This window comes from Pseudoalteromonas sp. NZS11_1, assembly GCF_015864275.1.
In the GTDB taxonomy this organism is placed as follows: Bacteria; Pseudomonadota; Gammaproteobacteria; order Enterobacterales; family Alteromonadaceae; genus Pseudoalteromonas; species Pseudoalteromonas arctica.
The window spans coordinates 57,672-115,342 of the sequence record NZ_JADYXK010000003.1 but is presented as its reverse complement, the minus strand read 5'-3'; the positions used below and the strand labels follow the sequence as shown (position 1 = coordinate 115,342).

Sequence of the window (57,671 nt, the reverse complement as noted above, 5' to 3'; positions counted from 1 at the left end):
TACCAGCAAATCAACGCCACTTGTCGTTTAACTCTAAATCTGTACAAGCGCGGATTGCTATTGTTGCTGCGGGACCAATGGCTAACTTTCTGTTTGCCATTTTTGCTCTTGCGGTGATGTATATGGTAGGAGTGCAATCGGTTAAGCCAGTTGTTGGCAGCATAACCGAAGGCAGTCGCGCAGAGCAGGCGGGCATTATGCCTTCTCAACATATTATAAAAATTGGTGATGATGACATAACGACATGGCAAGATGTCACGTTTGCGCTTATGTCTAACTTAGGCGAAGAAAGCGTTGAAGTTATTGTTCGTGATAAAAACCTTCAACCACGCGTTAAAACGCTTAATTTAGAGGGTTGGAAGCTTGACCAGCGAGACGTACCACCATTAAGTTCGTTAGGTATTGTGCCATTTAGACCTCAAGCAACTTTAACAATTGCCGCCGTAACTAAAGACTCAGCCGCAGAACACGCTAATTTACAAGTTAACGACACAATTCTGGCTGTAAACGGTGAAACAATAAGCAATTGGCAGCAATTAGTTAATCTTATTACGCAATCAGCTAACAAATCTTTACAATTTAGTGTAAAAAGACAAGATACTATACAAGCCATTACAGTTACCCCTAAAGGGCGCATTGATAATAACGGTATTGAGCAAGGCTTTTTAGGTGTTGCTCCTGTTGTACAGCAATGGCCTGATGGCTATGTAGAGACAAGACATTACGGCCCGCTCGATAGTATTGTGCGAGGCACAAAAGAAACGTGGCGCTTAATTACACTCAGTTTTGACATGATTGGTAATTTAATTACAGGCCAGGTTTCGGTTAAAAATTTAAGTGGCCCTGTGGGCATTGCAGTAGGCGCTGGAACTAGCGTAAGCTATGGGTTAGTGGCCTTTTTAAGCTTTTTAGCCTTAATAAGCGTTAACTTGGGTGTATTTAATTTATTACCCTTACCAGTGCTTGATGGCGGACACTTAATGTATTACATAATTGAACTTTTTCGTAAAAAGCCGGTCTCTGAAAAGACACAAGAGTTTGGTTTTAAAGTGGGTGCCTTGTTACTCATTTTTCTAACATGTTTCGCTTTGTTCAATGATGTATCGCGTTTGTAGTTACAGCGTGGCAAATTACTAATTAGAACACGATTGTAAAGCACCACTAGTAAGGTGTTATGCGGTAATACAGTTGTAAAGGATAAAGATAATAAAATGGCTATAAAAAAACATTTGGCAATAACAAGTTTATTGGGTGCAAGTTTTGCAGCCCTAGGCCAAAACTCCTTTATTGTTGAAGACCTGAAAGTTGAAGGTTTGCAGCGCGTAGCACTTGGTGCAGCGCTAACACATATTCCTATTAACGTAGGCGATAATGTTGATGACTATACGATTTCAAAAACAATAAAGTCACTTTATCGTTCTGGGCACTTTGATAACATAAAAGCACTTCGTGATGGCAACAACGTTATTTTTAAAGTAACGGAACGTCCTACCATCAGCTTTATTGAGTTTGAAGGCAATAAAGACATTAAAGATGAGCAGCTTAATGAGTCTCTTGATCAGCAAGATATTCGCCAAGGTGAACCACTTGATAAAACCGTTATCGATAGTATCGAAAAAGGCTTAGTTGAGTTTTTCCACAGCATTGGTAAATACAACGCTAAAGTAGATATCAGTATTACTAAGCTGCCACGTAACCGCGTTAAACTTAAGTTAGAGTTTGATGAAGGTGATGCTGCTTCTATCCGCCAAATTAACTTAGTGGGTAATGAACTTTTTTCTAATGAAGAGCTTCTTAAACTTGCTGAATCGCAGCAAGATTTACCTTGGTGGCAGTTTATGGGTAGCGACCGTTACCAAAAGCAAACCATTGAAGGCGATTTAGAAAAAATTCGTAGTTATTATTTAGACCGTGGTTACCTACGTTTTAATATCGACTCAACGCAAGTTTCAGTGAGCCCTGAACGTGAATCAGTTTACGTTACAGCTAACTTAACTGAAGGCGTAAAATATAAAGTTAAAGGTTTTGACTTTATTGGTGACTTGCTTGGCCGTGAAGACTTAATTAAAAGTGTTATCCCACTTAGAGCGGGTGAGCTTTATAACGGTTCTGTAGTTACTTCATCTGAAGAGTTTATTAAAAGCTACTTAGCACGTTTTGGTTACGCTAATGCTGAAGTGCGTACAATTCCAGAAATTGACGACGAAAAGCAAGAAGTACAATTAACACTATCGGTTAATCCAGGTAAGCGTGTATACGTTCGTCGTATTATTGTTGGTGGTAACCAAAATACGGCAGATGAAGTACTTCGTCGTGAAATGACACAACTTGAAGGCGCATGGTTATCTAATCAAAACCTTGAGCGTTCAAAACTGCAAATTCAACGTCTACCTTACATGGAAACTGTTGATTTTAACGTAGTGCCTGTACCCGGTGTGGATGACCAAGTAGATGTAGACTTTACTGTAAAAGAGCAATCTGCAGGTAGCTTTAATGCTGGTCTTGCTTATGGTTCTTACTTAGGTCTGCAGTTTAATATTGGTGTAACAGAGTCTAACTTTTTAGGCACAGGTAACCAAATTGGTTTAAACCTTAATACGTCTACAGGTTCTGAAAGCTTAAGCTTATCGTACACAGACCCATACTTTACGCCAGATGGTGTATCGCAAGGCAGTAGCATCTTTTACAGAAACTACGATGCAAGTAAATTCAGTCTTGTTGAATATAAATCGAAAAGTTATGGTTTAGGCACAAATATTGGTTTTCCAATTGATGCTGTAAATCGTGTTAACTTTGGCGCCCGTTGGATTAAAGAAGAGCTTTCGGATATTGCAGAGTACGAGCAAACGCGTGTACTTCGTGAAACATTCTTAGATCCAGATAACCCAGATGCAGGCTTTGACTTTACTAAGTATGAGCTGAGTGTTGGCTGGTCGCGTATCACCGTTAACCGTGGTTTATTCCCAACAGCGGGTTCGCGTCAAACTCTAAACTTAACAGCAACAACGCCTAACTCAGATCTTCAGTACTTTAAACTGAATTACGATTCGCGTTTTTACTGGCCTATATCAAATGACCACCGTTGGGTATTCTCGACGCGTGCAGCACTTGGTTATGGTAACGGTTATGGTTCTACAAACGGGTATGAGCAAACACTTCCATTCCAAGAGTACTTCCGTATAACTGAAATGGAACTACGTGGCTTTGACCGTAATACAATATTACCACGTGCTGTGTCGCGTATACCTTCGTCTATTCCGGGTACGCCAGGTGCAGACGGCACTACAACGGGTAATATTGGTGGTGCATCAGAATTTGATATTCTAGTGCCACAAGGTCGTATTGGTGGTAATGCTAAAGCAGTGGCAGGTATGGAGCTAATTGTTCCTACACCATTCTTAGATGAAGAAAATACCAGCTCTGTACGTACTAGCTTCTTTGTTGATGCTGCAAACGTATGGGATACTGAGTTTAACGTAGACCGCTATCAAAACTTAGGCGTTGATGAACGTGCTAAATTAGATGACTATTCAGACCCAATGCGTTTTAGGGTTTCAACCGGTCTTTCATTACAATGGATCTCTCCAATGGGTCCAATGCTGATCAGTTTTGCGTATCCATTGCAAAAAGAAGAAGATGACGATACGAAAACCATCAGCTTTAACATTAGTAACACTTTCTAAAGGAGTTTTTTGTGAAAAAATTATTTAAATCAACAGCTGTAGCAGTTTTAGCAACGTTAATGATGGGTACTTCTGTGAATGCATTTGCACACAAAGTAGGTATTGTTGATATGCAGGAAATCTACAAGCAAATTCCTCAAATGGCTAAAATTGAACAGTCTTTACAAACTGAGTTTGCTGAACGTCGTCAAGAGCTTGAAAAGTTACAAGGCGATATTCGTTTTGAAGCTGAAAAATTTAAACGTGAAAGTACAACTATGAGCCAAGCTCAAAAAGATACTCTGCGTGAAAAAATTCAAGGCATGCAAAAAAATCTTGCTGAACAAGGTCGCCCTTTAGAGCAAGAGATTAAAGCGCGTCAAAACCAAGAGCTTGCTAAAGTTCAAGGTGTAATCATCAAAACAATTGAAGAGATTGCTAAAGACGGCGACTTCGACGAAGTTAAAGTAAAAGACACTACTATTTACTTTAACCCTAAAGAAGTGACTGATCTTTCATCTAAAGTTGTAGCCGCTGTTAGTAAGAAATAATCACTCTATGCAAAATTATACGCTTTCGCAAATTGCGGAACTTCTAGGCGCCGAACTTCAGGGTGATGGCGCTTTAGAAATAAAAAAAATAGCGACACTTGCAAATGCCCATTCTGGGCATATTGCATTTTTAGCGAACTCAAAATATCGATCGCAACTTGAAACTACCCAAGCGAGTGCTGTAATAGTAAGCCAAGCCGATGCAGAGTACTTTTGTGGCAGCAAAATTATTGTTGCTAATCCGTATGTAAGTTACGCAAAATTAGCGCAATTTATGGATACAACACCACGCTCAGCCTCGACGGGTATTCATCCAAGTGCAACTGTTCATTCAACAGCGATTGTTAGTGATAGCGCCGCTATTGGTGCTAACGCAGTCATTGAAGCTCATGCAGTAATAGGTGACAACGCGCAAATTGGTCCGAACAGTTTTATCGGGGAACGTGTTAAAATAGGTTCTGGCACTAAGCTTTGGCCTAGTGTGACTATTTATCACGATGTTGAAATTGGTTCAGATTGTTTGTTTCAAGCAAATAGTGTTGTAGGTAGTGATGGGTTTGGCTATGCAAATGAGCGCGGGCAGTGGGTTAAAATACCTCAGCTTGGTTCAGTGATCATAGGCAACAAAGTTGAAATTGGTGCAAGTACGACAATTGATCGTGGTGCACTGGACAATACCATCATTCATAGCAATGTTATTATAGATAATCAGTGTCAAATAGCGCACAACGTTGAAGTTAATTCAGGCACCGCAATAGCGGGCTGCACTGTACTTGCAGGAAGCGTTACCATTGGCAAGAACTGTCAAATTGGTGGCATGGTTGCAATTAATGGTCACATGTCTGTATGTGATGGTGTTATAATTACAGGCATGAGTATGGTGACAAAATCAATCACCGAACCAGGTATTTACTCATCTGGTATGCCCCATACAACAAACAAAGAATGGCGTAAATCAATAGCTCACTTGCGTAACCTTTCAGACATGAAATCTCGTCTTAAAGCGCTTGAAGCATTGGCTAAGTCATAACGTTGAACACTAATAAGGATGCTATTTTGGCAAACGAATTAAATAGCCTTGATATTCAAGAAATTTTAAGTTTATTACCGCACCGTTACCCGATGCTATTAATTGATCGTGTTATTGATTTTACACCTGGCAAGTCTTTACATGCTATTAAAAATGTTTCTATAAATGAACCAATTTTTACTGGGCACTTTCCAAATCAGCCAATTTTTCCTGGTGTGCTAATATTAGAATCAATGGCGCAAGCAACGGGTTTATTAGGTTTTAAAACAGTAGAAAACCGTAGCGAAAACGAATTATATTTGTTTGCTGCTGTTGATAATGCACGTTTTAAACAACCTGTAATTCCTGGTGATACAATGCATCTTCATGTTGAGTTTTTAAAAGAACGTCGCAACATTTGGAAGTTTGCTGCAGAAGCTAGAGTCGACGGCAAAATAGTGTGTAGTGCCGAAATTATGTGTGCGAGAAGAGAGTTTTAATAGTGATCCATTCTACAGCAATAATCGAACCTGGCGCTAAACTAGGCAACAATGTCTCAGTTGGTCCGTATAGTTATATTGGCAATGATGTTGTTATCGGTGATAACTGTATTATTGAGTCTCACGTTGTTGTTAAAGGGCCGTCAACTATTGGCTCTGGCAATCATATTTTTCAGTTTGCGTCTGTGGGCGAAGCCTGCCAAGACAAAAAATACAACAACGAGCCAACCACATTAATCATGGGTGATAACAACGTTATCCGTGAATGTGCCACTATTCACCGTGGTACGATTCAAGACCAAGGTGTTACTAAGATTGGTAGTAATAATTTGTTTATGGCTTATACACACGTTGCACATGACGCGGTAATTGGCGATAACGTAATTTTTGCTAACAACGCAAGTGTGGCCGGCCATGTACATGTAGGCGATTGGGTTATCCTTGGTGGTAATTCGGGAGTTCATCAGTTTTGTAAAATTGGTGCACATGCCTTTATTGGTATGTATTCAGGTGTTAACAAAGATGTACCACCATTTGTTACTACCATTGGTATGCCTGCAGGTCCTGCAGCTATCAATAAAGAAGGCATGAAGCGTCGTGGTTTCGAAAGTGATGAAATTATGGCTGTACGCCGTGCATACAAAGCATTTTATCGTAAAAGCTTAGGTGCTGAAGAAGCTATTGAGTCGCTTAATGAAGATGCCGCAAAGTATCCTGCTGTGAAATTGATGGTCGACTTTGTTAAAAACTCAGAGCGCGGCATCGTAAGATAATTCGCGGGTTTGCTTTAAGCATTAAAAAAACCACCCTAGATGATAAATCGAAGGTGGTTTTTTATTGCCCTGCTTTAAGCTAATTCAGTTAATACTCAGGGTAATTGAGTTAGTATGCGGGTAATTTATATAATAAAAGCCGTCCTATGCGTTTACCTAAGTTAGTAGTCACTCTTTTTATTACTTCAGTTTTAGCCGCTTGTAGTAGCCAGCCTATTGTTAAATCATCTGCTGGAGAAATCACTCAAGTTGGGAAAGCATCTTTTTATGCTGATAAATACCACGGAAGAACAACCGCCAACGGAGAGCGCTTTAGCCAACAAGCCGCCACGGCAGCTCATTTAGAATTCGATTTTGGTACTACGGTGGTTGTTACTAATCTAGCCAATAACAAATCAGTCACGGTAAGAATTAACGATAGAGGCCCGTATGTGCGAGGTCGTATTATTGATTTATCAAAAAGTATGTTTAAAAAGATAGCCGACCCTAAGGTCGGCGTTATTGATGTATCAGTAAAGGTTTTAAAACCGGGTAGTTAGCGCAACATAACCAGGATAAGCCCCACTGAGCTCTTTATGAGAGCCTTGTGCGACTATTTTACCGTTTTCTAACCATACAACATTATCCATTTGAGCAAGTAGAGCGGGATCGTGCGTAATTGTGAGCACGCTCGCGTTATTCATAACATGCATTATTGCTTGCATTACCCCTTGCTTAGACTGATTATCAAGACCTTCTGTTGGTTCATCAAGAACTAAAATAGCTGGGCTTTTAAGTAATGCTTGTGCAATGGCTATACGTCTAGACTGACCTTGCGACACATTACGCCCGCCAGTGCCTAATCGTGTTTTTAAACCTTCTTTTAGTTCATTAAACCATGGGCTTAATTGCGCTAATGAGAGCGCTTCAATCATTTGCTCTTTAGTTACATTTGGCGCGGCATAACGTAAATTTTCACTCAGTGTGCCATCAAAAATATGGTGTTGCTGGGCTAATATATTTATCACACTTGCGCGTATATCATTATTTAACGAATGTAAGTCAACAACGCTATTTTGATTACTTAGCGTTATGCTGCCTTGTTGCAAAGGCCATAAACCAGTAAGTAGATTTACAAGCGTTGTTTTACCGCTGCCGCTTCTACCTACAATCGCTACTTTTTGCTGGGGCATTAGCTCAAAACTGATATTAGTAAGCGCTGTTTGCTCACCATATTGGTAGCTAATATTGTTAAGTGCTAACGTGTGGTTTTGTGAGTTAAAGTTTTCATCAACGTCTACATGTGTATCTTTAGCTTGTGAGTTAGCGGCTTTATCTTCAAGTGTAAACAACCGCTCTGCTGCTTTTAATACACTAGGAAGCTCTATAAACGCATTGGGTAGTAGCAATACGCTTTCAAAGCTTGCCAGTACAAATAAACTTAACATAGCAAGTTCTACATTTACCATACTGTTGGTGTAAACCAGTGGGACTATGGTTACTATGCTAGCAAGCATGGCTAATTGAACAACCAACAAGCTTAACCCATCTGAGTTTGCTAGTGCTTTGTGGCGAATAAATAATTGCTGATTGTACTGCTCGCTTAATTCGTCGCACTTATTAAGCTGCTGCGAACGGGCTTGATAAATACTAAGCTCTCTAAGTCCTGTGAGTGTATCTGAAAGCTCAGAGCGAAGTTGTGCACTAAGTTGTGTTTCTTTATGGCTGTTTTTAGTGAGCTTTGCGCTGAGTAGGGCAGGTATAACCACACCAATAAGTATAATGCCAGTAAAGCAAATAAGGGCGACGTTGCCATTATAGGCCGACATAAACAGCATGATGATTGGCACACTTAAAATAGCGACTAGCATAGGAAGTAAAACGTTTAAATAAAACTTGTCGAGTGCGTCTACATCGTTTTGTAATCGGTTAACTAGATCAGCGCTGCGGCTCATTGCTAAATCAACATTGTTAAGCTTACTTAACGTTGCAAATACATTGGTACGTATTTCACTTAGTAATAAAAACGTGGCGTTATGAGTAACTAGGCGTTCGCCATAGCGCGATGCTGTTCGCACAATTGCTAAAAACCGAATCGTTCCTGCTGGAGTAAAGTAGTTCATTTGCACGCCCGCAAGACCTGCAGCCGCCATTGACGCTAAAAACCAACCAGATATAGCCAACAGGCCCACATTAGCTAATACCGTAATCGTTGCTAAAAATGTACCCAATAGCATAGCTTTATAATGAGGAGCACAAAGCTTTAATAAGCGAATAAAATTATGCATGCGCAACCCCTTGTTTGGCCGTTTTTAATAAATCAGCAAATGCACCATTTTGCGCTGCAAGTGTTTCAAAGTGACCTTGCTCAGCTATTTTCCCATCGTGCATAACAATGATATTGCTGGCATGTTTAACGGTATTTAGTCGATGAGCAATGACTAATACTAAGTTATTTTTAGCGTATTCATTAATAGCATCTTGAATAAGCTGCTCTGTTTGGCTATCAAGGTGTGCTGTAGGCTCATCAAGCACTAAAACTGGTGCTTGTTTTATGAATGCACGTGCGAGTGCTATGCGTTGCTTTTGTCCGCCAGAAAGCCCTTCCCCTTGCTCACCTATCAGTGTGTTAAAACCATCGGGTAGGGTATTTATAAATTCAAGCACACCAGCTTGCTTTGCTGCATGTTCAAGCTCTTGCTGTGTGGCAGTTGGTTTGGCCAATTTAATGTTGGCAGCAATGGTGTCGTAAAACAGCGTCGCTTTTTGTGGTATCCATGCAATGTTATTTTGCAGGTAAGTAATATCGGTTGTGCTTAAACTCTGATCATTAATAGATAGGTGGTTTATCACCTCAGGGTGAAACCCTAATAAGCAATCAAACAACGTACTTTTACCTGAGCCACTACTGCCCACAACGGCAATTAAGCCTTTATTTGGCAGTGTTAAATTTATATTTTTAATCCCTTCGTTACTATCTGGGTATATAAAATTAAGGTCGGTAATACTTATGGAGTTAATTGTATTTAAAGTTAAATTGTTTTCAGGCGTGCTGGTAGTTACGGGCTCACTTTCGTCACTTGGCAGTGGTGCATTTAAAATCGCAACCATATCGGCAGCGGCACTAATGCCTTGTAAACGTGCATGGTAATGGCTACCTAGCTGGCGCAGTGGTAAATAAAATTCAGGCGCTAAAAGCAGCACCACAAAGCCAGTAGCAAAATCAAGAGTGCCAAAAAACAGTCTAAAACCAATAATTACTGCGACTAATGCCACGCTAATGGTGGCTAAAAACTCAAGTGCAAATGATGATAAAAAAGCAATTTTTAAAACATCGAGTGTAGCGTGTCTAAAATCATCTGAAATTTTAGCTATTTGTTTAAGCTCGGTACGTGTTGCATTAAATAGCTTGAGTTGAGTTAAACCTTGTACGCGGTCAAAAAAGTAATTGCCCAGTACAGCAAGTTGCTTCCAGCGTTTTTGGTTTAAAGCTTCGGCTTTTGAGCCTACTAAAATCATGAAAAAAGGAATGAGCGGGGCAGTTAATAAAAATATCAGCCCAGCTTTATAATCTGTCGGAAAAATAACAACCAATATTGCCAGCGGAATAAGCGCGCTGTAAGCAGCACCGGGTAGGTATTTAGCATAATAGTCGTGGAGTGCTTCTACGCCATTATGGAGGGTATTTAATGTAGCGCCTTGGCCGTGTTGTTCTATATAGCTTGGGCCAAGTAAGCTGAGCTTATTTAGAAGTGTTTGGCGCATAGCCGATTTTATTTTAAGTGCAGCATATGCACTCAAGCGTTCGCTTAATGCTAAAAACACCGCGCGCAATAAAATAATGCCTGCTAAGGGCCATAATAAATGAGTAACTTGGGCTAAATTATTACCTTCAAACATAACGTTGTGAATAGTTTGCGCAAGTAAATAAGCACCTGCAATCATCAGTAATGCGTTAAAAGTACCCAGTGCAATGCTTAACTTTAACCACACTGCAGCGGGTTTACTTTGACGCTTTAAAAAAGCGCGCAGTGATTGCTGCTGCGCGCGATCTGGTCGGGGGTTAGTCGTCATCTTTTGTGTTGTTAGCATCGTTTAATAAATCGTGCATGGCTTGTTCATCATCAGCAATGCTGTTTTTATTTTGATGAAATTCGTACCACATTACATTTATTACACCTAAGGTACAGGCCAAAAGTACACCTAAAATCCAAGCGAAATACCACATAGTTTAGTCTCCTTAGTAGCTACCGTGAGTGTTGTTTTCAATTTCTTCAACCGTTACTCTGCGCCACATTTTTACATAACACCAGGTGGTGTAAGTTAAAATAAGTGGGACAAAAATACACACTGCAACAAACATTACATTGAGCGTTTTATGGCTCGATACCGCATCCCAAATTGTTAAGCTAATATTTGGATTGTTGCTTGATGGCATAATAAATGGGAACAGTGAAACACCGGCCGTCATAATCACGCCAATTAACATTAAGCTTGTTGAAATAAGTCCAAGTGCTGGTTTATTCAATTTAGAAAACAATAGCGCACTTAGTGCCATTGCAAACGCTAAAATAGGAAAGGTCATAGTCCATGGGCGTTCACTGTAATTGCTAAGCCACGCGCCTTGGGCTGTTGTTACTACTTTAGCTAATGGATCTGCATGGCTTTGTGTATCAGGCATAGATACAATTTGGTAACCCGTTAAATTAGCAACCCAAAAACCAGCGCCTGCAAACAGTATAATAAACACAATCAGTGAATAACGACCATATTGCCCTGAGCGATCTGCTACTGCATCAGCTGTACGAAGCTGTAACCACATACCAGCATGAGCAATTAGCATAGTGATACTCACTAAACCAGCAAGCAAACCAAACGGGTTAAGTAAACCAAAAAATGAACCTTGGTAGCTAACACGCATTAAGTTATCAATATTAAATGGTACGCCTAAAAATAAGTTACCAAAAGCAACACCAAAAACTAATGCTGGAATTGCGCTGCCTGCAAGCAAGCCCCAATCCCAGTTATTGCGCCAGCGTTTTGAGTCTACTTTACTGCGGTAATCAAACCCAAGTGGTCTAAAAAACAAAGCAAAGAGTACTAGCATCATGGCAAAGTAAAAGCCCGAAAATGCAGCTGCATAAACCATAGGCCACGCTGCAAATAACGCGCCACCTGCGGTAATAAACCATACTTGGTTACCATCCCAGTGTGGACCGATGGTATTAATTACCGTACGGCGCTCTGAATCTGTTTTACCAACTAGGCGAAGCAACATAGCAACGCCCATATCCATGCCATCGGTAATAGCAAAGCCAATAAGCAGCACGCCAATGATCAACCACCAAAGCATTTTTAATGTTTCATAATCAAAAATCATGATTGCTCTCCTTCAGTTTGATCAGTTTTATTTGGCAATTCAAAATGATATTTACCAGTATGTAGCGAGCTTGGTCCTTGCTTAACAAAGCGGATCATCAACCAACCTTCAACAATGGCTAAACCAGTATAGAAAACAATAAATCCAGTTAAGCTAATTAAAATATCGTTTACTGTTAGTGACGACGTGGCTAAAAAGGTCGGCAGTATTTCAGATATAGCCCAAGGTTGACGTCCATACTCAGCAACTATCCAGCCAAATTCAATAGCTATCCAAGGTAGTGGAATGCTCAATACGGCAGCCCATAACAACCAGCGTTTTTGCTCAATAACGCGATGTGCGTTGTAGTAAAATGCCAATATAAATACACCCAACATGGCTACACCACAGGCAACCATAATCCTAAATGACCAAAACATAGGGCCTACTTTAGGGAAAGAGTCTTTAACGGCTTTTTGAATGTGCTCTTCGGTAGCATCTACAACATCAGGTGTGTAGCGCTTAAGTAGCAAGCCATAACCTAAATCATCTTTTAGGGTATTAAACTTAGCAACATTTTCTGGCGTATCTTCACCGTTTCTGAGTTTTGTAAGGTATTCATAAGCAATCATACCGTTGCGAATACGTACTTCGTGTTGTTTTTCTAGGTCGTTAATACCCGTTACTTGCTCATCAAGTGAACGCGTAGCAATTAACCCAAGTGCGTAAGGTATTTTAACCGCAGCATGTGTTACTTGCTCTTCTGAATCAGGAAAACCAAATGCGGTAAACGCAGCCGGAGCCTCTTCTGTGTGCCACTCAGCTTCAATCGTGGCAAGTTTTACTTTTTGAACTTCGCCTACTTCGTAACCTGATTCGTCACCGAGTAAAATTACACATAGAATTGATGCTAAACCAAAGCCCGATGCGACCGAAAAAGAACGTTTAGCAAACGCTAAATCACGGCCTTTTAATATGTACCAACTACTTATGCCCAGTACAAACATAGATGCAGCTACATAACCTGCCGATACGGTATGAATAAACTTAACTTGTGCTACAGGGTTAAACACAAGCTCTGCAAAGCTGGTCATTTCCATGCGCATGGTTTGATAGTTAAATTCAGCACCTACTGGGTTTTGCATCCAACCGTTGGCAATCAAAATCCACAGCGCCGACATGTTAGTACCAATTGCCATTAAAAAGGTTGCACCTAAATGTTGGCGTTTAGAGAGTCTGTCCCAGCCTAAAAAGAACATACCTACAAAGGTCGATTCTAAAAAGAATGCCATTAAACCTTCAATTGCCAGGGGAGCCCCAAAAACATCACCTACGTAATGGGAATAATAAGACCAGTTAGTACCAAACTCAAATTCCATGGTAAGGCCTGTCGCCACACCAATTGCAAAGTTAATACCAAACAATTTTCCCCAAAACTTAGTCATATCACGATAAATTTCGCGACCGGTCATAACATAAACCGATTCCATAATAACTAAAATCCAGGTCATACCTATCGTTAACGGTACGAATAAGAAATGAAAGAGAGCGGTAACAGCAAACTGTAATCGCGATAGATCCACAAAGGTTTCATCTATCATTATTGGCTCCTTGAGAGTGACGGATTAACAGGGCAACATTTAATTGGCAAAGTTAAGGTTTAATGAACTTTCAGTAATTACTGAAAGTTTGTAATAGTATTTACTTTTGTGCAATTTTTGTCAACATACATATTAGTAAAACTTAATATATATTTCCTATGCTACATCAGTATTAAAAACAAACAACATAAAGCCTTAACTTACGTGATAAAAAACCAGTTATTTAAAGCGTTTAACCAAACAGTAAAACACGGTAAACTAATAAGCATGAACGCCTGGTTTACTTGTGAAATAAAATCAAATGAATAAAGATAAAAAACAACTACGAATTGGTATTGTGGCAGGTGAACTGTCGGGCGATATTTTAGGTGAAGGTCTAATTAAAGCCCTTAAAAAACATTTTCCGGACGCTATTTTTGAAGGAATAGCAGGACCTAAAATGCAAGCGCAGGGCTGTAAAACACTTTACGACATGGATGAGCTTTCGGTAATGGGGCTTGTTGAGGTGCTAGGGCGTTTGCCGCGTTTGCTTAAAATACGTAAACAACTCGTGCAGCATTTTGTAGATAACCCACCTGATGTATTTATTGGTATAGATGCACCCGATTTTAACTTACGCGTTGAAAAGCCACTTAAAGATGCGGGCATTAAAACAGTACAGTATGTAAGTCCATCTGTTTGGGCGTGGCGCGAAAAGCGAATTCATACAATAAGTGCAGCCACTAACTTAGTGCTTGCGTTACTGCCATTTGAAAAAGAATTTTACGATAAACACCAAGTGCCATGTACATTTGTGGGTCATACCTTGGCTGACGACATAGCACTTGAGCACGACGATACTAAAGCACGTGCAGAACTCGGCTTAAGCCTTGATGACAAAGTACTGGCGTTACTTCCTGGTAGCCGAGGCTCAGAAGTTGGTTTACTAAGTGAAACTTACATTAAAACAGCCGCAGAGCTGCAAGCTAAAAACCCCAATCTTAAAGTTGTGGTGCCATTGGTTAACGAAAAACGCAAAGCGCAGTTTACTGATATATTAAACGCTACCGCGCCAAACCTTAATGTTAACCTGCTTGATGGACAATCAAAATTAGCGATGCAAGCTGCTGATGCTATTTTATTAGCGTCGGGCACTGCAACACTTGAAGGTATGCTTTATAAAAAGCCAATGGTAGTGGGCTATAAAATAAAGCCTTTGAGCTATTGGATATTTAAAACTTTATTTACGTTTAATATTAAGTATTTTTCGTTGCCTAACTTATTAGCAGACGAAGAGCTAGTGCCTGAGTTTTTACAAAGTGAGTGTAATGTGGCTAATTTAACAAATGCGCTTACTCCTGTGCTTAATACAGATAACATTGAGCTAAAAGCACGCTTTTTAGCTATTCACGAAAAAATTAGATTAAATGCCAGCGAACAAGCAGCGAATGCTGTGGCGGAGTTAATAAATGCAAATTGATAGACCTAATGTATCCTTAATTGCCGGTGTAGATGAAGTAGGGCGCGGCCCGCTTGTTGGTGATGTAGTTACTGCCGCCGTCATTTTAGATCCCACTAAACCGATTGCTGGCTTAGCGGACTCTAAAAAATTAACGGATAAAAAACGTCAAGCGCTTGCGATTGAAATAAAAGAAAAAGCATTGTGTTACGCCTATGGTCGCTGCAATCCGACAGAGATTGATGAATTAAATATTCTGCACGCAACGATGCTTGCCATGACCCGCGCAGTAGAGGCATTAAGTACGCAACCTGAATTTGTATTTATAGATGGTAATCGTTTGCCAAAACTCACTATGCCAGCGCAAGCTATTGTTAAAGGCGATAGCTTAGTGGCAGAAATTTCAGCGGCGTCTATTTTAGCTAAAGTAGCACGTGATGACGAAATGATTGAGCTTGATAAACGCCACCCTGAGTATGGCTTTGCAGGGCACAAAGGGTATCCAACAAAAGCACATTTTGCAGCGCTTGAGCAGTACGGCGCGATTGATGAGCATCGTAAAAGCTTTAAACCTGTGCAGCGTGTATTGGCGCAAGCCAATGGTGAGGGTTAAGCATGGCTGCTCCTGATTTTGTTCATTTAAGAGTTCATTCAGATTTTTCGATGGTTGACGGCCTTGCTAAAACAAAGCCAATAGTTGCTAAAGCGCAAGAGCTGCAAATGCCCGCTATTGCGATTACCGATCAAATGAACTTTTGTGGCTTAGTGCGCTTTTATGGCGCCACGCATAACGCCGGTATTAAGCCTATTGTGGGGGCGGATTTTTGGGTTCGTAGTCCTGAATTTCCTGACGAGCCAAGCCGCTTAACCATATTAGCCAAAGACAACGACGGCTATAAAAATATTACCTTATTAATATCTAAAGCGTATCAACGTGGGCATGTGTTTCATCGCCCAGTGATTGACCGAGAATGGCTGGTGGAGCATAAAACGGGCTTAATTATTCTCTCGGGCGCTAAAGATGGTGACTTAGGTAAAGCGTTACTAAAAAATAATCCAAGTGTTATTGAGTCGGTAGTTAGCTTTTATAAGCAGCATTTTAGCGATAACTACTACCTTGAGCTTGTTCGCACTAACCGACCGCTTGAAGAAGACTACTTACACATGGCGGTAGAGCTTGCTACCAAAGAGCAGTTACCTGTTGTAGCAACCAACGAAGTAGTGTTTTTAAAGCCTGAAAACTTTGAAGCGCACGAAATTCGCGTTGCTATTTTTGACGGCTACACGCTTGACGATAAACGCAGACCTAAACGGTTCTCTGAAGAACAATACCTAAAAACATCAGAGCAAATGGCTGAGCTGTTTAGCGACATTCCAGAAGCCCTACAAAACACAGTAGAAATAGCTAAACGTTGTAATGTAACGGTTCAGCTAGGGACTTACTTTTTACCTGATTACCCAACTGGCTCACTTAAGATTGATGAGTTTTTAGTTAAAGTTTCAGAAGATGGTCTTGAAGAGCGACTGCAGTTTTTATTCCCCGACGAAGAAGAGCGAAAAGTAAAACGCGTTGAATACGATGAGCGACTTGATATAGAGCTTGGCGTAATTAACCAAATGGGATTCCCAGGTTACTTCTTAATCGTAATGGAGTTTATTCAGTGGAGTAAAGATAACAATATTCCTGTTGGACCTGGTCGTGGTTCAGGTGCGGGTTCGTTAGTTGCGTACGCACTTAAAATTACCGATTTGGACCCACTTGAATTCGACTTGCTTTTTGAGCGGTTTTTGAATCCAGAACGTGTATCAATGCCCGATTTCGACGTCGATTTTTGTATGGATAGACGAGACGAAGTAATTGATCACGTATCGGCTTTGTATGGGCGAAATGCGGTATCGCAAATTATTACCTTTGGCACCATGGCTGCAAAAGCGGTAATACGCGATGTAGGGCGAGTGCTTGGGCACCCTTACGGGTTTGTTGATCGTATTTCTAAAATGATCCCCGGCGATCCTGGGATGACACTTGCTAAAGCGTTTGATATAGAACCGCGCTTGCAAGAAGCCTACGATGGCGATAACGAAGTAAAAGATTTAATCGATATGTGTCGCATCCTAGAAGGGTGTACACGTAACGCCGGTAAACATGCGGGTGGCGTAGTAATATCACCAACCACTATTACCGACTTTGCTGCACTTTATTGCGATGACGAAGGTAAGTTTCCGGTCACACAGTTTGATAAAAACGACGTAGAAACTGCAGGCTTAGTTAAGTTCGATTTCTTGGGTTTACGTACACTGACTATATTGCAGTGGGCGGTCGAAATGACCAATGTGCGCATGGAGCGCCAAGGTAAAGACCTCGTTGATATAAATACCATCCCACTGGATGATAAAAAAAGTATTGAGTTGCTACTTCGCGCTGAAACGACTGCTGTATTCCAGCTAGAGTCGCGCGGTATGAAAGACTTAGTACGCCGACTTAAGCCCGACTGCTTTGAAGATATGATTGCACTCGTGGCCTTGTTCCGACCAGGTCCGCTGCAATCAGGCATGGTAGATAACTTTATCGACCGAAAACTGGGCCGCGAAGAAATCTCATACCCAGATGCGCAGTATCAGCACGAAAGCTTAAAACCAATACTTGATCCAACGTACGGCATTATCTTGTATCAAGAACAAGTAATGCAAATTGCGCAAGTACTAGCAGGTTACACGCTAGGTGGCGCCGACATGCTGCGTCGTGCAATGGGTAAGAAAAAACCCGAAGAAATGGCAAAGCAGCGTTCAACGTTTGAAGACGGCGCAAGAAATAACGGCATTGACGGCGAACTCGCAATAAAAATCTTCGACTTGGTAGAAAAGTTCGCAGGTTACGGTTTTAATAAATCTCACTCGGCGGCGTATGCACTTGTTTCGTATCAAACGCTGTGGATGAAAACGCATCATCCTGCAGAGTTTATGGCTGCGGTAATGTCGGCTGATATGGATAACACCGACAAAATCGTTATTTTGGTGGATGAATGTGAAAACATGAAGCTCACCTTATTGCCGCCAGATGTGAATGCAGGTGAGTTTAAGTTTACAGTAAACTTGCAAGGCGAGATTGTTTACGGCATTGGCGCGATAAAAGGCGTAGGTGAAGCACCGGTTGATGCAATATTAGAAGCGCGTGCAAAAGGGGGCCCATTTAAAGATTTATTTGATTTTTGTGCCCGAGTTGATTTAAAACGCTTAAATAAACGCGTGACCGAAAAATTAATTTATTCAGGTGCACTCGATAATTTAGGGCCAGAAAAAACCCAAGCTGGCCGTGCTACATTACTAGCGAGTTTAAAAAGTGCAATGCGGGCAGCCGACCAACACAACAAAGCTGAGCTATTAGGGCAAAGTGATTTGTTTGGTTTATTAGCCACTGAGCCTGATGAGGTTGAACAAGCCTTTATTAAAGCCACAGGCCTAACTGATAACGAATGGTTAGATGGTGAAAAAGAAACCCTAGGCCTTTATTTAACTGGGCATCCGATAAATCAGTACCGCCGTGAGCTTAGGCATTATACCAGCGGGAAAATAGTTGATTTACAGCCAACGAACCGTGATGTATTTGCAACAGCCGCAGGTTTGGTGATTGCTTCTAGGGTATTAATTAACAAAAAAGGAAATCGTTGGGCCTTAGTAACTTTAGATGACAAGAGTGCACGGATTGATGTACGCTTGTATTCAGACGAGTTTGAAAAGTACCAAGATATGCTCCAAGTTAACAATATCTTGGTAATATCTGGACAGGTCAGCTTTGATAACTTCTCCGGTGGTATTACAATGACCGCCAGAGAAATAAACACCATTGCTCAAGCGCGTGAAAAGCGTATTAAAGCGATTAAAATGACGCTGAACATGGTGCAAGTCGAGGCAGGTTTCTTCGATAAATTACAAAAAGTACTCGAACCCTATAAAATGGGAACGTGTCCGATCAAGGTTTATTACCAACGTCCAGATGCGTTGGCGCAATTAACTCTTGGGATCGAATGGTGTGTTACGCCAAGTGACGACTTAATTCATAAGTTATCACTAATGGCTGCGCAAGATGTAGAACTAGAATTTAACTGATTAGGTAGTTTAGAGCATGAGCCTCAATTATCTTGATTTTGAGCTTCCAATTGCAGAATTAGAAGCAAAAATTGAAGAATTACAAAATATAAGCCGCGCTGGCGAATTAGACCTTGAGTTAGAAGAGGAAGTCAGCAAATTAAAAGAAAAAAGTGCCAAACAAAAACAGGAGATTTTTTCTAATTTAGGCGCTTGGCAAGTATCACAGTTAGCACGTCATCCGTTGCGTCCTTACACTCGAGATTATATCGAGCGCATTTTCACGGAATTTGACGAGTTTGCTGGCGATCGTACTTTTGCTAACGATCCGGCTATTTTAGGAGGCGTTGCGCGTTTAGATGGCGAACCAGTCATGGTTATTGGCCAACAAAAAGGCCGTGACACTGCTGAAAAAATTAAACGCAACTTTGGTATGCCAAAGCCAGAAGGTTACCGTAAAGCATTACGCTTAATGGAAATGGCTGAGCGTTTTAAAATGCCAATCATGACCTTTATCGACACGCCGGGTGCATACCCAGGTGTTGGCGCTGAAGAACGTGGTCAATCTGAAGCAATCGCGCGTAACTTAAAAGTAATGGCGACACTTAAAGTGCCGACAATATGTACGGTTATTGGTGAAGGCGGTTCAGGTGGTGCATTAGCGATTGGTGTTGGCGACAGAGTTAACATGTTGCAATACAGCACTTACTCTGTAATTTCGCCTGAAGGTTGTGCGTCTATTCTTTGGAAAAGCGCCGACAAAGCCCCACTTGCAGCAGAAGCAATGGGTGTAACCGCAGAGCGAGTTAAAGAACTAGATTTAATCAGTAACTTAATTGATGAACCTCTAGGCGGCGCGCACCGCAATTACGATGCTATGGCACGTAACTTAAAAGTTCGCCTTAAACGTGACTTAGCAGACCTACAAGCACTTACACTTGAAGAGATGCTTGATCAACGTTACAAACGTTTAATGTCGTTTGGTTATTGCTAAACACATTAAATGTTAAAAAAAGCCGCTTATGCGGCTTTTTTGCTTTAAAATGTTCAGAGTTTTTATATAAAAGTGCGCCCATATGCATACATCAGCAATTTATCAGCAATTAAAAAAATCATTAAATAGCTATATTGAGCAAGGTAACACCGCTTTTACAGTGGCGCTTTCTGGTGGCGTTGATTCTGTGGTGTTGTTGCATTTAATGCGCACTTTAAAAGTAGATAACCCTGCAATTAATGTATCGGCTATTTATGTCCACCATGGCTTGAGCCAGTATGCTGATGACTGGCAACACTTTTGCAAAAACGTATGCATTGAGCTTAATGTGCCTTTTGAAGCTGCGAAAGTTGTTATTGAGCCGCAGTCGCGCACAAGTCTTGAAGCCCAAGCACGCGACGCCCGTTATAAAGCACTTGATGAACTAAGCCCACAAGGCAGCATTATTTTACTGGGCCAACACTTAAACGACCAAGTAGAAACGTTTTTATTGCGCTTAAAGCGTGGCTCAGGTTTAAAAGGGCTAGGTTCTATGTATAAAGAGCGCTTGCTGCAAAGTGGGCGTATATGTTTTAGACCATTGTTAAATGTAGCTCGCAACGATATAGAAGCGTTTGCAACGCAGTTTAGTATTAGCCACATAACCGATGACTCTAATACAGATGAAAGTTTTGATCGTAACTTTTTACGCTCAAAAATAGTACCTGTGTTAGCTGAGCGCTTTAATGGGTTTGAACAATGCACTGCACGAAGTATTGAGCTACTACAGCAGCAACAAACATTACTTGATGAATATACTCAGCTTGATTTAAATAAGTGTATTAACGAGCATCAAGCACTTTGCATTGGCCAGATAAGCGAATACAGCGCAGCGCGCATTGCAAATATAGTACGTGCGTGGCTTGCACTATTTACACAAGTGATGCCATCGCAAAAGCAGCTCGAGCAAATTATTAATCAAGCAATGTGCGCAAAAAACGATGCACAAATGCGTATTGATTTGCTCGATGGGCAAATACGTCGTCATCAAGGTTATTTGTATTTTGTAACACCAAGTGAAGTATTAACAGATATTGAGCTGAATCATTCAGAGCTAAAACTTGCAGACGGGCGCTTATTAATTAAAAGCATTGGTTTTGGAGTAAGACCTCCACACGCTAATGAGCAAGTAATAGTGCGCTTTGATTGCAATAGCGCACGCATTAAACCACTTAAAAAGCCTGGTAGTAATACAGTTAAGCATTGGTTTAAAGATGCAAAAATAGCGCCCTGGCTTCGCGCCAGTGTGCCGCTTATTTTTTATAATGATGAATTAGTTCAAGTGGTTGGTTATTTTATAAGTGCTAAGCATATTGATGAAAATGGTATTTTTTGGGAGTGTAAATAAATGAGTAAACAGCCGCATGTTGGTTTGTCGTTAGTTACTAAAGCGCCAATGGGTATGCTAATAACGGCCGTTATAGCTATTATTGCTAATATTTTACTTGAGCTAAATATTGTAACGTTAGGTTATGCAGTTGCGGGTGGAATTGTATCTGCAGTGCTTTTATTAGCTTATTGGTTAGGTAAAGGTGGATTGTTTTTTATTTTAGGCGTGAGCCTGCCACTGCTTTTAGTATTATTTACACCGCTTGCTACTATTACCGCATTACTTAATTTAATTAGCGGATTCTTTTTTGGTTTTTGTGCCGCGTTGTTTATTTATAAATTGGTAAGTGCAAAGCCTAGCGGGGGAAGCTAGGCTTTTTATTTAATGCAGTTAAGTAAAGACTAATATGCTTTTGCGCAGTTTCTACCAGATGCTTTTGCTTTATATAAGCCTTTATCGGCGCGAGCAAATATTTCAGTTTCGCTGTCTTGGCTGTTAGCTAAAGTAAAACCAATACTGGTTGTTACTTTATACTTAGACATTAGAGGCGATTTTCTTACTAAGCACATTATCCGCTCAGCAATCACTTTATTCGTTGTAAACTCAGGGTCTTCAATAAGTAAAGCAAACTCATCACCACCAAATCTAAATACCGAATCAGTGCCGCGTATGCTGCTACACAGTACTTTTGAAAACTCTTTAAGTGTATCGTCACCAATTTTATGGCCAAAGTTGTCGTTAACTTGTTTAAAATTATCTAAATCAAGCAGCATTAAACTAAATGGACGCTGGTAACGACGGCAGTTTTCAAGTTTTTGCAGTAAAAAGTCATTAAACTGACTACGGTTATTTAAGCCTGTTAACGCATCTTTTGTGGCAAGCTTTAGTACTCGGCTATACATCATCGCATTACGAAGTGGATAAACCAGCGCAGTATGCAAAGTATGTAGCTTTTTCTCAATGGCTTGACCAAGTGGGAATTTACTAAAATAAATTAGTTGCCCTAAGTGTTCTTTACCAATCGCCAAATCAAAAATATAGGGTGTACTATTTGTATCACTCTGTGATGTTTGTGTAGTTCCCAGTGTTGACTGAAACTGTAAACCAGAGAAATTTAACAATTGTTTTGTAAATTTTGCGTATATAGCTAAAACATCCTCAATCACTAAGCTAGTTTGTAGCTCTGTGACGAGTTTATGTGTTTCTGTTATTTCATTTGTTGGCGAATGTTCAGCCGAAAACGGCAAAAAATCACCGCGACCAGACACACGCTGCGTCAAAATATGGACGTTTTCCATTAAATTCTCCCCCGAGGGTGTTACTTTGCAATTACTAAGCGATTTTTGTGCCATATTTTAAAACTGGCTGAAAAACAGAAGGTTGCTATATTTAAAGTAAGTCCCTTGGTTTAATTGACGCGTGAGGCCGAATTTGCAGAGTATTAACGTTCAAATTTTTGGCTTGCTAGTGGCAGCAGTTCTTTTTGTGTGGTTTTTTAAACGCATTGGCTTGCCGCCTATTTTGGCGTACCTAGCAACGGGGGTTTTAGCCGGTAGTCATGGTATTGGTTGGTTAGCGCAATCTCATGAAATAGAGTTTGTAGCAGAGCTTGGGATTGTGTTTTTGTTATTTAGTTTGGGGTTAGAATTTTCTATCTCGCGGCTAATGGCAATGCGAAGCCTAGTATTTGGGCTGGGCTCGTTACAAGTAGGTATAACCAGCTTACTCTTCATTATTATTTTATATTGTTTAGACTTTTCCCTACTCACCAGTTTTACCATTGGTACAATTATGGCGCTTTCTTCTACGGCTGTAGTGGTTAAGCTATTAAAAGAAACGGGTGAGCTTAATCAGCGCCGTGGGCAATTGGCCGTTGGTGTACTGCTTTTTCAAGATATTGCTGTTGTTCCTCTATTAATAATACTTCCTTTATTTGCCTCAAGCGACTCTCAAAGTATTGGCTGGGCTTTAGCGTTTGCCCTAAGTAAGGGCGCATTTGTATGCGTGCTTCTTTGGGCAATTGGTAAATGGGTATTGCCCATTGTGTTTAAAGAAATAGCGCAAGTACGAACCGATGAGTTGTTTGTGCTTACCACTATATTAGTCGCCTTATTTGCGGGCTTTTTAACGTATATGTTTGGCTTGTCTATGGCATTGGGCGCTTTTTTAGCGGGAATGATGTTAGGTGAGAGCCATTACAGGCATCAGTTAGAGGCCGATATACGTCCATTTCGCGATATTTTAATGGGGCTGTTTTTTGTAACTGTGGGTATGCAGTTGGATATTTTATTTGTACTGGCGCATATAGTAATAATTATTGGCGCATTGCTTGGGTTACTCGTATTAAAAATTACAGTAGTAGCACTTAGTGCGCGGCTAATGCATGAGCGAAACCAAGACTCGCTCGCCTGTGGCATTATGCTGTGGCAAATGGGGGAGTTTGGTTTTGTACTTATCGCACTTGCTGGCCAGCATCAGTTATTAAACTCAGAGCAAGCTTCATTTTTAATTGCCCTTGGTGTGTTATCAATGGCATTTACACCATTTTTGATTGATAAAACGCCATTTATTTTAAAGCGTTTGGGTATACTCGATCGCCCTAGTTTAGCGCTGGAGAGTGAGCCACAAAGTAGTACACTTTATAGTGACCATGTTGTTATTTGTGGTTTTTCGCGTGTTGGGCAAACTATAGCGCGTTTTTTAAAGCCCGAAGCAATAGACTACGTTGCCATTGAAAGTAACCCAATTTTAGTACAAGAAGGCAAAGCGGCAGGTGAGCCTGTTATATTTGGCTATGTTAAACAAAAAGATATTTTAAAGTGCGCAGGAGTAGAGCGAGCTCGCTTGGTTATTATTACTTTTACAGAGCTTGATCACGCACAAGTTGTTATTGATGCCATAAAACAAATAGCGCCCAACGTTAAAATACTTATTCGTACTCGTGACGATAGCCAGTTAGATTATTTAAAAGGGCTAGGCGTAACCGAAGTAGTGCCAGAGTCATTAGAGGCGAGCTTAATGCTCGTGTCGCATGTGTTGTCTATGTCGGGCGTACCGATGACGCGTATTGTGCGTAGAGTAAGTAAAGAACGTCGTAATCGTTATCCATTAATGCAAAGCTTTTACGCAGGGTATTTTAAAGATAGCGAAGATGCCTCAAGTGAACGATTAGAATACTTACATGTTGTAGCGCTACCTCAGCAAGCTTATGCCGTGGATAAAACAATTGAAGATCTTAATTTAGAAAAGCGGCGAGTGCTCGTAAAAGCACTGCGCAGAGAAGGAGCCGAAATAGATACGCCATCAGCGCAAACAACATTATTGGCTAATGACGTTTTAGTATTACAAGGTAAACCAAGGCGTGTTGAGCGGGTAGAGCACTATCTGCTCGACGGAATCGAATAGTGACTTAGATTAATCTAACTCTAAAAATTCACGCATCTTAGGCAACTGCGCCATACCGTCTTCATAGCCAATTTGCATTAAATGCTGGGTGTAGCGTTTTTCAAACAATAGGTAACTGGTTAAGCTCGATTGCGAATGCTTTTTTACACCTATGGTACGTAGCAATACTTTAATGGCCCATGGCATATCGTCGTAATACTGCGCTGCAATGGCGTTAAAGTTTTGCGAAGGGTTAATGACAAAGGTATCTATTTGTTTAAGTTCTTGATGTTTGTCGCGAGCGGGTAATAGCCCTAATGTTCGGTTAACACGAGCCAAACGCTCCAAATCCGATTGCATAGTGTCGGTAAATACACTGTCGAGTAAATGCCCTGCAACAGCAGATAGACCCGGATAATGTGGCGAGTAACCCGGTGGGTGTAATTCTTTGGGTTGGTCGACCCCAATAATAAATATTTTTTCAGCGCCTAAATGAATCGACGGACTCAGCGGAGAAAGTTGATGTATAGAGCCATCCCCAAAGTAATGGTTATAAATATTTACACTTGGAAACACCATAGGGATGGCACTCGATGCCATTAAGTGCTCAACATTGATACGAGTTGCACGGCCTTCGCGTTTAGCACGCTGCCAAGATGTTTGCGTATTAGATTGAAAAAATGCAACAGAGTCGCCCGTTGTATAACTTGAGGCCGTAATTGAAAGAGCATCTAAATAATTACGATGTAAATTGCGCTCAATGCGGTGTAAATCTAAAATTTCGTTTAATAAACCACGCAGAGGGCGGTTGTTTAGCAAGCTCGCTGGTGGATGGTTAATATGCTCTGACTGAAAGCTCGTTAAAATATTACGCGCAATATGACCAAACACGCTTAAAAAATCACTTTTATAGACCATAGAGGTTGAAAAGTTTTTCCAAACTGATTCAAGCTTTCGTACAGCCAAATGCGCACAGGAGGCGTAACATGCTAACGCAGCTGAGTTAATAGCCCCAGCAGAGGTGCCATTTATTACTCTAAATGGCAATGGAGCAGTACGAGGCATACTATGAGCTAGCGCTTTAAGAACACCCACTTGATAAGCAGCACGTGCGCCACCACCTGTGAGTAATAAGGCAATTTTAGGTTTTTGTGGATCAACTTGCTTGATTTTCATATTGGTGGTTAAACTGTTCTACGTCTTTACTTTATTTATTAACTGTAAGTCTTTAAGCTAGAAGAATCAAAGGATAACTGCCCTAATACTTATTACATTGTTTAATCACCCAATTTAGTACGTAACTTACTTTGCTATAATTGCCGTATTATAAAATGTCATAGTATTTGTGTAAGAATGAATTTAATCCACTTAGCGTACTCTAAGTGATATCGCATTTTAATTTTTATGGAGTTCGTATGTCAGATAAACCAGAAGCATCAGATGTTCAAAAACGTCCACCTAATAACAATATTCTTTTCGCCGTTATTATTTTAATAGTCGTAGCATGTGCGGCCGCCTTCGTATTGCTAACACCCAGTGACGAGCAAGCAACACGCACTGAGGTAGAGCCCACAGTTAAAGAACAACCTATGATGGAGCTTAAACCCGAGAACGACCCCGTGGTAGATGCGCCGTCTGTAAATCCAGAAAAGCCAGCAGAGCTTGAAGTACCAGCACAAAGTCCAAGTGAGCCTGTGCCAGAAGTAGAGCCACTACCAACACTTAACGAAAGTGATGCAGTTGTTGTTGCTAAAATGGACGAGTACCTAAGCGACTCAGTAATGAGCTTAATGGTGACCGACGATGTTATTCGTCGTGGTGTGGTATATGTAGATAACTTAGCAAAAGGAAAAATAGCTAAAAAACACATGCCTGTTGTACAGCCAGAAGAAAAATTTAGCGTGAATGAAGGTGATATCTTAACTATTAACCCTAACAGCTACGAGCGTTATACACCGTATGTGAAAATATTTACCAGTATGAGTGCAGCGCAAGCCGTTCGCATGTACGAAGAGTACAAGCCACTTATTAATAATGCATACAGTGAAATTGGTTACGGCGATGACGAGTTTAATCAAACGCTAACCGATGCAATCGATTTATTACTTGATACGCCAGAGCCTGAAGGTGACTTGCCGTTACTTCGTGATTCAGTAACGTACCAGTATGCGTTTTCGGAGTGGGAGCAATTACCAGATGCACAAAAACAGCTTTTACGTATGGGTCCAGAAAACATGAAAAAAGTAAAAGCAGCATTACGTAATATAAAAGCGCAGTTAGAGAACAATTAATACGCACTAAAATAGCTAAATACGCCGCGATTGTATATGAAGTATGCAATCGCACTTTCTTTTTAGATTATCCCTTGAATAACAGAGCAAAAGTAGAGATAATCCCTCCCGCGCCAACCAAGGCCCTCAATGGTAGTCTTATTGGTCCTCTCGCAACACTAGCAGGCGAACCTGGTCAGGCCCGGAAGGGAGCAGCCACAGTTTGTGACGTGTGTGCCGAGATGTGGCTGGTAAGACTGCCACCCAAATTCCTCATTTGGGTGTTTGAACTAATAAACTTAATTCCTCAAAAATAATTCCTCTAATTAAATAATACTATTTATTTATAGATTACTTTATAAATTACTTTATAGATTGTTATGTCATTTTTGTTAAAAATATTACTAATAACTACATGATAGTATTAATTAAAAGTAAATTAACCTCCCTTTTAAACATGTTGCTCATCCTCGATTCGTAAATACGACTTAAGTCTAGATTGTGTAGTACGAAGTTAGGATTAGAATAATGTGAAATTTAGAAAGGGGCTCAAAATGAACTTGGAACGTATTCGCAATAGTAACCTGCACGACAAGGTGATGCCGGCAGAACAAGCAAGCCAATTTATTAAAGATGGAATGACTGTAGGGATGAGTGGTTTTACTCGTGCCGGAGAAGCTAAAGCAGTACCCAGAGCATTAATTGAGCAAGTCAAAAAAAATCCAATAAAAATAAATTTAATGACTGGCGCATCTTTAGGTAATGATTTAGATAAACTACTTACCGAAGCGGGCATTTTAGCGCGTCGTATGCCTTTTCAAGTAGACAGTACTTTACGTAAAGCGATTAATAACGGTGAAGTAATGTTTATTGATCAGCATTTATCTGAAACGGTTGAGCATCTACGAAATCATCAATTAACCATGCCTGATGTAGCTGTTATTGAAGCAGTCGCTATTACCGAAGAAGGGCATATTGTGCCAACTACATCGGTAGGTAACTCAGCCAGTTTTGCTATTTTTGCCAAAGAAGTCATCGTTGAAATTAATATGCTGCATAACCCGAACCTTGAAGGTTTGCATGACATATACATTCCATCGTATCGTCCTACTCGCCAACCAATGCCGTTAGTTAAAGTAGACGACCGCATTGGTAGTACTGCAATTGCTATTGATCCTGCAAAAATTGTTGGTATTGTTTTTACTAACCAAAGTGATTCGTTTTCTACCGTTACCGACCCTGATGAAGACACCGCCGCTATTGCGCGCCATTTAGTTAACTTTTTTAAAGATGAGGTGGCTCAAAATAAATTGCCAGCTAATTTAGGTCCGCTGCAAGCAGGCATTGGTAACATTGCTAATGCAGTGATGATGGGACTACTCGATTCTGACTTTAAAGACTTAACAATGTACTCTGAGGTACTACAAGATTCGACGTTTGACCTAATTGACGCAGGTAAGATGAGCTTTGCATCGGGCAGCTCAATTGTTTTGTCAGAGCGTTGTAATGCGCAAGTATTTAATAATTTAGAACAATACAAAGATAAACTAGTGTTACGCCCTCAAGAAATTTCGAACCATCCTGAAATAGTGCGCCGTTTAGGAATTATTGCAATAAACACTGCACTTGAGTTTGATATGTATGGCAACGTAAATTCAACACATGTGTGTGGCACACGAATGATGAATGGTATTGGCGGCTCGGGCGATTTTGCTCGTAATGCTCATTTAGCAATATTTGTGACTAAATCGATTGCTAAAAATGGTGCTATTTCAAGCGTAGTGCCTATGGCGAGTCATGTTGATCATAACGAACACGATGTTGATATTTTAGTAACCGAGCAAGGCTTAGCTGATTTACGCGGTTTAGCGCCGCGTGAGCGAGCGATACAAGTCATTAAGCACTGCGTGCACCCAGATTACCGTGACGATATGTTAGATTACTACAATCGCGCTTGTGAGCGTGGTGGGCACACCCCTCATTTACTTGAAGAAGCGTTTAGCTGGCATATTCGTCTTGAACAACAAGGCAGCATGAAAAAAGTATCTGTAACCGATGCTCAAGTGCAACTGTCTGCATAAGCATTTTGGTTTATTAAAATTGAATTAGTTAGTTTTATACTTACTTTTGAACCGCACTAGTGTCAGCTCAATCAGCTTTGATTAGTGCGGTTTGATATAAACTGTAAGTCCAAAATAATTTTATACCTACTCTTTGCATACCTTTCCCAACCACCTTTTATTATTTTATTCACTTAGGTTTAAGTGCTATTACCGTTATTAAGTGTGTAATGTGCTTATTAAAAATATAGGTACTAAATGGCGTTTGATAGAGGATTAGAAGAGCGACCTACAGTAAAACCAGTTAAGGGCTTGGTTTATATTTTGCCTGAAGGTTTTGAGTCTGATTCTGATTTAGCATATTGGGTAAATACGTGCGTTAACTTTGTAGAGTCTTTACCGCCCAAACCTTTTAAAAAACGACCTGTACTTAAGTAAATTAGCGAAGTATCACCTTAATTAAAATAAGCACTGCAATCAAATTACTGGCGCTATGAGCATGAATACTACATAATTGAGCGACTGCTCACTTATGCGTTTTTTTACTTATGTATGATTCATACTGTTTCAAAAGACGCTTTAAATTTTTTAGTAAATAAAAGAGAGAATGTAATGATTAAAGTAAGCGTATTATACCCAAATAATGAAAGTGCTACTTTCGATATGGACTACTACTGTAAAACACATTTACCACTAGTTGCAGAGTTAGTTGGTAAAGCGCTTATATCAAGTAGTGCAGATGCAGGTTTAGCAGGTGGCGCACCGGGCGAAGCGCCAACTTATATTGCTATGGGGCATTTAGTGTTTGAATCGGTAGAATCTTTTCAGCAAGCCTTTGCACCTCATCAAGAGGCAATAGCCGCTGATTTAGTTAACTTTACTAACGTGTCTCCAGTAATTCAAATTAGCAATATTGCTGGGTAAATTACACGCTAAAACTAATTTAAGAATTACTTAATAACCCCTACTGTATTTAATACAGTAGGGGTTTTATTTTAACTGCAATAAAAGGGCTAGCGCTCTGTTTTGAGTAATATTAGTTCTAATATTTAGATGTATTAAACCCGCTCCTGTGTTGATTATGAAAATGATAAGAGTTATCATTTAGCTTGTTGGCTATCTACACTTCTCCCAGGAATTATCATGTTTAACTCTAATTATTTGGCATTAAGTATTGCTGCGTCTTTATCTGTTTTTTCTAATATAGCTTTTTCACAACAAAACGACGACATTGAAACTATTGAAGTAACTGGCCGTGCCCAGCAATTTTACTTAGAGACCGAAAGTAAAATTGGGACTAAAACTAATTTAGATCTTATTAAGCTTCCGCAATCTGCGCAGGTATTAACCGAGCAACTTATTATTGACCAAGCAGCGCGTGACATTACCGATTTGTACCGATCTATTGCGGGAGTGAGTGAATATAGCTACTCAGGCGTAACTTTTCGTGGTTTTAGAGACGATGCCAATGTATTTTACGATGGTGTGCGTGGCGACCCATATTCGGGCTTTGGTGTACCGCAGTTATTTAATGTTGAACGTGTTGAAGTTTTAAAAGGGCCAGCCTCTGCTTTGTATGGCGGTGGCGAACCTGGTGGGATGATTAATTACGTAACCAAAAAGCCAAGCTACACACAAAAACGCGAATTAAAGCTTACGTTGGGTAACTACAACACCCGTGGTGCATCACTTGATATGACCGGCGGTTTAACCGACACCATGGCGTACCGTGTAGGTGGCTATTACGAGGAGCAAGACAGCTTTCGTAACAATGCAGACTCAAAAAACACCGAGCTGACAGGCGGATTGTTATTTGATTTAAGTGATTCAACAACCCTAACCACAAGTGTTGACTACATTAAACAAGACCTAGGCGGAAACCGCCTACGTGGCGTACCGGTAGATGACAACGGCAATTTTTTAGTTGACCCAAGTTATAACGCTAATGAAGCGGTTGATTATCAAAATATGGAAGCTTTGGTGCTTCAAGCAGAACTTAGCCATTATTTTAATGATGATTTTTCGTTAAGTACTACGTTTCGTTACATGGATAACGAGCGAGACCAAGCCTACCATGAGTCGCAAAGCTGGGTAGATGTAAACGGTGATGGCGTTGCCAATATTGACGATGAAACGATTAAGCGTGAATACCGTAAGCAATTTCGTGCCAATAAAGAGGCAAGTGTAACCACCGACTTTGTTTATAACTTTGGACAAGGACAATTAACCCATCAGTTTTTATTTGGCGGTGATTACCACACCGTTGATACCGAATATGACTACTTTCGTGCTCGATATGAGGCCGATGGCGTCGCTAATTTAAATATTTTTAATTTAAACTACGGTGAAACCGATCCAAGTACTTATAACCTTACCGACATGAACCGCGATGGCGTAGATACCGACCGATTTGGTGTATACGCTCAAGACGTAATTAGCATTGGCGAGCAGTGGACAATAATTGCAGGTTTGCGCTATGACCATTTTAAAGAGTTTAATCAAGAAACTGGTTTTAGCTACTCAGATAACGACATAACGCCGCGCGTTGCTGTTACTTATCAGCCAATAGAAAACACATCGGTATATATTAATTACTCAGAGAGCTTTAACCCTACATCATCAGCCGACCAAGAAGATGTAGAAGGCGAAGGTAATTTAGAACCAGAAACCGGTAAGCAAACCGAGTTGGGTATGAAAAACCAATGGCTCGACGGCAAAATAATGAGCACCTTTGCAATTTACCAAATTAATAAAGAAAACGTGGTAATGAGCAACCCTGACGATACGGGAGCGGGGGATGGCATTGCTGCACTTTTAAATATAGGTGAAGTAGAAAGCCGAGGATTTGAAACAACTTTAGTCGGTGATTTATCAGCGCACTGGACCGTAACGGCTAACTACGCGTACAACGATACACAAGTGGTAGACGGCGTAACGGGTGATACGCTTTCAAATACATTTGGAGATGGTTCGCGTTTTGCTAATGCACCACGCCACCAGGCAGGTTTATGGTCTCGCTACGCTATTGATTCAATTGACTCATCAATTGCCTTTGGTGCAAATTACGTAAGTGAGCAACTGAGTACCAGTGGCCAAAAAGTAAAACCATTTACCGTATTTGATATGAGCTGGACGAGTCGCTTTGATGACGTATTACTGAGTGTAAATATTAATAACCTATTTGATAAAGAATACGCGGTTAGTGGATTTAGTGAGCGGAACGGCCACTTTCCTGGCAGCCCTCGTGAAATTATTGGGCAAATAACCTACAAGTTTTAATACTTATTAGCGCGAGAGTTACTCGCGCTTTGTTTTAAGTGTCGCCTTGCACCTTTTTATCACTATTAAATTTAGCGGCTTCTTGAGTAGTGTTAATAGCCGTAATAGGGAAGGGGATTACAATACCTTCTTTTTTATAGCGTTTATGCAGGGCTTTTATAAAAGCAGATTTTACCCAAAAGCGATTAAAGTATTCTTTAGCTCTAAGCATTACCGTAAAGTTAATGCTTGATCTATCAAAGGTATGAAAAACCACAAAGGTATTGTAATCATCAACGCCCCATTCGTGTGAAATAAGTATTTCACGAGCCACTTCAAGTGTTACTTGTTCAACAAATTCTAAATCTGAATCGTAATGCACGCTTATATCAACAGGCACGCTTAGCTCTTTTTCAGGGTAAAAGTAATTAATAATACGCGACTTAGATAATTGGCTATTAGGTATAATAATCATATTGTTAGGTAGCATTTTAACCCATGTAGATCGCCAGCCTATATGATCAACAAAGCCTTGCTCCTTAGATTCAAGCTCAATAAAATCACCCACCCTTATAGGTTTATCTATTACTAGCTGCACGCCAGAAAAAAAGTTTTCGAGGGTAGGTTGCAAAGCAAGGGCAACAGCTAGTGATGTAATACCTAACGAGGCAATAATAGGCGTAATAGAAATGCCTAGCGTGCCCATTAAAACCAGTAATCCCACTGACGATAATGTAACGCGTATCACGCCTTTAATTATGCTTTTTGAATTAAAAACCACGGCAGATTGCTTACCATAGTAATTAATAGTGCCAATAATAAAGCGGTCTAAAAACATAATAAGTGCAAGCAGAGCTAATACAATATTAATGCTATTAAAAGGGATCTGTTGAGAAATAGAAGTACTAATAATGAAGGTGTCGTGCTCTAAAATGGTGAGTAGCACAATAATTGTGCACAGTGTTAGTGGCTTAGATATTGACTCTATTAGTAAAGTATCGAATATAAATTTGGTTTTTGAAGTCCATTTTTTTAGCCAGTACATTACAAAAAAACGAATTAAAAACAGTAGTATAGCTATAAGTAATAGGGAGGACGCTGCACCTAACCAAGGTGTGTTGTTAGAAAATTCCAGCGCTTTATTTAGCATAACTTAAACCTGTTCAATATAGTTTTATATATATTGCAGCAAGTTATGTACCTTTGTTTGGGTAAAGTAGCTGCCGAGTTTAGTCGGCAGCAAATATTATACTTTTTTGGCTAACCACATACCGCCTAGCACAGCTGCAAAAAACAATAAAAACTCCATTTTAAGAGATACTAATTGAACCAAGCCCGGGCCTGGGCATATACCACTTAAACCCCAGCCTAAACCAAAAAGTACCGAGCCGATAATTAAGCGTGCATCAATTTTTTTTAAATCACTTAAATTAAACGTTCCTGAAAGAAGTGGCTTTTCTTTTTTTGCAACCCATAACCATGTCAGCATCATTATTAGCATGGCAACAGCCATTACTATAATTAAGCTTGCGTCCCATTGGTTTCCATAGGTAAGAAAGTTAATCACTTTAGCAGGGTTTGTCATCCCGCTAATAATAAGTCCTAAGCCAAATATAAAGCCTATAACAACCATCATAATTGCTTTCATTATTTATCCTACAAGGTTTGCTGTAATGAAGGCGACAAGCATAAATGTGCATGTTGCAACCCAAGAGCGAGTAGAAAAGCGCGACATGCCGCACACACCATGGCCACTTGTGCACCCATTAGCTAACGTTGTACCAGCGCCAACTAAAAGCCCTGCAACAACAATAAGCCAAGGCGGTAATTGCAATTCGGCTTCTAATAAAGAAGGCGCAAATACCCTTACAGCGACTCCTGCCAACAATAGCCCTAAAATAAAGTATAACTGCCAACGAGAGTCTGAATTTGCTTTAGCGAATACAGACTTAACAATGCCTGATATACCCGCAATTTCTCCGTATAAAACCAGTAATAACGTACACGCTATACCTATTAATGCCCCGCCTATTGCAGCCGATACTGGGGTGAATTCTGTTATCATTTTTTAAATTTCCCAAACAATAGAAACGCCTAAACCGGTTTGTTTCATTTCGATTGATAATTGTTGATTAGGCGCTAAGTAATTAGCACCCGTTACTTTTTTTGCTGGCGAATAAAAAGCCATAGCGTTTAATTGTACCTTGTTGGTAAAAGAATGGCTAAAGCCAGTAGTAAAATGCCACTCTTGAACGCCCGGGGCTAAAATATTTAATATAACTTGAGAAGAAGGAATAGGCTGCTCGGTGTAAGATACCCCAAAACGAATCTTTTGTTGCGATGTACGCTGCCATTGATAACCAAGCTTATAAATAGTCATATCGTTCCAGCCAAACCCAGCGCCGGCGTTAGCTCCTAAAGGCGCTGACATTAAATTATTGACTGGATTTGCAATACTTTTTACTTCGCTGTAATTTATTTTTTGCCAATCAAATACAACCTGATTAGCTGGGGTAAGCTTATAAGCTGCACCAAGTTGAAACGAACTTGGTAGATCAAATCCGCCTTGCTCTGCAAACAAACCTTTATAGCTATCAAACTCTTGCATAGACACTGATGAGCGGTAACTTGCCCCCCAGCTTAATGACGAATTTATATCTTGGCTAATACCTAGTTGAATGCCTAAGCCTGTGCTTGTATCGGTGCCATTATTTGTAAGCGCTTCTGGTGATTGCGAAAAAGGAGCAAAGTTTCCAAGCCCTTGCGCTTCAAACTGTTGCACCACGTAAATAGGGGATACACCAAGGCGTGTTTGTTCATTCAACTCATAGCTTACTGTTGGGCTAATAAAGAGTTGTTTTAAATCAACGCCCGTTGTACCAGCGTAAAAAGTCCCCTCAGGAGAGGATTCTGCGCCGTACTCGGTATTCATACCGCCGTTGCCATAAACTAATAAGCCAATATTTACTTTTTCATTTAATTGATGGCCAATAGCAAACTCTGGAATTGCAAATACGGTGTTGTCGCTTTTTTGTGTTTTTGCTTCAAGATAAAATGTGCCAGGGTAAAAAGTATCTACTTTTGATGCAGTATATTTTCGTTCAGGTGAAAAAAGCTCTAAGCCCAGAGATAGCTCTGTCCCGTTAGGTAAAAAGGTTGCTGGATTATTAGCGCCAGACATTAATTCTTCTGACAGCGCTACACCTGCGCCAGCCATGCCTTTGTGGGTCATGCCATAGCCGTGAGTAAAATAACCATTAGTAGCAAATGCACTGAACGAACCTAACGCACACGTTAAAGCTAAGCCTGAAATTAACTGTTTTTTCATTTTAGTAAATACATAAAGTTGGAATGGGCGGACAATAGCTAATTTTTGATATTCTAAAAAGGAATTTAAATAGATTAGTTATAATAAAAGGTAATACGGCAATGGTTATAAAGTTAAAATAAATGAGCGTAGATTGCTATTCAGCCTTAACTTAAGTTAAAAGTTTCGCTAACGTATTGAGCTGTAGTGATATTTAAGTATGCAATCGGTAGCTATAAACTTTGGTAGTAAAAGCTTGCTGGTGAAAGGAGCGTTTACGTATTAACAGCAGTTTAAAATATATTTATTAATTAACGTTGAGCTCATCCAAACAATCACTCTTAAATAACGCCATTGTATGTAAAAGCAAAGCGGCGATTAATATCACCGCTTTTAAAAATTACATAGATTCGAGCGTTTTACCGCGTGTTTCTTTTATGTATTTAACAACAAAAAATATGCTTATAAGTGCCGATAACGCATAAAAGCCATAAGCACCGGCAAGGCCAATGTTGGCAAGCATAATAGGGAAGGTCATGGTAATTGCAAAGTTAGCAATCCATTGTGCGCTAGCTGCAACAGCAAGCGCTGCACCACGAATACGATTATTAAACATTTCGCCTAATAATACCCATACAACAGGGCCCCAACTTAAGCCAAAAAATACCACAAATAAGTTAGCCATAATCAGCGCAAACGTACCCATGTTATCGCTAAGGGCAAGTTTGCCTGCTTCATCAAGGCCTGCACTGCCAAATATATAAGTAAGCGCGCTTAAGCTAATAAACATACCAATACTGCCTACTAATAGCAGTGGTTTACGGCCAATTTTGTCAACTAGGGCAATGGCAATAAAGGTTGATACAATATTCGTGGTGCCTGCGAGTACATTTATAAATAACGATTGCGACTCATCAAACCCAGCGGCTTGCCAAAGCTCAGAGCCGTAATAAAACACCACGTTAATACCCACAAATTGCTGAAATACACTCAGCGCAACACCCACCCAAACAATTGGGTGTACTTTTTTACTGTTATCAATAAATAAATCGCGAATGCTTGGCTTTGTGTCGCTATGTAATGAGCCTTTAACATCGCTTATTTGCGCATCAACGTTGTCGTTCGATATTTTACTAAATACCGCTTTTGCATCGCCTACTTTACCTTGCGCCACTAAATAACGAGGCGACTCAGGAATAAACAAAACACCGACTAAAAACAACACAGCAGGCACAAGCTCAGCCCAAAACATCCAGCGCCAAGCGGCTATATCAAGCATTAAAATATTTTGCGCGCTGCCTGCTGCATCAGCAATTAAGTAGTTACTCAAAAACGCAGCAAATAAACCCAATACAATAGCGAGTTGTTGCAATGTAGCTAAACGACCACGAAGGGCTGGTGGCGCAACTTCAGCAATGTAAGCTGGCGCCAATACCGATGCAGCACCAATACCTAAGCCACCAAATAAACGGTAAAAAATAAACTCTGCAGAGCTTTCGCTAATGCCTGAACCAAAAGCACTAATGGCAAAAATAATCGCAGTGATGATCATAATTGCACGGCGACCAAACTTATCAGCCAGCGGCCCCGCAGCAAGTGCACCTAAGGCGCAGCCAAGTAACACAGACGCTACATTAAACCCCGTAGCCACACTGCTTGAATTGAAGGCATTACCGAGTGCCGACACTGTGCCGTTAATAACGCCTGAGTCAAAACCAAATAAAAAGCCACCAAGAGCAGCCACAGCCGATATAAATATTACGTAAAAAAGAGAGGTGTTTTCAGCTGTGTTGGCTGAGTGGGAAGGCGGTGTGTGCGTTGTCATTATATGCCCTGAAAGTTAATTTAAATTCAAAGGAGCATAATATCGTAAAGCGTTATGGTTGAATACATTTGTGCAGATACAAAGGGTTTGGCGAGTATAAATTAAGTTGTTTTTAAAGGTTTCAACTTAATGGCTTTAATTTAAAGGTATTAGCTTACCGGCGTTACTTTAAAATTAAGTTACTGCCTTTTTAGATAACACAGACTGAATTTTAATAAATAATATGCTTTGTATAGGAAGTGCCTGTTGGAACAATATTACTGATCTGTACCTTTAAGTGTGCTTTTGCAATTACATAAATTGATTGGAAGTTAGGTAATTGTTTACAAGTGATTATTTGGTGGTTAAGGTAAATGCATTGAATATAGGAACATTGTCGGTTTATAAAACGACAAATATCGTCGATTAAGTTGTTATGTTTACTTCAAGCTCAGAGTGTTAATGGAATATTTATGCCAATAAAAAAATGGATTGTTCAATACGCTATAGCTCTACCAATTATTTTTTCTCTGTTGACAGGCGTTCAATACTTAAAAGGCAGAAGTCTAGAATACTCTATTGAATTCGGTATTTTGTGGGCCTTAGTATCGGTAACCATTTTTGCTATTAGGCGTTTCTACAATTATCGCAAAAATATTAATTGTGCTGTATGTAATGATATACCTAATAACAATCAAGATTCTGGTGGTAGGTAAACATAATAAGTAACAGTTGGCTACGTTTCGCTTCGCTACACAGTTTAGCCAACCATTACTTAGCCTGTTATCTAAGCGTTAGTTTTCAAATAAACTTATGGAGTCAATTTTGAGGTTATTTTGTCTTATTTTAATCATGTTCGTATCTGGATGTGCAAGTATTTATGGGATTACTGGTGCTGATGAAGGAAAAAGAGTCGGCAACTCCTTTAAGTACAATATTATCCATCCGGGCTTGGGTGTAACAATCATTGAACCATATAGTGAAAAATTAATTCCTATAGAAACTATTGGTAAAAGTTCTCCCTCTCCCTTAAACCATACGATAAAATTTGGGACTTCCGAAAATATGCATACGCTAAAGATCGTTGGGAAGTATGAGAAGGACTTGTATCTTGATGATGCATACTATGGTTCTATCTGGAATGGAGATGTACTTGTAAAAAATGGAGTACTATTTATTAATGGTAAAATTGCCGAAAAAATTGAAAACTAACAAGGCAAGTCATCGGAAAAACACTTGCTGGCTGCGCCAGAGCGCTCGCGTTTCCAGCTGCGTGGGACGTTATAAGCACGGATGGATATGAGAGCACTTTATCTACTTTTAATTTTAGTTTCTATAAATATAAGTGCTGATGCTTACTTTCCCAGCTGCTTTGAGTCCTCTACTTTTGAGAGATATGGGAAAAAGCTATTTATTACACCAGATGATTTGTTAAACCGTCCTAATTGGGACTTAGGTGATGGCGAACCACCAATATCAATTGGTAATGCAACAGAAAAAGTTATGTCATTTCTTCGTGATAAATACAGTGTTGAAGACGTGATATTTGCATTTGTTCACCTAAAGAGCCAAGTTTGTTTAATAGACCAGCAAATGCAAATAGTTTGGTTTTACGTTTTCGCTGCTGACACACCAATTAGTCTTGTTGGTATCTCAATGACTGGACGATTGATTGAGGCCGTAGAATGACATTTAAAAGAATATTTTTAGCACTATTTATAGTGCTAAACCCTCCCCAATTCCTTACTTACACCTCAAAGCTCTCAAAGTACTCTTTTTGCAGATCTATAGTAAGCGCTTTAGGGCGAATGCCTTGTACTAAGTTATATACCTCTTCTTTTGTGTAACCTGCCGAATTTAAAATAAGCGCAGCGACCAAACCTGTGCGGCCTGTACCGCCTTTGCAATGTATGGCAATGGTTTGCTTATGTTGTATGGCCTGTAATATATCGGTTTTGTGGGTGTTCCAGCTTGATGTAAAAGGCTGTTTGGGTGCTTCGTCGTCATTTATAGGTAAATGAAACCAGGTTATATCGTGTTTTTTGCACTCACTATTAATTGTTTGTACGTTGTTTTTTTCAAGTTCTTTTTGCGGCATAAGCGAAAGCAGCATGTGAGTTTTAGCAGCTTTTAATGTAGCGATTGAATCCGCTAGGTTTTGTGTTTTTGTGCCAGGGCAAGGCGTAAAAATAATATTTGCGCCGTTATTGAGTGATAAAACATCGTACGGATGCGCGCTCATGGTAAGTCCTTTATTTTTAATGAATTTGCTTTAATAAGCTCACTATAGCGTGTTTTAGTTACAAGTTTAAGATTGAATAATAAGCACAAATGCTAGATACTGTTTTTATATACAGTTATGGCGATATTATGAAAAAAGAATTACCAGCAAAATACTATTTAGCGCATTTTAGAGAGCTTATTGAGTTTGTCACAAGTAAATGTATGCATTTACTTGAGCCTAAACATAGTGAATTTATTAGTAAAATTAATCAGCTAGATGAGCAAAGCCAGTGCATGTTGGCGCGTGTGTACTCGCGAAAGCCTTATTTGGTGCAGGCACAATCGCTTAATTATGAAGAAATAACCTCGCCGCATCAGGCTATTTATACGCTAAAAAAAGCGGGTATTTTATTTGAGCCAAACGAGCAGCATTATTCGCAGCTTTTAGCGCACTTAACTAAGCCTTCTTTGGTTGAGTTGCTAAGTAATTACAGTGAGCAAATAAGCTTTAAAAAAAGCGCCGCTAAAGGCGCGCTGGTGGATATTGCGCGAGAGTTTTTTAAAGCATGCCCACAAGAGCTTGCGCCACTTTATAGCCAGTATGTAATTAACAACCGCAGTGATTACTACGAATATTTTGAGTTTTTATTTGCAGGCAAACTAAGCAGTGGCGATGTGAATCATCAAAACCGTTTTGTAATGCGTGACTTAGGCTTAACCGCTACGCGCGAAGGACACAGCGAGAGCTTGTCACGTTTTGAAACACTTGACGAAGCGCAATCAAACTATTTATTAAACCGTTACCGGTTAGCATTTAAAAATATTACAGATGAGAGCGATTACGTTGCTTTAGCGTCGCAGGTTTTAGTGCAAGCTGCACATGGTGCAATAGCCGTTGCATTAAAAAATAAACTATTAGTTAGGCTTTATAGGCAGCTAAAAACAGTTGATAGCGAACTTGCTTTTAGTTTACTTGAAGGGTGCGTGGATGATAGCGAAGCACAAGAAATTCAAATAAGAGAGCAATACAGGCTTGGCAATAAAGAGTGGGTAAAAGCACGATTAGAAGCCATTATCGAAAACCCACTTACTGATGATTTACTTTATTTTGCTGACGATTTTTTAATGCGTAAGTTTAATAAAAAAACACGTTCGCGTTTAAGTGCCATGCTTGCCGACACTCAGTGCGTGCTAGAAATAGATGAACTGTACCGAGGTGAAGTAGAGCAGGGCGTAAACGATTATTATACTCGCCAAGGTATGGCTGTATTTAATACCGAAAACACGCTTTGGCAAAGTTTGTTTGGTTTAGTATTTTGGCACGAGTTATTTGTGGAGTCGCCTTATCCGCCATGCAATGAGTTTGATATTTATCCGCAAGTATTAAGGCTTGGTAATTTTTATGAAGCGCAGCAAACACAGATAAATGAGCGCTTAGCACAGTGCCAAACGTCGCAAGCATTACTTAATTTAGTATGCAAAAATGCAGCGCAATACTTTGATCAACCTAACGGTTTATTTAGATGGCGCAGTAATTTATTAGAGCCACTAGAAGCGCTTATTTTAAACAGCCCACTTGAGGCATTAATTACTCATTTAACGGCTATGAGTAAACATTATTTACAGCTAAAAGACGGCTACCCCGACTTAATGGTCATTAATAATGGCCAAGTACATTTTGAAGAAGTAAAAGCCCCGGGCGACAAACTTAGGCGCAACCAATTAACCACTATTGATAATTTAAAAAATGTGGGCTTTACAGTACATATTGCTGCAGTTAAGTGGTTTGTAGACCCAAACCGTGTTTACAGCGTAGTTGATATAGAAACCACGGGCGGCTTAAAAGGCGGTAACCGAATTACCGAAATTGGCATAGTTAAAGTACAGCACGGTAAAGTCATTGATACTTGGACAAGCTTAGTTAACCCTGAGCGCCATATCCCAAGCTTTATTACTAAATTGACTGGCATAAGCGATGGCATGGTTTACAACGCGCCTGTATTTGCCAATATAGTTAAGCCGCTATTAGATAAACTCGCAGGCAGTATTTTTGTAGCCCATAACGTTAATTTTGACTACGGCTTTATTAAAAAAGAGTGCGAGATGGCAGGGCACTTTTTTAAAATGCCAAAAATGTGCACCGTGGTTGAATCGCGCAAAGCGTTTAAAGGCTTAAAGTCGTATTCGCTTGGTAACCTTAGTGCGCATTTTAATTTAAATTTAACCAGCCATCACCGCGCATTGGCCGATGCAACCGCCACTGCCGAGCTGTTATTGCTGATACAAAATAGTGAAACGCTAACGCAGTAGAGTATTAACTTTCTTTTAAGTAACTGAAATTTAAATAATAAGTAGTTTTATTATAATTTTTTAATTTATTTTGGAATAAAGTGTTTTTGTAAATCGTCTTCTTTATGTCAATCCGACAAACTAGAGGACAAAACAATGACTAAATTAAATAAAATTGTAAGCGTAATGATGTTAAGCGGTGTGTGTACTTTTACAGGTGCAGTGCACGCCGCTGATATTGAAATATCTCAGTCAACGTCGGCGCAGCAACAAACATCTACATCTATTGCGCTTTCACAAAACGCTTTAACAGCCAGTGGTAGCAACGAGTCAAACGTATCTAGCGATACACAAGTAACGGCTGACGATTCGCAAAATACAGATTCAACGGCAAATAACACGCAAACTCCAGCGCAAGAAAGCAGCGAGGCCGAAGAGCCTGCAAGTTCATTAGTTGCATCTGCCAGCTCGTCTTTAAATAACTCATTGAACGCATCGTCTTTAAATGCCACAGGCAATACCACAGTCAATACAGCACTTGATGCAACCGCGCATTTAACCTCATCGGCGGGTAATTTAACGACTGCAGTGAGCCAATTGTCATTACTTTCTGTTAGCTCTGAGCAAGCCGCTCAGCCTGATACTACTGATACACCAACAAGTGCCTCTTTACTGTCAAATGTGAGTAGCTCTACAGATTCAGTAACACAAGCTGATGCAACAAATGCGCTTAATGCGGGTGAGCTTACAAACCAATTAGCAATTACTAATACGGCTGCAAACTCAGTCAGTTCTGCACTGCAGGTAGGTGATGCAATTAATACCAGTAATGAAGTTGTAAGTAGTGTTCAGCAATCTTTAATTGCCAGCGTGCAAGATAGTACGGTTAGCAGTTTACAAAGCACGGTACAGCAAAGTGTTAGCGGGCAGGTGAGTGCAGCGGTCACTGATCAAATTAGTAACGATGTAGCACTTAGCACTGCAAGTGAAGTAGTAACCAACATTACTAACGATTTAGACCTAGGCCTTTAATACGCGCGTGTTTGCACAAATGCCGAATAGGGAAACCTATTCGGCCTGTTGGAGAATAAATATGAAAGCAGTTATAACCGCGACACTGTGTGTTTTTAGTGCCCAAGCGGTGCTTGCACAAACTAACCACGTTAAAACAACTGAGCAAAATAAACCCTTTAAAAGTAGCTTTGAGCTAAATGCAGATGCAGAAGTTGGGGTATTAAGTAACTCGGCGCTCTCTGTTCAGGAACTTGACGATATTTCGTCGCAAAGCGACAGCGGCATAAAAACCGCAGCAGGTGTTAATGCAAAATGGCAAGTAACCAAAGGCGCTAAATTAACATCAAGCTATCGGTTTGAACAACAAGACTACGATGAGTTTGATCAATACGATTTAGACCTTCATCAATATGGTTTAGATGGCAGCTACAGCTTTAATAGCCATGAGCTAGGGGTTCGTTACGATGGCGCAAAAGCAAATGTAGATGGCGAAACATTTTTACATTTTAATCAAGCTAGTGCTTACTATGGCCACTTTTTAAACCCACATACGTATTTGCGTATGAGCATAAAAACCAAAGCTAAACGTTTTGCTACTGCAAAAGCACGTAATGCCGATGGTGTAGGTGCCGATGTAGCGCTTTATCATTTTATAAATAATGGCCAAACCATGCTAATGGCAGCGCTAAGTGCCGATAAAGAAAACGCCGACGACAACCAATACGACTTTAACGGTTACGGTTTTACTACTAAAGTTACGCACAAATTTACGGCCTTTAATGTGGCTAACAAAGTAGGGGCTGGCTGGCGTTATCAAAATAAAGATTACGATGAGCAAACAACGGATGATTTTTTTGAGCAAATACCGTCGCGAGATGAGCACCGAAATGTAGTCAATGCGTTTTATAACGTAGCTGTTTTTGAGCACGTAACACTAATAGCCGAGGCTGAATATGGCGATTACCAATCAAAGCTTAGTAGCAATACCTATACTCAGTCGGTTTTATCGGCGTCAGTTAAAGTGCACTTTTAGGTGGGTAAATGGCGCCATAACCAAAGGTGGTGTCTTTGCCTTGCTCGCCTAAATCGACGGCCAGCGATGTAAGCTCGTTAAGTGCTTTGGTTTTATTATTCCCATGCTTTAACAATAAACAACTTAATGCCGCGCTTACATGCGGCGCCGCCATTGACGTACCCGATTCCCTCCCAAATTTTCCATTGCCTTGGCTTGTAACAACATTTACACCAAGGGCTGTAAAGTCTATGTAATCACCTTTATTTGACCATCTATAAATGTGGTTTTTTGAATCAATAGCACTTACAGCTATCACGCTTTTATACGCGCCTGGGTATAACGGCTGCGACGCCGGACCTTGATTACCCGCAGCAGCTACAATTAATACGTTTTGTTTTATTGCTGCAGTAATACTTGCTTCTAAAATTGCGTTATTTGGCCCCGTTAGGCTCATATTTATTACGGATATTTTATTACTAACTAACCAGTTAAGTGCCTCTACTATGGCAAATAAAGTAGCCCCTTGTGCATAGTCAGATTGCCTATAAAACACCTCTGCGCTGTAGAGCTTGGCACTGCTTAAAAGCGGGCTAAGTTTTGCGCCTTTACCTGTAATTAGCCCTGCAATGGCGGTGCCGTGTAAATTTGGCGAGCTTAACCCTTTAGGTAAAAAGTTTTGTGTGGTGATATTTTCGCCTTTAAATGCACTGTGTTTGGTATTAATGGCGCTGTCGATCATGCCAATTTTTACGCTTTGTGTGCAGTAGGGGGCAATAGATTTATTTGGTGTTACTATCACGCTAGGCTCGCCTGTTTGCGCTTGGTAAATGTGGTTTCGGTCAAGTATTGCAGACTCATCTAAGTTAAGCACTTTTAATAACTCACTTTTAGAATTAACACCTTGGGTCACATTAAAGCGCACTAAGCTCATATTAAGTGCGTTGTAATTTTTTACCGATACAATGGTTACATTTTGCTGCTTTAGGGTATTAAGTTGTTGGCTATTTGCCATTAATAACCATTGGCGCTCTATTGCTCTAAAGCCGTTTTCAAGCTCTACTTCAACAAATGCAGTGTTTTGGCTATTTATATTAATGTTAAGCACATTAGGTAAATTGCTAATTGGCTCACTAATTTGCGCTTTTAGTACATCAATCGATATTTGTGGAACAGGCACCGGAAGCGGCAGGCGTTGTGCACGCTCTATAGTTTGTTCAATACGCTGCTCTATTGGGTTTAGCTGCCCAAGCACCTGATCAACTTTGACTATATTGGCTGAACTCGTTGCGCTAAATATGCAAAGCGAGGCGGCTATTATGTGTTTAACGCGTGTGTTTTTAATATTCATAGTGGGTTACTTCTATTAAATTTATCATGCTGGTTAGTTAACGTTTAACACATAGAAATATTTCATTATTTAAATTATTTTGATTATTTGGGAATAAATGTTTTTTTGAATCGTCTTCTTTATAAAAGGGGTAAAAATCAATGAACGAAACTCTAAAAACCTTATTGCCCATGCTTAGGCGTTTTGCCTATTCGCTAACGGGTAGTAAAGCAGATGCAGACGATGTAGTGCAAATAACAATTGAAAAACTATTAGTAAAAGGCATTCCGGATGACGTTGAGCCTGCTAAATGGGCATTTAAAATTTGCCGTAATGTGTGGATAGACGAATACCGCTCACGCAAGGTAAGGCAAAATACGGCTCAGGCCGATATTTTACCAGAGCCAATTACAAGCAATGAACACCAAACACTCGAAAATAAACAAATGCTTAAAAATGTAAATACAGCACTTGGGCAATTACCCGAAGAGCAACGCGCCATAGTATCGCTGGTGGCAGTGCAGGGCATGGCCTATAAAGAAGTAGCACATACGCTAGATATACCTATAGGCAGTGTAATGAGTAAATTATCGCGCGCACGCAGCACGCTTTATAACTTAATAAAACCCGACTTTAAAAAGGAGCAAGTATGAACATTAACGACGAAACACTTAGCGCCTTTTTAGACTCAGAGCTAAGTGAGCACGAAATGGAGCAAGTGCGTAAAGCCCTTGAAACCGATGATGCGCTAGTAATGCGACTTGCAGAGCTAAGCGAAGTAGACATGTTAGTAAAAGAGCACGCAACAAGTATTGACGACGCCCCCCTTAGTGACTCATTAGCTAAAACGGTTGCAAAGCTTGATATAGCAACGAAAAAAAACACGTTAAATAGCAATGTAGTAACGTTAACGCCTTGGCAAAAGGTTAAGCAATCGGCTAATAAAAGTTTAGCAATAGCAGCAAGCGTTGCTGTGGTATTTGGTATTGCAATGACGAGCTATTTACAACCCAGTGAGGCGCAAAACTTAGTAGCCAGTAATACCGCCTCAGCCCTTAACACACAACTAAGTAGTGGTGTGTTTGAGCAAAGTGATGGCTCAGTATTTAGTGCGCAGCTTAGTTTTAAAAATCAGCAAGGTGAGCTTTGTAGGCAGTATGCACTAAGCTCAAATAATACAACGCAAACAAGCATTGCTTGTAAAATGCAAAGCGGTTGGCAAATTAAAGCGCAAACACCCGCGCAGCAAAGTGATAATAGCGCGCAATATCAAACGGCGTCTAACAACAGTGAGTTAGATGCTGTTATAGATAGCATGATCAGCGGCGCACCACTAGATAGAGCGCAAGAGCAGCAAGCAATTAGCGCAAAGTGGCAGTTAAACAAATAATAATGTGTATAAAACGAGGTGAACTATGAAAACATCTATTTTAATTATCAGTATTTTACTTATGGCGGGCTGTGCATCTAAACCTGATTACCGCGCCGCGAATAATGGCTCACAAGGTTACAGCGAGCAAAAAATTAGCGACGATCAATACCGAGTAGAATTTAAAAGTGTGTCAAACAACGTAGCCGATGCCGGTGACTATGCATTATTGCGCGCGGCTGAGCTTACACAAGCACAAGGCTACGACTGGTTTGTTGTAACTAATAAAGAAACCTTTGTTGAGTCTAAATCGCAAGCTCCCGCGTCATCTATTAGTGCATCACAAAGCCAGCAATATGAGCGAAGCTGTGGCTTATTAACCTGCGAAACACGCGCTCGCCCAACAAGCAGTGTAGGCGTACAAGTGAGCAATAATGATAAACGCAAAGAAGTGCACACCCTGATTGATATTAAAATGGGTAAAGGTATAAAGCCAAGCGACAACAGTTTTAGCGCCCAAGACTTAATTGAAAACTTAAGCAAAAAAGCACAAAAGTAAGTGTTTGGTAAAAGCGCTTGATATAAGCACTTAGCTTGTTTTAGCTAAGTGCTTTTTTCGTGGTAAAAAACCAGTAACCAACATAGTACCCACAATGACAAATAATGCGCCTAGTAACGTATTTGGCCCAATTTGCTCATCTAAAATTAAATGCCCCCAAAAGATGCCAAATAGTGGAATTAAAAACGTGACTGTTAACGCCGAGGTAGGGCCTATATCTTCGATTAATTTAAAAAATAAAATATAAGCAAGTGCGGTACACATTACTCCTAATACGAGTACAGCTAGCATAACGTTGGTGCTTGGTATTTCTCGTATTGGCATAAATAAGATAAGAGGCAATACCATAAAGCTTGAAGCCCACATTGAGCCATGGGCGTTATCGAATGGGGCCAGTTTAGGCGCGTTTTTAGTGTAATGCGATGCAATGGCATAGCAAAGTGATGCGCTTAATGCCGCTACTATGGCTAAAATTGATTGGCTATTTAACACAAAATGATTTTGCCCAACCAAAATAACTACGCCAATTAAACCCAGCAGTAAACCAATCACCATACTTTTATTGGGCTTTGTTTTTGTCCATAAAATTCCAACAACAACACCCCATATTGGTGTTGTAGAATTTAAAATTGAGAGTGTGGAAGCGCTAATAGTTTGGGCTGCGTAAGCAAAAAATAAAAACGGCAGAGCAGAATTAAACGCGCCTATAATAAAAAAGTGTTTTTTATGTTGGACAAACGCTAAGCGGCGCTTTAAGTAAAGCGCCACAATAAAGAGGGTGAGTGCGGCAAAGCCAACTCTAAATTCTATTAACACCGCTGGGCCTAAGCTGTTAGCTGCCATTCGCATAAATAAAAATGACGCGCCCCAAATTGCAGCCAAGAAAAATAACCGAAGTAAACTTGCTAAGCTCATGATAGTATTTTAATTATACAAACAGGATTACACAATAGCAGGCTTTGCAAAGAGTGTAAGCCAGATTCGGTACTCGCATATAAAAAATAATAAAGGACTAGTTATGGCTAAATGTATATCGGTTGCAGCAATTTTGGCTGTAGGTTTATTAGGTGGGTGTGGGTCGACCCCTGTTAGCCTATACAGCGACAATACAATGAAGAAAAAAGAATACAATGGTATTAAAGCGTATAAAAAGGGGCTGTACGAGCAAGCTTTTTATGATTTAAAAGAGCCGGCAGTACTTGGCTATAAAAGTGCACAATATACGTTGGCATTCATGTTTTTAAAAGGCCAATACTTGGAGCAATCGACTAAACTCGGAATGGGCTGGCTAGGTGTTGCAAAAGAAGCGGGGGTTGAGAACTGGTCTGCGCAATACGATGCATTTTACAGTGCAGCGACTACGCAGCAAAAACAACAAATAGACGAAACAGTTGAATTATATATAACGCAATTTGGCGTTAAAGCACAAAATATGACCTGTCGGCGTTCAACTTCGCCTAGGCGTACATTTGGTGAAGTTAAAATTGATTGCACTAAGCACGAAGGTAGCGTTACCGAGCACGACATACAAATAATAGAATAGAGTTATGACTTTTCTAGCTTCTTTTCAAAGTCGCTTTTAACTATTTCAAGTGCTTTAAGTACTTCTTCTGGAGCAACATCGTGTTGCTCTAGTATCATAATTAAATCTACTGCAAGTTTAATATGTGTAGGGGCTTGATCAAGTGGACTTGTCATTTAACTCTTTCTTTTTTGATATTTGGCTAATGGCAACGTTTATTGCGGTTTGTACACGTTGTTCCATATGTATGCGTTCTGATTGCGGTAAATAAAACGCCATATCTACATCGTAGCGAATATATCGTGGCGGGAGCTGATTTAGTACCGTACAACAAAAGTCAGCCATTACATCTTCATCATATTTTTCATCAAGTTTAAGTTTGATAACTTCCTCGACTACAATCTTTTCGTAATAGTTGTGTATGTCTTCGTGTAATCGCATATTCCCACCGCTTTAAAATAATCCGTTTAGTTGAGTCTATACTAAGGCTTACTATAAATCGATAGCGGCTTTAAATAGTTGTTTATGAACATTAATTAGTGAACTCAAATTACGCTGATAACCGCCACCTAAAGCGCACATTAGTGGGATTTGATGTTGCTTACAAAAGTTGAGAGTAAAAAAGTCGCGTTTATATACGCCATTGAGCGATACATCAAACAAGCCTAACTCGTCTTTTGTGTAAATATCAACGCCTGCATTATACAAAATAATATCAGGGTTATGTATGCGCACGCAAAAATCGAGTGCTTGCTTTAATGTAGCAAGGTACTCATCGTCGGCTGTTTTAGCGGGCAATGCAAAATCGTAAGTGGACTCTTGCTTATTACGAGGAAAATTTTGTTCACAATGAATTGAGCAGGTAATAATTTGGTTATGGTTATGGTTTTGAGTGATTTGTGCTGTGCCATCGCCTTGGTGTACGTCGCAATCAAAAATTAAAACAGTGTCGGCTTGCTCTGTATTTATTAAATGTGCTGCTGCAATAGCTAAATCATTAAAAATACAAAAGCCACTGCCAAAATCACTATGAGAATGATGATAACCACCGCTTAAATTGAAGGTTAGATCGTGACTAAAAGCCGCTTCAGCAGCTTGAATACTCCCGCCAATAGATAAAAGAGTACGCTCTACAAGTTGTTGCGAATAGGGAAATCCCATCTTTTTAATTGCTTTATCACCTAGAGTCCCATTTAAAAAGTCATCTATATAACGTTGGCTATGACATAGCGCAAGTTGAGATACGGTTACTTTTTTAGGCTCTTGAAAGTGAATAGCCGAAACACCTAGATTTTCTATTTCGGTTTTAAGTAACTTATACTTTTGAATAGGGAATCGATGACGTTCTGCAAGGATAAGGTCTGAATACAATGGATGATAATAAAGCTGCATAGTAAAGTTCGGCTTAACGCAGCTGCTGTTTTTCTACTTGTTGTATTTTGTCCTCGGTGGCAGAAATTGCTTTTCTGCAGCGGCCTAATCGAGCGTGTGTGCTTAATATTTCAAGGTTAAGCTTTTGTGCTTTAGCTGGCGAGGCTTTATCCATTTGCATTTTACGCTCTTCAATCATGAGCACTAAACGGCGTTCAAACTCATGGTTTTGTTTTAATTCGTCGTAAAGCTCGTGCGATGATTGCATTATTTTTTGTACCGCTTGCTTATAAACGGTTTGCTTAGGGCGTGGTTTATAATGGCTTTTGTTTTCTTTAACCCAAATAGGCGTTGATTTAATAACGTTGAATACAGCTTGTACCTGAGCTCCTATACGTTCAAGCGCGTAAGTATAAGCATGGCGATGCTCACTTGGCGGTAATCTTGACACTTCGTCTTCTATTTCTATTACGTAATCGACTAGGTTCATGCTTTTTGTACTAAAAACTGCGCGGTCAAACAAGCTAGGTTGCGCTTGCATGTAACGATTTTTAGAAAAAAGTTTAGCTTTATCAAATTGATCAGCTTGTTGTTTTAGCGTTGCAACTTGTTGGCGTAGTTTATCTAAAGCTGTAGGGTGCATATTAAAAGTAAGCCTCGTAAATTAGTTTTAATGCTAAAAGTATAACCATAGTATTAAATACAGGGCGAATAAATTTACTACCAAAACGTATTGCTGAATGTGCTCCAAACCATGCGCCTAGCATAATAAAAAAGCCCATTGTTATGCCAAGTAAAAAGTTTACATGTCCGAGTGCTACAAAGGTGATGAGCGATATAAAGTTAGAAACAAAGTTCATTGAACGCGCTAAACCACAATTGAGTAGCAAGTTCATTTTATAAAGCATGCCATTAGAAGCGGTCCAAAATGTCCCCGTACCTGGGCCTGCTAAACCATCAAAAAAGCCTAATGCTAAACCCTGTAGCCATTGTTTTATTTTCATCGCTTTGTTGAGTTTAGGGAGTTCATCGCCTTCTGTGGTACTTAAATTACCAAATAAGCTATAAGCGGCAACTAAAATAATAATAATAGGCAGTAGTTTGTTTAAAAAATCGATACTTAAATGGTCAACAATAACAGTCCCTATCAATGCACCTATTGCGGTAGCAATAATAGAGGCTGCCCAAAACTTTGGACTAAATAAGTTCTTTTTGTAATAAGTATAACTGGCTGTTAAAGAGCCAAAACTTGCCGCGAGTTTATTGGTGCCTAGTGTTAAATGTGGAGGTAAGCCTGCAGTTAATAAAGCGGGCACAGTTAACATACCACCGCCACCGGCGATAGCGTCTATAAAACCTGCGGCAAGTGCAACAGCACATAAAACAGCCCAGGTTGTTGGATCGAGTGCGAGTTCAAACATTAATAATCAATTTGTCTTTTAAAAGGTGGTAGGGTGTCGAGCATGGCTTTACCGTATCGCTTAGTAACTAAGCGTCTATCGAGAATAGTAATACAGCCTTCGTCACTCTCTTTTCGCAGCAGTCTACCACAGCTTTGTACCAATTTCTTTGCGGCGTCGGGCACGGTAATCGTTAAAAACGGGTTACCGCCTTTGCTTTGTACAAATTCTGCTTGCGCTTCTTCTATCGGCGAAGTAGGTACAGCAAACGGAATTTTAGTAATTATTAAGTTCTCTAAATATTTACCAGGTAAATCAAGCCCTTCCGAAAGGCTTTGTGTTCCGAATAAAATACTGCCTTTGCCTTCGTCTACATTTTTAGTGTGTAATTTAAGCAACGCTTCTCGCGACATCTCACCTTGTACTAATAAGTTAAAACCTTTTGTTCTAAGAAACTTTGTTACGTGGTCCATTTGCCAGTAAGAAGCGAATAGTACAAGGTTCGCTTTTTTATCATTTAGGTACTCTGGTAAAGTTTTAGCTAAGTGATCACTAAAGTCTTTATCGGTAGGTTCTACTTTAGATACCGGAATACGTAAAGTGGCTTGTTTTGGGTAATCAAAAGGAGAAGGTACTTTAATAAATTTAACGCCTTCTTCTTTAGCAAGTCCTGTTTCGTAAGCAAAGTGATCAAATGAGCCCAGTGCACTTAATGTAGCAGAGCACAAAACAGCGCCCGCGCATTCTCGCCACAATTTATCTTTTAAGTAATAACCGACCTCGATAGGGCAGTCGCTTAATAAGTGGTCGTGATGGCTTTTGTATTCAAGGCGTTTTATCCACCGTGCATGAGGAGCACCTTCGCCTTTTTTTGCGTAACTAAACCATAGTTTGTTTAGTTGCTCTAACCGGTTTATGTATTGACCGCTTTCGCCTAGTATTGGGTCGGCAACGTAAGGTTTTATGTCGCCATCACTTACATCTTGGGTAAGGGTGTCGTGCATTTTGTTTAAACAGCGCAGCGCATCTTGCGTGGCTTCGCTTATATCTTTTGCTTTACTGTGCAGCGATTGTGGAATTTCACCGTGTTCAAAGCGATAAGTATCGTCTTTTGAGTATTCAAAGTCGGCATTATCAAGAATATCGCGAACTACTTTTAAATCTTTATTCGCGTCATTAATGCTGTCGCAAAGTTTAAAGTTTTGCCCAATAGCTCTTTGCCCCACTAAAACCTTCGCCATTTTCCCGCTAAACTTGGTGAGCTTATCAAGCCATTCTATCGTGCCTTTAATTGTGGCAGCAGCTGATGAAAAATCGCGTGTTATATGTGCTAAATGGTGCGCTTCATCAATTACATAAATGGTGTTGTCGGGCTCTGGTAAAATTTTACCACCGCCTAGGTCTAAATCGGCAAGTAATAAAGAGTGGTTAATTACCAGCACATCCATTTGCATTAATTGATTACGAGCAAGCTGAAACGGACACGTTTGATGGGCCTTCATTTGGCGCTGGCACGAATGTTTGTCGCACGCTATTAAGTTCCACACTCTATCGGGTACGGTATCGGCCCAGCTGTCTCTATCGCCTTGCCATTTTTTATTTACGTAAGCGTTATATAACTCATTTAAACATTTGGTTTCCATTGCGCTCAATGGTGAAGTAAGCGTTGGCATAAAGTCCATTTGTGTTTGGCTATCGCCGTTTACAGCATTATGTAATTTGTGGGCACAAATATAACGATGGCGACCTTTTACCAAATCAAATTTAAAGTCGAGGCCTGAATGCTTTTTAAAAAATGGCAGTTCTTTTGCTATTAATTGCTCTTGAAGTGCAACGGTTGCGGTAGAAATAACTAGCTTCTTTTTTTGTGCTAAGGCAAGAGGCAATGCGCCTAAACAATAAGCAAGGGACTTACCGGTACCGGTGCCTGCTTCAATTACGCAAATGCGCTGCTTTTTATGGTATTCGCCAGCAAGCGTTTTTGCTATTTCGGCTACAAGGTAGTTTTGACTGCTACGAGGGCGATAATCGTTTAGGTTGCTAGCCACATGCTGGTGTACTTGCCTAATTGTTTTTTTTAGTGAGTCAGAAAGCATGGGATGATTTACCTAAAGTATGTATATAATTACAGTGCTATGGATTTTAGAGTTATAAGAGGGTAACTACAAGAAGTGATGAGATTAATTTAGCAAATAAAGTATCTGAGTGTTTATTTAGGTTGAATGTATGGCTTTAAAGCATTTTGAATTAAGTAAAAACTTACATATATATGAATAAGGTTTAGTAATAATGTACTTAACAGCCGGTTTTATTGTTTCTTCACATGCTTATGATACTGCTAGCGGCATCTGCTACGAAGCGTGGTTTTGCAGTGATAAAGGGCCTATAAAAACTATATCAGTTAACGAAAATGCGCTGTTTTTTATCAAAAGTAAAGATGCTGAAATAGTGCATGAAATATTAGCAGCTGAGTCACTTATCTTTAATATTAAAAGTCTTGAGTTAAAAAACTTTCAGCAAGAAGATATGTCGGCCTGTTACTTCAAATCACTAAAGCATTTTTATTCTGCTGCTAAAGCTTTAAAGCAACGTGGAGTTGTATTATTTGAAGAAGATATTCGACCAATAGAGCGCTACCTAATGGAGCGCTTTATAAAAGGAGGTGCTTGGATAACGGGTAATGTTTTTTATCAAAATGGTTATACATTAGTAACAGAGGCAAAATTAAAAGCAAATGATGAGTACTCCCCAACTCTTAATAAGCTGTCGTTAGACATTGAATGTAACGAAAGTGGCGTTTTGTTTTCTGTTGGACTTGTGGGCTGTAATTTAGACTGTGTTTTAATGATTGGCGAGCCAGATAGAGAAGCTGAAAACCTAGAGTTTGATACTATTTGGTGTGTAGATGAGGCTGAGCTCTTAAAGGGATTGGAGCATTTTATTAAGCTTAGCGATCCTGATGTCATAATTGGTTGGAATGTAATTGAGTTCGATTTTTCGGTTATTCATGAAAGAGCTGAAGCACTAGGCATTAAGTTATTACTGGGTAGGGGAGATCAACCTTTATATGTTCGCAAAGGACACTTTACTCGAGTATCGATCCCTGGGCGATGTGTGGTTGATGGAATAGACACTTTAAAAAATGGTACATATAGCTTTGAGAGTTTTTCTTTAGCTAATGTTTCAAATCAAGTGTTGGGTGAGTCCAAATTAATCGACACGGCTAATAGTCTGCAGGAAATTATTAGGCAATTTAATGAAGATAAGCTTTCTTTAGCAAAATATAATCGACAAGATTGTATTTTGGTAAATAAAATTTTTGATAAATTAAAGCTACTCGATTTTTCTATTATAAGAACAAAGCTTACAGGATTAGAGCTTGAAAAAAAGGGCGGCTCTGTCGCTGCTTTTATTAATATGTATTTACCACTACTGCATCGCAGCGGTTATGTTGCCCCTAATATGGGCGATCATGGACTTACATTTGAAAGCCCAGGCGGTTATGTAATGGAGTCTATTCCTGGGCTTTATAAAAATGTCATTGTTTTAGATTTTAAAAGCTTGTACCCCAGTATTATGCAAACTTTCTACATTGATCCACTCGGACTGATAGAAGGTTTAAAAAATCCAAACCAAAGTGTGCAGGGTTTTAATGAAGCCCTATTCTCGCGAGACAAGCATCACTTACCTTTACTTGTTAAAAGCTTAGCGTCCCAAAGGCAGCTCGCCAAAGACAATCAAGATCAAATGCTTTCTCAAGCAATTAAAATAATAATGAATAGCTTATATGGTGTTTTAGGCTCAAAAGGGTGCAGGTTTTACGATCCCAGGTTATCTAGCTCTATTACGTTAAGAGGACACGAAATAATGCTACAAACTAAAAAATGGATAGAAGAGCTTGGTTATAGCGTTATTTATGGCGATACCGATTCTACATTTATTAAGTTGGATGATAATTTAACCCACGACGAGTGTAATGAAATTGGCGTGTTTTTAGCTAAAAAGATAACTACAGATTGGATTAGCGAGATTAAACAAACGCACAACTTAACAAGTCATTTAGAAATAGAATTTGAATCTCTTTATAGCCCTTTCTTTTTGCCAACCATAAGGGGAAAGCTAGTTGGCTCTAAAAAGCGCTATGTCGGTAAATTAATTAAACCAAACGAATCAAAACTAGTATTTAAAGGATTAGAAACAGTAAGAAGTGATTGGACTAAACTTGCTCAACAATTCCAGTTCGACCTATTTACTAGTCTTTTTGATGGAAATTTAAATATAAATGACCTTGTTAAAGACTATACAACAAAGTTATACCAAGGTGATTTTGATCATTTACTCATTTTTAAAAAGAGATTAGGTCAAAACTTAATCGATTATAAGAAAAATATTCCCCCTCATGTTCAAGCAGTTAAAAAACACCAGAAAAAAAATAGCGAATTTACGGTTAATAGAGGTGAATTTGTTACATTCGTTTACACAACCGCTGGAGTTGAGCTGTATCAAGGCCTACATAGCTATGACTATGCAATTTATGTAGAAAAACAGATTGTACCGCTTTTAGATATGGTAGAGCCGCTAATCAATCAAAATGTAAATGATTCGGAGAAGAATCAGTTTTTATTATTCTAATTTAGTATCTCAATTGGATGTTTTTGATTAAATAATCCACTTTCCTGCTTCTAAATCGTACGATAACCCCGGTTTTACGAAAAATATCATTAAAAAACCTCTTTATGATTAATATTTAGTTAACAGAGGTTGGCTTTTTAGTTTTTTTTGTTTACTATTTGTTTCAGTCACTGTTAATAGCATGTGATAATAAAAAATAATTAAATAATAGTTGCTTCTATAAAGTTGTAACACCAGGGAGAATCAAATGTTAAATAATCAAGTTTCAAAGGCAGTTCGCTTAGCGATTGCATTTGGTGCAGTATCTACTGCTGCATTTTCGGCAAGTTCGTTTGCTGCAGAAGAAGATAGCGTAGAAAAAGTAGAACGAATTGAAGTTACTGGTTCACGTATTAAACGTACAGATTTAGAAGGTGCTTCGCCAGTAAACATTATTACAGCAGAAGATATGCAGATTGAAGGTAACTTCACTGTGGCTGATGCACTTCGAGGCAGCAGTTTTAACTCATTCGGTTCATTTTCAGAGCGTTCAGGTAGCTCTGCACAATCTCAAGCTACTATTAACTTACGTGGTGCTGGTTCTAGCAGAACGTTAGTTTTATTAGATGGTAAGCGCATGCCTGGTTCACCAACTCTTGGTGGCCAATCAGCAAATTTAAACTCAATCCCAATGGCTGCAGTTGAACGTATCGAAATTTTAACTGATGGTGCATCTTCAACTTATGGTTCTGACGCAATGGCTGGTGTTGTTAACATCATCATGAAGAAAAACTATGAAGGTCTTCAGTTCCAAGGCGAAGCAGGACACCGTGATCAAGATGAAGGTACAACTTCAGCTAGTTTCTCGGTAACCGCTGGTTACTCTACAGATAAAGGTAATGTAACATTTGCTTTTGACCACCAGAGACGCGAAGGTATATCTGATGGTGATCGTGATTATACTAAAGCTTCAGCAACAGATCTTGATGGTGATGGCGTAATTCAGGCATACGAAGAGACTAAAGGTTGGTCTATATACGGTGCGACTGTAGCTTCACCTGATTTTTCAGAGGCTCAAGCATCACCAATATGTGACGACTTAACAGCAGAGTACGGTGAGGATACATTCCGTAAGTTTGCAGCTGACAATGACTGGGGTAGTGAAGGCTCTACTTACTGTATGTTTGCTTTCGCAAATGTATCTTATAATAAAGCTTCTATCGACCGTAATACTGTTTATTTAGATGCAAATTATGAATTGAATGATGATATCGAATGGTATGGCCGTGCTATGTTTGTTCAAAATAGCTCATTTGGTCGTTATGCTCCACCTGCCGCAGCATGGAATAATTTAGCTGCAGACAATGAAGCAAACCCTTATGATGAAGAAACAACAGGTTACTGGCGTTGGGCAGGTATTGGTAATCGCGATGGTAACGTTGATGATTACAGCCAAGACTACCTAATGGGTTTACGCGGTGATTTAGAGTGGAATAATGCATCTTGGGATGTTTATTATCATACTAATAAAGCTGATAATAAATCTGTAGGTACTTATTACCTTAGC

General features: G+C 39.8%; 52 protein-coding genes and 1 other RNA gene (2 of these 53 cut by a window edge). 32 read left to right on the top strand and 21 right to left on the bottom strand.

Translation table 11 applies throughout. From position 1 onward, the window contains the following. The 7 genes from rseP to I6F44_RS04280 form a co-directional block, all read left to right on the top strand. A protein-coding gene (rseP, locus tag I6F44_RS04310) for a sigma E protease regulator RseP (RefSeq protein ID WP_121954027.1) crosses the window boundary here: on the top strand, positions 1–1,115 show its 3' portion. Its footprint begins 238 nt before the window's first position; the window shows 1,115 of its 1,353 coding nt (coding positions 239–1,353); its start codon lies off the left edge, out of view; its stop codon occupies positions 1,113–1,115. 96 nt (positions 1,116–1,211) lie between these two features. Next, positions 1,212–3,683 (top strand): outer membrane protein assembly factor BamA, encoded by a 2,472-nt coding sequence (gene bamA, locus I6F44_RS04305; RefSeq protein WP_121954042.1) that lies wholly within the window; start codon positions 1,212–1,214, stop codon positions 3,681–3,683. 11 nt (positions 3,684–3,694) lie between these two features. Continuing rightward, on the top strand, positions 3,695–4,213 hold the full coding sequence (locus I6F44_RS04300; protein WP_007580993.1) for an OmpH family outer membrane protein: 519 nt from the start codon (positions 3,695–3,697) through the stop codon (positions 4,211–4,213). A gap of 7 nt (positions 4,214–4,220) precedes the next feature. Next, positions 4,221–5,243, top strand: coding sequence for a UDP-3-O-(3-hydroxymyristoyl)glucosamine N-acyltransferase (gene lpxD / locus I6F44_RS04295; protein ID WP_121954028.1), 1,023 nt, complete (start codon positions 4,221–4,223; stop codon positions 5,241–5,243). 26 nt (positions 5,244–5,269) lie between these two features. Continuing rightward, the gene (fabZ, locus tag I6F44_RS04290; protein WP_007580997.1) at positions 5,270–5,722 is read left to right on the top strand and encodes a 3-hydroxyacyl-ACP dehydratase FabZ; all 453 of its coding nucleotides are present in this window, start codon (positions 5,270–5,272) and stop codon (positions 5,720–5,722) included. Between the two features lie 2 nt (positions 5,723–5,724). After that, positions 5,725–6,495 (top strand): acyl-ACP--UDP-N-acetylglucosamine O-acyltransferase, encoded by a 771-nt coding sequence (gene lpxA, locus I6F44_RS04285; protein WP_197173347.1) that lies wholly within the window; start codon positions 5,725–5,727, stop codon positions 6,493–6,495. A 146-nt stretch (positions 6,496–6,641) separates the two neighbouring features. After that, positions 6,642–7,034 (top strand): septal ring lytic transglycosylase RlpA family protein, encoded by a 393-nt coding sequence (locus I6F44_RS04280; RefSeq protein WP_010553743.1) that lies wholly within the window; start codon positions 6,642–6,644, stop codon positions 7,032–7,034. Here I6F44_RS04280 and cydC read toward each other — a convergent pair. From cydC to I6F44_RS04255, 5 genes are read right to left on the bottom strand one after another with little or no spacing between them, the layout of a single operon-like run. Continuing rightward, positions 7,017–8,762, bottom strand: coding sequence for a thiol reductant ABC exporter subunit CydC (cydC, locus tag I6F44_RS04275; RefSeq protein ID WP_197173346.1), 1,746 nt, complete (start codon positions 8,760–8,762; stop codon positions 7,017–7,019). The two genes, I6F44_RS04280 and cydC, sit on opposite strands and share 18 nt — an antisense overlap. Then, complete coding sequence (gene cydD, locus I6F44_RS04270; protein WP_197173345.1) at positions 8,755–10,548, bottom strand: thiol reductant ABC exporter subunit CydD; 1,794 nt, start codon at positions 10,546–10,548, stop codon at positions 8,755–8,757. The genes cydC and cydD overlap by 8 nt, the downstream gene beginning before the upstream one ends. Beyond that, a complete protein-coding gene (gene cydX / locus I6F44_RS04265; protein ID WP_002958303.1) occupies positions 10,538–10,702 on the bottom strand; it encodes a cytochrome bd-I oxidase subunit CydX in 165 nt (54 codons plus the stop codon). Before cydX ends, cydD begins: the two co-directional genes overlap by 11 nt. 12 nt (positions 10,703–10,714) lie before the next feature. After that, entirely contained in the window at positions 10,715–11,854 is a 1,140-nt protein-coding gene (cydB, locus tag I6F44_RS04260; protein ID WP_231609329.1) for a cytochrome d ubiquinol oxidase subunit II, read from the bottom strand. Next, on the bottom strand, positions 11,851–13,434 hold the full coding sequence (locus tag I6F44_RS04255; RefSeq protein ID WP_010553739.1) for a cytochrome ubiquinol oxidase subunit I: 1,584 nt from the start codon (positions 13,432–13,434) through the stop codon (positions 11,851–11,853). The genes cydB and I6F44_RS04255 overlap by 4 nt, the downstream gene beginning before the upstream one ends. A gap of 301 nt (positions 13,435–13,735) precedes the next feature. On the opposite strand from I6F44_RS04255, the gene lpxB reads away from it, so the two are divergent. From lpxB to I6F44_RS04225, 6 genes are all read left to right on the top strand, one after another. Continuing rightward, the gene (gene lpxB / locus I6F44_RS04250; RefSeq protein ID WP_197173344.1) at positions 13,736–14,893 is read left to right on the top strand and encodes a lipid-A-disaccharide synthase; all 1,158 of its coding nucleotides are present in this window, start codon (positions 13,736–13,738) and stop codon (positions 14,891–14,893) included. Further along, the gene (rnhB, locus tag I6F44_RS04245) at positions 14,883–15,485 is read left to right on the top strand and encodes a ribonuclease HII (RefSeq protein ID WP_010553737.1); all 603 of its coding nucleotides are present in this window, start codon (positions 14,883–14,885) and stop codon (positions 15,483–15,485) included. Before lpxB ends, rnhB begins: the two co-directional genes overlap by 11 nt. A gap of 2 nt (positions 15,486–15,487) precedes the next feature. After that, a complete protein-coding gene (gene dnaE / locus I6F44_RS04240; RefSeq protein WP_010553736.1) occupies positions 15,488–18,979 on the top strand; it encodes a DNA polymerase III subunit alpha in 3,492 nt (1,163 codons plus the stop codon). A 16-nt stretch (positions 18,980–18,995) separates the two neighbouring features. Then, positions 18,996–19,952 carry an acetyl-CoA carboxylase carboxyl transferase subunit alpha gene (gene accA, locus I6F44_RS04235; RefSeq protein ID WP_007581016.1) on the top strand — a complete coding sequence of 319 codons (957 nt, stop codon included), beginning with the start codon at positions 18,996–18,998 and terminating at the stop codon, positions 19,950–19,952. An 82-nt stretch (positions 19,953–20,034) separates the two neighbouring features. Then, positions 20,035–21,339, top strand: a complete 1,305-nt coding sequence (gene tilS, locus I6F44_RS04230; RefSeq protein WP_197173343.1) for a tRNA lysidine(34) synthetase TilS — start codon at positions 20,035–20,037, stop codon at positions 21,337–21,339. Beyond that, entirely contained in the window at positions 21,340–21,693 is a 354-nt protein-coding gene (locus tag I6F44_RS04225; RefSeq protein ID WP_007581020.1) for a hypothetical protein, read from the top strand. Between the two features lie 29 nt (positions 21,694–21,722). Here I6F44_RS04225 and I6F44_RS04220 read toward each other — a convergent pair whose 3' ends face one another. After that, positions 21,723–22,619 carry a GGDEF domain-containing protein gene (locus I6F44_RS04220; RefSeq protein ID WP_024590733.1) on the bottom strand — a complete coding sequence of 299 codons (897 nt, stop codon included), beginning with the start codon at positions 22,617–22,619 and terminating at the stop codon, positions 21,723–21,725. Between the two features lie 133 nt (positions 22,620–22,752). On the opposite strand from I6F44_RS04220, the gene I6F44_RS04215 reads away from it, so the two are divergent. Then, the gene (locus I6F44_RS04215; protein ID WP_197173342.1) at positions 22,753–24,726 is read left to right on the top strand and encodes a monovalent cation:proton antiporter-2 (CPA2) family protein; all 1,974 of its coding nucleotides are present in this window, start codon (positions 22,753–22,755) and stop codon (positions 24,724–24,726) included. A 9-nt stretch (positions 24,727–24,735) separates the two neighbouring features. Here the strand turns inward: I6F44_RS04215 and I6F44_RS04210 are convergent, their stop codons facing one another. Then, positions 24,736–25,881: a patatin-like phospholipase family protein gene (locus I6F44_RS04210; protein ID WP_007584072.1), complete on the bottom strand. Its 1,146-nt coding sequence runs from the start codon at positions 25,879–25,881 to the stop codon at positions 24,736–24,738. 239 nt (positions 25,882–26,120) lie between these two features. Here I6F44_RS04210 and I6F44_RS04205 point away from each other — a divergent pair, with 239 nt between their 5' ends. The 6 genes from I6F44_RS04205 (at position 26,121) to I6F44_RS04180 (ending at position 32,314) form a co-directional block, all read left to right on the top strand. After that, positions 26,121–26,996, top strand: coding sequence for a DUF3014 domain-containing protein (locus I6F44_RS04205; RefSeq protein ID WP_101164364.1), 876 nt, complete (start codon positions 26,121–26,123; stop codon positions 26,994–26,996). A gap of 139 nt (positions 26,997–27,135) precedes the next feature. Continuing rightward, positions 27,136–27,232, top strand: an RNA gene (gene ffs, locus I6F44_RS04200) — signal recognition particle sRNA small type. Between the two features lie 297 nt (positions 27,233–27,529). Further along, positions 27,530–29,056: an acetyl-CoA hydrolase/transferase family protein gene (locus I6F44_RS04195; protein ID WP_197173341.1), complete on the top strand. Its 1,527-nt coding sequence runs from the start codon at positions 27,530–27,532 to the stop codon at positions 29,054–29,056. Between the two features lie 237 nt (positions 29,057–29,293). Beyond that, a complete protein-coding gene (locus tag I6F44_RS04190) occupies positions 29,294–29,473 on the top strand; it encodes a hypothetical protein (RefSeq protein ID WP_231609242.1) in 180 nt (59 codons plus the stop codon). 174 nt (positions 29,474–29,647) lie between these two features. Then, positions 29,648–29,959 (top strand): EthD family reductase, encoded by a 312-nt coding sequence (locus tag I6F44_RS04185; RefSeq protein WP_007584064.1) that lies wholly within the window; start codon positions 29,648–29,650, stop codon positions 29,957–29,959. Positions 29,960–30,178: 219 nt separating this feature from the next. After that, complete coding sequence (locus I6F44_RS04180) at positions 30,179–32,314, top strand: TonB-dependent siderophore receptor (protein WP_197173340.1); 2,136 nt, start codon at positions 30,179–30,181, stop codon at positions 32,312–32,314. A gap of 34 nt (positions 32,315–32,348) precedes the next feature. Here the strand turns inward: I6F44_RS04180 and I6F44_RS04175 are convergent, their stop codons facing one another. The 5 genes from I6F44_RS04175 to I6F44_RS04155 all read right to left on the bottom strand — a co-directional run bounded on the left by I6F44_RS04175 (position 32,349) and on the right by I6F44_RS04155 (position 37,425). Then, entirely contained in the window at positions 32,349–33,443 is a 1,095-nt protein-coding gene (locus I6F44_RS04175) for a mechanosensitive ion channel family protein (protein ID WP_002958286.1), read from the bottom strand. 96 nt (positions 33,444–33,539) lie between these two features. Beyond that, a complete protein-coding gene (locus I6F44_RS04170) occupies positions 33,540–33,941 on the bottom strand; it encodes a DUF6691 family protein (RefSeq protein WP_002958285.1) in 402 nt (133 codons plus the stop codon). 3 nt (positions 33,942–33,944) lie between these two features. Continuing rightward, positions 33,945–34,358, bottom strand: a complete 414-nt coding sequence (locus tag I6F44_RS04165; protein WP_197173339.1) for a YeeE/YedE family protein — start codon at positions 34,356–34,358, stop codon at positions 33,945–33,947. Between the two features lie 3 nt (positions 34,359–34,361). Further along, positions 34,362–35,621, bottom strand: a complete 1,260-nt coding sequence (locus tag I6F44_RS04160; protein ID WP_197173338.1) for an OmpP1/FadL family transporter — start codon at positions 35,619–35,621, stop codon at positions 34,362–34,364. Positions 35,622–36,000: 379 nt separating this feature from the next. Next, positions 36,001–37,425 (bottom strand): sugar porter family MFS transporter, encoded by a 1,425-nt coding sequence (locus I6F44_RS04155; RefSeq protein WP_197173337.1) that lies wholly within the window; start codon positions 37,423–37,425, stop codon positions 36,001–36,003. Between the two features lie 452 nt (positions 37,426–37,877). Between I6F44_RS04155 and I6F44_RS04150 the strand changes: the two genes are divergently transcribed. From I6F44_RS04150 to I6F44_RS04140, 3 genes are all read left to right on the top strand, one after another. Further along, positions 37,878–38,120, top strand: a complete 243-nt coding sequence (locus I6F44_RS04150) for a hypothetical protein (RefSeq protein ID WP_024599791.1) — start codon at positions 37,878–37,880, stop codon at positions 38,118–38,120. A gap of 97 nt (positions 38,121–38,217) precedes the next feature. Then, entirely contained in the window at positions 38,218–38,616 is a 399-nt protein-coding gene (locus I6F44_RS04145) for a hypothetical protein (protein ID WP_033017536.1), read from the top strand. A gap of 87 nt (positions 38,617–38,703) precedes the next feature. Next, complete coding sequence (locus I6F44_RS04140) at positions 38,704–39,093, top strand: hypothetical protein (protein WP_157600354.1); 390 nt, start codon at positions 38,704–38,706, stop codon at positions 39,091–39,093. A gap of 58 nt (positions 39,094–39,151) precedes the next feature. Here the strand turns inward: I6F44_RS04140 and I6F44_RS04135 are convergent, their stop codons facing one another. Next, entirely contained in the window at positions 39,152–39,646 is a 495-nt protein-coding gene (locus I6F44_RS04135; protein WP_197173336.1) for a phosphatase domain-containing protein, read from the bottom strand. Between the two features lie 89 nt (positions 39,647–39,735). Here I6F44_RS04135 and I6F44_RS04130 point away from each other — a divergent pair, with 89 nt between their 5' ends. From I6F44_RS04130 to I6F44_RS04120, 3 genes are all read left to right on the top strand, one after another. Next, positions 39,736–41,937: an exonuclease domain-containing protein gene (locus tag I6F44_RS04130; RefSeq protein WP_197173335.1), complete on the top strand. Its 2,202-nt coding sequence runs from the start codon at positions 39,736–39,738 to the stop codon at positions 41,935–41,937. A gap of 135 nt (positions 41,938–42,072) precedes the next feature. Then, complete coding sequence (locus I6F44_RS04125) at positions 42,073–42,948, top strand: hypothetical protein (protein ID WP_197173334.1); 876 nt, start codon at positions 42,073–42,075, stop codon at positions 42,946–42,948. 61 nt (positions 42,949–43,009) lie between these two features. Beyond that, positions 43,010–43,963, top strand: a complete 954-nt coding sequence (locus I6F44_RS04120; protein ID WP_197173333.1) for a hypothetical protein — start codon at positions 43,010–43,012, stop codon at positions 43,961–43,963. Here I6F44_RS04120 and I6F44_RS04115 read toward each other — a convergent pair. After that, a complete protein-coding gene (locus I6F44_RS04115; protein WP_197173332.1) occupies positions 43,947–45,293 on the bottom strand; it encodes a S8 family serine peptidase in 1,347 nt (448 codons plus the stop codon). The two genes, I6F44_RS04120 and I6F44_RS04115, sit on opposite strands and share 17 nt — an antisense overlap. Before the next feature lie 140 nt (positions 45,294–45,433). Here I6F44_RS04115 and I6F44_RS04110 point away from each other — a divergent pair, with 140 nt between their 5' ends. From I6F44_RS04110 to I6F44_RS04100, 3 genes are read left to right on the top strand one after another with little or no spacing between them, the layout of a single operon-like run. After that, entirely contained in the window at positions 45,434–45,925 is a 492-nt protein-coding gene (locus tag I6F44_RS04110; RefSeq protein ID WP_006793586.1) for an RNA polymerase sigma factor, read from the top strand. Next, positions 45,922–46,662 carry a hypothetical protein gene (locus tag I6F44_RS04105; RefSeq protein ID WP_197173331.1) on the top strand — a complete coding sequence of 247 codons (741 nt, stop codon included), beginning with the start codon at positions 45,922–45,924 and terminating at the stop codon, positions 46,660–46,662. Before I6F44_RS04110 ends, I6F44_RS04105 begins: the two co-directional genes overlap by 4 nt. Positions 46,663–46,687: 25 nt before the next feature. After that, entirely contained in the window at positions 46,688–47,200 is a 513-nt protein-coding gene (locus I6F44_RS04100; RefSeq protein ID WP_002958265.1) for a CC0125/CC1285 family lipoprotein, read from the top strand. 30 nt (positions 47,201–47,230) lie between these two features. Here I6F44_RS04100 and I6F44_RS04095 read toward each other — a convergent pair whose 3' ends face one another. Then, positions 47,231–48,115, bottom strand: a complete 885-nt coding sequence (locus I6F44_RS04095; protein WP_197173330.1) for a DMT family transporter — start codon at positions 48,113–48,115, stop codon at positions 47,231–47,233. Positions 48,116–48,218: 103 nt separating this feature from the next. Between I6F44_RS04095 and I6F44_RS04090 the strand changes: the two genes are divergently transcribed. Continuing rightward, entirely contained in the window at positions 48,219–48,743 is a 525-nt protein-coding gene (locus tag I6F44_RS04090; RefSeq protein WP_197173329.1) for a sel1 repeat family protein, read from the top strand. Positions 48,744–48,745: 2 nt separating this feature from the next. Here the strand turns inward: I6F44_RS04090 and I6F44_RS04085 are convergent, their stop codons facing one another. Genes I6F44_RS04085 through dinG form a run of 6 tightly spaced genes read right to left on the bottom strand, consistent with a single transcriptional unit; the run spans position 48,746 to position 53,589 of the window. Further along, positions 48,746–48,898 (bottom strand): DUF2496 domain-containing protein, encoded by a 153-nt coding sequence (locus I6F44_RS04085; RefSeq protein ID WP_076915489.1) that lies wholly within the window; start codon positions 48,896–48,898, stop codon positions 48,746–48,748. Next, positions 48,882–49,163: a late competence development ComFB family protein gene (locus I6F44_RS04080; protein WP_002958257.1), complete on the bottom strand. Its 282-nt coding sequence runs from the start codon at positions 49,161–49,163 to the stop codon at positions 48,882–48,884. Before I6F44_RS04080 ends, I6F44_RS04085 begins: the two co-directional genes overlap by 17 nt. Positions 49,164–49,214: 51 nt before the next feature. Further along, entirely contained in the window at positions 49,215–50,114 is a 900-nt protein-coding gene (locus I6F44_RS04075; protein ID WP_197173328.1) for a histone deacetylase family protein, read from the bottom strand. Between the two features lie 13 nt (positions 50,115–50,127). Next, entirely contained in the window at positions 50,128–50,736 is a 609-nt protein-coding gene (locus I6F44_RS04070) for a primosomal replication protein (RefSeq protein ID WP_024608252.1), read from the bottom strand. 1 nt (position 50,737) lies between these two features. Beyond that, entirely contained in the window at positions 50,738–51,514 is a 777-nt protein-coding gene (locus I6F44_RS04065) for a sulfite exporter TauE/SafE family protein (RefSeq protein ID WP_024593658.1), read from the bottom strand. Continuing rightward, positions 51,514–53,589 carry an ATP-dependent DNA helicase DinG gene (dinG, locus tag I6F44_RS04060; RefSeq protein WP_007584036.1) on the bottom strand — a complete coding sequence of 692 codons (2,076 nt, stop codon included), beginning with the start codon at positions 53,587–53,589 and terminating at the stop codon, positions 51,514–51,516. The genes I6F44_RS04065 and dinG overlap by 1 nt, the downstream gene beginning before the upstream one ends. A 193-nt stretch (positions 53,590–53,782) precedes the next feature. Between dinG and I6F44_RS04055 the strand changes: the two genes are divergently transcribed. Then, positions 53,783–56,125, top strand: a complete 2,343-nt coding sequence (locus tag I6F44_RS04055) for a DNA polymerase II (protein WP_121954054.1) — start codon at positions 53,783–53,785, stop codon at positions 56,123–56,125. A gap of 247 nt (positions 56,126–56,372) precedes the next feature. Further along, positions 56,373–57,671 carry the 5' end (the start) of a TonB-dependent receptor domain-containing protein gene (locus tag I6F44_RS04050; protein WP_121954055.1) on the top strand. The gene runs 1,317 nt beyond the window's last position, so 1,299 of the gene's 2,616 nt are visible here — the first part of the coding sequence; it begins with the start codon at positions 56,373–56,375; its stop codon lies beyond the right edge, outside the window.

Coding starts and splice junctions, on each gene's coding strand:
- I6F44_RS04195 (WP_197173341.1), top strand. CDS start 27,530: ATGAACTTGGAACGTATTCGCAATAGTAACCTGCACGACAAGGTGATG.
- I6F44_RS04130 (WP_197173335.1), top strand. CDS start 39,736: ATGCTAGATACTGTTTTTATATACAGTTATGGCGATATTATGAAAAAA.
- I6F44_RS04125 (WP_197173334.1), top strand. CDS start 42,073: ATGACTAAATTAAATAAAATTGTAAGCGTAATGATGTTAAGCGGTGTG.
- I6F44_RS04150 (WP_024599791.1), top strand. CDS start 37,878: ATGCCAATAAAAAAATGGATTGTTCAATACGCTATAGCTCTACCAATT.
- I6F44_RS04090 (WP_197173329.1), top strand. CDS start 48,219: ATGGCTAAATGTATATCGGTTGCAGCAATTTTGGCTGTAGGTTTATTA.
- I6F44_RS04065 (WP_024593658.1), bottom strand. CDS start 51,514: ATGTTTGAACTCGCACTCGATCCAACAACCTGGGCTGTTTTATGTGCT.
- I6F44_RS04160 (WP_197173338.1), bottom strand. CDS start 35,621: ATGAAAAAACAGTTAATTTCAGGCTTAGCTTTAACGTGTGCGTTAGGT.
- I6F44_RS04070 (WP_024608252.1), bottom strand. CDS start 50,736: ATGCACCCTACAGCTTTAGATAAACTACGCCAACAAGTTGCAACGCTA.
- I6F44_RS04210 (WP_007584072.1), bottom strand. CDS start 25,881: ATGAAAATCAAGCAAGTTGATCCACAAAAACCTAAAATTGCCTTATTA.
- I6F44_RS04095 (WP_197173330.1), bottom strand. CDS start 48,115: ATGAGCTTAGCAAGTTTACTTCGGTTATTTTTCTTGGCTGCAATTTGG.
- I6F44_RS04165 (WP_197173339.1), bottom strand. CDS start 34,358: ATGATAACAGAATTCACCCCAGTATCGGCTGCAATAGGCGGGGCATTA.
- cydC (WP_197173346.1), bottom strand. CDS start 8,762: ATGCATAATTTTATTCGCTTATTAAAGCTTTGTGCTCCTCATTATAAA.
- I6F44_RS04115 (WP_197173332.1), bottom strand. CDS start 45,293: ATGAATATTAAAAACACACGCGTTAAACACATAATAGCCGCCTCGCTT.
- I6F44_RS04175 (WP_002958286.1), bottom strand. CDS start 33,443: ATGCTAAATAAAGCGCTGGAATTTTCTAACAACACACCTTGGTTAGGT.
- I6F44_RS04110 (WP_006793586.1), top strand. CDS start 45,434: ATGAACGAAACTCTAAAAACCTTATTGCCCATGCTTAGGCGTTTTGCC.
- I6F44_RS04280 (WP_010553743.1), top strand. CDS start 6,642: ATGCGTTTACCTAAGTTAGTAGTCACTCTTTTTATTACTTCAGTTTTA.
- rnhB (WP_010553737.1), top strand. CDS start 14,883: ATGCAAATTGATAGACCTAATGTATCCTTAATTGCCGGTGTAGATGAA.
- I6F44_RS04145 (WP_033017536.1), top strand. CDS start 38,218: ATGGAGTCAATTTTGAGGTTATTTTGTCTTATTTTAATCATGTTCGTA.
- I6F44_RS04100 (WP_002958265.1), top strand. CDS start 46,688: ATGAAAACATCTATTTTAATTATCAGTATTTTACTTATGGCGGGCTGT.
- accA (WP_007581016.1), top strand. CDS start 18,996: ATGAGCCTCAATTATCTTGATTTTGAGCTTCCAATTGCAGAATTAGAA.
- I6F44_RS04075 (WP_197173328.1), bottom strand. CDS start 50,114: ATGCAGCTTTATTATCATCCATTGTATTCAGACCTTATCCTTGCAGAA.
- I6F44_RS04120 (WP_197173333.1), top strand. CDS start 43,010: ATGAAAGCAGTTATAACCGCGACACTGTGTGTTTTTAGTGCCCAAGCG.
- cydD (WP_197173345.1), bottom strand. CDS start 10,548: ATGACGACTAACCCCCGACCAGATCGCGCGCAGCAGCAATCACTGCGC.
- dinG (WP_007584036.1), bottom strand. CDS start 53,589: ATGCTTTCTGACTCACTAAAAAAAACAATTAGGCAAGTACACCAGCAT.
- lpxB (WP_197173344.1), top strand. CDS start 13,736: ATGAATAAAGATAAAAAACAACTACGAATTGGTATTGTGGCAGGTGAA.
- I6F44_RS04135 (WP_197173336.1), bottom strand. CDS start 39,646: ATGAGCGCGCATCCGTACGATGTTTTATCACTCAATAACGGCGCAAAT.
- I6F44_RS04220 (WP_024590733.1), bottom strand. CDS start 22,619: ATGGAAAACGTCCATATTTTGACGCAGCGTGTGTCTGGTCGCGGTGAT.
- I6F44_RS04205 (WP_101164364.1), top strand. CDS start 26,121: ATGTCAGATAAACCAGAAGCATCAGATGTTCAAAAACGTCCACCTAAT.
- I6F44_RS04055 (WP_121954054.1), top strand. CDS start 53,783: ATGTACTTAACAGCCGGTTTTATTGTTTCTTCACATGCTTATGATACT.
- I6F44_RS04140 (WP_157600354.1), top strand. CDS start 38,704: ATGAGAGCACTTTATCTACTTTTAATTTTAGTTTCTATAAATATAAGT.
- cydX (WP_002958303.1), bottom strand. CDS start 10,702: ATGTGGTATTTCGCTTGGATTTTAGGTGTACTTTTGGCCTGTACCTTA.
- I6F44_RS04225 (WP_007581020.1), top strand. CDS start 21,340: ATGAGTAAACAGCCGCATGTTGGTTTGTCGTTAGTTACTAAAGCGCCA.
- tilS (WP_197173343.1), top strand. CDS start 20,035: ATGCATACATCAGCAATTTATCAGCAATTAAAAAAATCATTAAATAGC.
- cydB (WP_231609329.1), bottom strand. CDS start 11,854: ATGATTTTTGATTATGAAACATTAAAAATGCTTTGGTGGTTGATCATT.
- I6F44_RS04155 (WP_197173337.1), bottom strand. CDS start 37,425: ATGACAACGCACACACCGCCTTCCCACTCAGCCAACACAGCTGAAAAC.
- I6F44_RS04170 (WP_002958285.1), bottom strand. CDS start 33,941: ATGAAAGCAATTATGATGGTTGTTATAGGCTTTATATTTGGCTTAGGA.
- I6F44_RS04180 (WP_197173340.1), top strand. CDS start 30,179: ATGTTTAACTCTAATTATTTGGCATTAAGTATTGCTGCGTCTTTATCT.
- I6F44_RS04105 (WP_197173331.1), top strand. CDS start 45,922: ATGAACATTAACGACGAAACACTTAGCGCCTTTTTAGACTCAGAGCTA.
- I6F44_RS04185 (WP_007584064.1), top strand. CDS start 29,648: ATGATTAAAGTAAGCGTATTATACCCAAATAATGAAAGTGCTACTTTC.
- I6F44_RS04255 (WP_010553739.1), bottom strand. CDS start 13,434: ATGATAGATGAAACCTTTGTGGATCTATCGCGATTACAGTTTGCTGTT.
- I6F44_RS04085 (WP_076915489.1), bottom strand. CDS start 48,898: ATGACAAGTCCACTTGATCAAGCCCCTACACATATTAAACTTGCAGTA.
- I6F44_RS04080 (WP_002958257.1), bottom strand. CDS start 49,163: ATGCGATTACACGAAGACATACACAACTATTACGAAAAGATTGTAGTC.
- bamA (WP_121954042.1), top strand. CDS start 1,212: ATGGCTATAAAAAAACATTTGGCAATAACAAGTTTATTGGGTGCAAGT.
- lpxD (WP_121954028.1), top strand. CDS start 4,221: ATGCAAAATTATACGCTTTCGCAAATTGCGGAACTTCTAGGCGCCGAA.
- I6F44_RS04190 (WP_231609242.1), top strand. CDS start 29,294: ATGGCGTTTGATAGAGGATTAGAAGAGCGACCTACAGTAAAACCAGTT.
- dnaE (WP_010553736.1), top strand. CDS start 15,488: ATGGCTGCTCCTGATTTTGTTCATTTAAGAGTTCATTCAGATTTTTCG.